Source organism: Agromyces sp. NPDC055520 (assembly GCF_053619715.1).
In genome coordinates this window covers 1-54,067 of sequence record NZ_JBSHJY010000016.1, presented here as the reverse complement: position 1 = coordinate 54,067, position 54,067 = coordinate 1, and the positions used below count along the sequence as shown (strand labels likewise).

General features: G+C 69.0%; 70 protein-coding genes (1 of these 70 cut by a window edge). 65 read left to right on the top strand and 5 right to left on the bottom strand.

Annotated features, from left to right (window positions below):
- From ACWGST_RS09050 to ACWGST_RS09020, 7 genes are all read left to right on the top strand, one after another.
- On the top strand, window positions 1-425 hold the 3' portion of the coding sequence (locus ACWGST_RS09050) for a hypothetical protein (RefSeq protein ID WP_452046324.1). The gene continues 271 nt to the left of window position 1, outside the view; only the last 425 of its 696 coding nucleotides appear in the window; the start codon falls outside the window, past its left edge; its stop codon occupies window positions 423-425.
- 146 nt (window positions 426-571) lie between these two features.
- Complete coding sequence (locus ACWGST_RS09045) at window positions 572-865, top strand: WXG100 family type VII secretion target (protein ID WP_056010942.1); 294 nt, start codon at window positions 572-574, stop codon at window positions 863-865.
- Window positions 866-939: 74 nt separating this feature from the next.
- The gene (locus ACWGST_RS09040) at window positions 940-1,569 is read left to right on the top strand and encodes a WXG100 family type VII secretion target (protein ID WP_452046323.1); all 630 of its coding nucleotides are present in this window, start codon (window positions 940-942) and stop codon (window positions 1,567-1,569) included.
- Window positions 1,562-1,876 carry a hypothetical protein gene (locus ACWGST_RS09035; RefSeq protein ID WP_452046322.1) on the top strand — a complete coding sequence of 105 codons (315 nt, stop codon included), beginning with the start codon at window positions 1,562-1,564 and terminating at the stop codon, window positions 1,874-1,876. Before ACWGST_RS09040 ends, ACWGST_RS09035 begins: the two co-directional genes overlap by 8 nt.
- An 11-nt stretch (window positions 1,877-1,887) precedes the next feature.
- Window positions 1,888-6,567: a glycohydrolase toxin TNT-related protein gene (locus ACWGST_RS09030; RefSeq protein WP_452046321.1), complete on the top strand. Its 4,680-nt coding sequence runs from the start codon at window positions 1,888-1,890 to the stop codon at window positions 6,565-6,567.
- On the top strand, window positions 6,560-7,051 hold the full coding sequence (locus ACWGST_RS09025; protein ID WP_452046320.1) for a hypothetical protein: 492 nt from the start codon (window positions 6,560-6,562) through the stop codon (window positions 7,049-7,051). Before ACWGST_RS09030 ends, ACWGST_RS09025 begins: the two co-directional genes overlap by 8 nt.
- Window positions 7,052-7,121: 70 nt before the next feature.
- Window positions 7,122-7,640 carry an Imm61 family immunity protein gene (locus ACWGST_RS09020; protein WP_452046319.1) on the top strand — a complete coding sequence of 173 codons (519 nt, stop codon included), beginning with the start codon at window positions 7,122-7,124 and terminating at the stop codon, window positions 7,638-7,640.
- A 28-nt stretch (window positions 7,641-7,668) separates the two neighbouring features.
- On the opposite strand, the gene ACWGST_RS09015 is transcribed toward ACWGST_RS09020, so the two are convergent.
- Window positions 7,669-8,307 (bottom strand): TNT domain-containing protein, encoded by a 639-nt coding sequence (locus tag ACWGST_RS09015; protein ID WP_452046318.1) that lies wholly within the window; start codon window positions 8,305-8,307, stop codon window positions 7,669-7,671.
- A gap of 170 nt (window positions 8,308-8,477) precedes the next feature.
- Between ACWGST_RS09015 and ACWGST_RS09010 the strand changes: the two genes are divergently transcribed.
- From ACWGST_RS09010 to tuf, 8 genes are all read left to right on the top strand, one after another.
- Entirely contained in the window at window positions 8,478-8,804 is a 327-nt protein-coding gene (locus ACWGST_RS09010) for a hypothetical protein (protein WP_452046317.1), read from the top strand.
- A 12-nt stretch (window positions 8,805-8,816) separates the two neighbouring features.
- Entirely contained in the window at window positions 8,817-9,149 is a 333-nt protein-coding gene (locus tag ACWGST_RS09005) for a hypothetical protein (RefSeq protein ID WP_452046316.1), read from the top strand.
- A gap of 45 nt (window positions 9,150-9,194) precedes the next feature.
- A complete protein-coding gene (locus ACWGST_RS09000) occupies window positions 9,195-9,674 on the top strand; it encodes a DUF6121 family protein (protein WP_452046315.1) in 480 nt (159 codons plus the stop codon).
- A 43-nt stretch (window positions 9,675-9,717) separates the two neighbouring features.
- Entirely contained in the window at window positions 9,718-10,392 is a 675-nt protein-coding gene (locus tag ACWGST_RS08995; RefSeq protein WP_452046314.1) for a spermidine/putrescine ABC transporter substrate-binding protein, read from the top strand.
- A gap of 285 nt (window positions 10,393-10,677) precedes the next feature.
- The gene (gene rpsL / locus ACWGST_RS08990) at window positions 10,678-11,052 is read left to right on the top strand and encodes a 30S ribosomal protein S12 (RefSeq protein WP_022893888.1); all 375 of its coding nucleotides are present in this window, start codon (window positions 10,678-10,680) and stop codon (window positions 11,050-11,052) included.
- Window positions 11,052-11,522, top strand: coding sequence for a 30S ribosomal protein S7 (gene rpsG / locus ACWGST_RS08985; RefSeq protein WP_056010907.1), 471 nt, complete (start codon window positions 11,052-11,054; stop codon window positions 11,520-11,522). The genes rpsL and rpsG overlap by 1 nt, the downstream gene beginning before the upstream one ends.
- Window positions 11,523-11,607: 85 nt before the next feature.
- Window positions 11,608-13,722: an elongation factor G gene (fusA, locus tag ACWGST_RS08980; RefSeq protein WP_452046313.1), complete on the top strand. Its 2,115-nt coding sequence runs from the start codon at window positions 11,608-11,610 to the stop codon at window positions 13,720-13,722.
- 112 nt (window positions 13,723-13,834) lie between these two features.
- Complete coding sequence (tuf, locus tag ACWGST_RS08975; RefSeq protein WP_452046312.1) at window positions 13,835-15,028, top strand: elongation factor Tu; 1,194 nt, start codon at window positions 13,835-13,837, stop codon at window positions 15,026-15,028.
- A 102-nt stretch (window positions 15,029-15,130) separates the two neighbouring features.
- Here tuf and ACWGST_RS08970 read toward each other — a convergent pair whose 3' ends face one another.
- Complete coding sequence (locus ACWGST_RS08970; protein WP_452046311.1) at window positions 15,131-15,580, bottom strand: OsmC family protein; 450 nt, start codon at window positions 15,578-15,580, stop codon at window positions 15,131-15,133.
- A gap of 518 nt (window positions 15,581-16,098) precedes the next feature.
- Between ACWGST_RS08970 and rpsJ the strand changes: the two genes are divergently transcribed.
- From rpsJ to map, 23 genes are all read left to right on the top strand, one after another.
- Window positions 16,099-16,407, top strand: a complete 309-nt coding sequence (rpsJ, locus tag ACWGST_RS08965; RefSeq protein ID WP_017201594.1) for a 30S ribosomal protein S10 — start codon at window positions 16,099-16,101, stop codon at window positions 16,405-16,407.
- Between the two features lie 8 nt (window positions 16,408-16,415).
- On the top strand, window positions 16,416-17,072 hold the full coding sequence (gene rplC / locus ACWGST_RS08960; protein WP_452046310.1) for a 50S ribosomal protein L3: 657 nt from the start codon (window positions 16,416-16,418) through the stop codon (window positions 17,070-17,072).
- 3 nt (window positions 17,073-17,075) lie between these two features.
- Complete coding sequence (gene rplD / locus ACWGST_RS08955; protein ID WP_452046309.1) at window positions 17,076-17,750, top strand: 50S ribosomal protein L4; 675 nt, start codon at window positions 17,076-17,078, stop codon at window positions 17,748-17,750.
- Window positions 17,747-18,052 carry a 50S ribosomal protein L23 gene (gene rplW / locus ACWGST_RS08950; RefSeq protein ID WP_452046308.1) on the top strand — a complete coding sequence of 102 codons (306 nt, stop codon included), beginning with the start codon at window positions 17,747-17,749 and terminating at the stop codon, window positions 18,050-18,052. The genes rplD and rplW overlap by 4 nt, the downstream gene beginning before the upstream one ends.
- A gap of 17 nt (window positions 18,053-18,069) precedes the next feature.
- On the top strand, window positions 18,070-18,909 hold the full coding sequence (gene rplB / locus ACWGST_RS08945) for a 50S ribosomal protein L2 (RefSeq protein WP_056652984.1): 840 nt from the start codon (window positions 18,070-18,072) through the stop codon (window positions 18,907-18,909).
- A 12-nt stretch (window positions 18,910-18,921) separates the two neighbouring features.
- The gene (gene rpsS / locus ACWGST_RS08940) at window positions 18,922-19,203 is read left to right on the top strand and encodes a 30S ribosomal protein S19 (protein ID WP_452046307.1); all 282 of its coding nucleotides are present in this window, start codon (window positions 18,922-18,924) and stop codon (window positions 19,201-19,203) included.
- A 25-nt stretch (window positions 19,204-19,228) separates the two neighbouring features.
- Entirely contained in the window at window positions 19,229-19,594 is a 366-nt protein-coding gene (rplV, locus tag ACWGST_RS08935) for a 50S ribosomal protein L22 (protein ID WP_074260108.1), read from the top strand.
- A complete protein-coding gene (rpsC, locus tag ACWGST_RS08930; protein ID WP_056010873.1) occupies window positions 19,594-20,346 on the top strand; it encodes a 30S ribosomal protein S3 in 753 nt (250 codons plus the stop codon). Before rplV ends, rpsC begins: the two co-directional genes overlap by 1 nt.
- Window positions 20,347-20,348: 2 nt before the next feature.
- A complete protein-coding gene (gene rplP, locus ACWGST_RS08925; protein ID WP_108596002.1) occupies window positions 20,349-20,768 on the top strand; it encodes a 50S ribosomal protein L16 in 420 nt (139 codons plus the stop codon).
- On the top strand, window positions 20,768-21,112 hold the full coding sequence (gene rpmC, locus ACWGST_RS08920; RefSeq protein ID WP_452046306.1) for a 50S ribosomal protein L29: 345 nt from the start codon (window positions 20,768-20,770) through the stop codon (window positions 21,110-21,112). Before rplP ends, rpmC begins: the two co-directional genes overlap by 1 nt.
- Before the next feature lie 2 nt (window positions 21,113-21,114).
- On the top strand, window positions 21,115-21,420 hold the full coding sequence (gene rpsQ / locus ACWGST_RS08915; protein WP_452046305.1) for a 30S ribosomal protein S17: 306 nt from the start codon (window positions 21,115-21,117) through the stop codon (window positions 21,418-21,420).
- A 32-nt stretch (window positions 21,421-21,452) separates the two neighbouring features.
- Entirely contained in the window at window positions 21,453-21,821 is a 369-nt protein-coding gene (gene rplN, locus ACWGST_RS08910; RefSeq protein WP_452046304.1) for a 50S ribosomal protein L14, read from the top strand.
- Between the two features lie 3 nt (window positions 21,822-21,824).
- Entirely contained in the window at window positions 21,825-22,184 is a 360-nt protein-coding gene (gene rplX, locus ACWGST_RS08905) for a 50S ribosomal protein L24 (RefSeq protein WP_452046303.1), read from the top strand.
- Window positions 22,184-22,771, top strand: a complete 588-nt coding sequence (rplE, locus tag ACWGST_RS08900) for a 50S ribosomal protein L5 (protein ID WP_452046302.1) — start codon at window positions 22,184-22,186, stop codon at window positions 22,769-22,771. Before rplX ends, rplE begins: the two co-directional genes overlap by 1 nt.
- 150 nt (window positions 22,772-22,921) lie before the next feature.
- On the top strand, window positions 22,922-23,320 hold the full coding sequence (gene rpsH, locus ACWGST_RS08895; protein WP_056010852.1) for a 30S ribosomal protein S8: 399 nt from the start codon (window positions 22,922-22,924) through the stop codon (window positions 23,318-23,320).
- 4 nt (window positions 23,321-23,324) lie between these two features.
- Window positions 23,325-23,861 (top strand): 50S ribosomal protein L6, encoded by a 537-nt coding sequence (gene rplF, locus ACWGST_RS08890; protein WP_452046301.1) that lies wholly within the window; start codon window positions 23,325-23,327, stop codon window positions 23,859-23,861.
- A gap of 2 nt (window positions 23,862-23,863) precedes the next feature.
- Entirely contained in the window at window positions 23,864-24,223 is a 360-nt protein-coding gene (rplR, locus tag ACWGST_RS08885; RefSeq protein ID WP_452046300.1) for a 50S ribosomal protein L18, read from the top strand.
- Complete coding sequence (rpsE, locus tag ACWGST_RS08880) at window positions 24,220-24,936, top strand: 30S ribosomal protein S5 (RefSeq protein ID WP_452046299.1); 717 nt, start codon at window positions 24,220-24,222, stop codon at window positions 24,934-24,936. Before rplR ends, rpsE begins: the two co-directional genes overlap by 4 nt.
- Window positions 24,936-25,121: a 50S ribosomal protein L30 gene (rpmD, locus tag ACWGST_RS08875; RefSeq protein ID WP_375835177.1), complete on the top strand. Its 186-nt coding sequence runs from the start codon at window positions 24,936-24,938 to the stop codon at window positions 25,119-25,121. The genes rpsE and rpmD overlap by 1 nt, the downstream gene beginning before the upstream one ends.
- On the top strand, window positions 25,121-25,834 hold the full coding sequence (gene rplO / locus ACWGST_RS08870) for a 50S ribosomal protein L15 (RefSeq protein ID WP_452046298.1): 714 nt from the start codon (window positions 25,121-25,123) through the stop codon (window positions 25,832-25,834). The genes rpmD and rplO overlap by 1 nt, the downstream gene beginning before the upstream one ends.
- A 117-nt stretch (window positions 25,835-25,951) precedes the next feature.
- Entirely contained in the window at window positions 25,952-27,274 is a 1,323-nt protein-coding gene (gene secY / locus ACWGST_RS08865) for a preprotein translocase subunit SecY (protein ID WP_452046297.1), read from the top strand.
- Entirely contained in the window at window positions 27,271-27,885 is a 615-nt protein-coding gene (locus tag ACWGST_RS08860) for an adenylate kinase (protein ID WP_452046296.1), read from the top strand. The genes secY and ACWGST_RS08860 overlap by 4 nt, the downstream gene beginning before the upstream one ends.
- 8 nt (window positions 27,886-27,893) lie before the next feature.
- Window positions 27,894-28,721 (top strand): type I methionyl aminopeptidase, encoded by an 828-nt coding sequence (gene map, locus ACWGST_RS08855; RefSeq protein WP_452046295.1) that lies wholly within the window; start codon window positions 27,894-27,896, stop codon window positions 28,719-28,721.
- Window positions 28,722-28,731: 10 nt separating this feature from the next.
- On the opposite strand, the gene ACWGST_RS08850 is transcribed toward map, so the two are convergent.
- Window positions 28,732-30,687, bottom strand: coding sequence for a BglG family transcription antiterminator (locus tag ACWGST_RS08850; RefSeq protein ID WP_452046294.1), 1,956 nt, complete (start codon window positions 30,685-30,687; stop codon window positions 28,732-28,734).
- A 244-nt stretch (window positions 30,688-30,931) separates the two neighbouring features.
- Between ACWGST_RS08850 and ACWGST_RS08845 the strand changes: the two genes are divergently transcribed.
- The 16 genes from ACWGST_RS08845 (at window position 30,932) to glmM (ending at window position 43,243) form a co-directional block, all read left to right on the top strand.
- Window positions 30,932-31,261: a PTS sugar transporter subunit IIB gene (locus tag ACWGST_RS08845; RefSeq protein WP_452046293.1), complete on the top strand. Its 330-nt coding sequence runs from the start codon at window positions 30,932-30,934 to the stop codon at window positions 31,259-31,261.
- Between the two features lie 88 nt (window positions 31,262-31,349).
- On the top strand, window positions 31,350-31,616 hold the full coding sequence (locus tag ACWGST_RS08840) for an HPr family phosphocarrier protein (protein ID WP_452046292.1): 267 nt from the start codon (window positions 31,350-31,352) through the stop codon (window positions 31,614-31,616).
- Window positions 31,617-31,658: 42 nt separating this feature from the next.
- Window positions 31,659-33,341 carry a phosphoenolpyruvate--protein phosphotransferase gene (gene ptsP / locus ACWGST_RS08835; RefSeq protein WP_452046291.1) on the top strand — a complete coding sequence of 561 codons (1,683 nt, stop codon included), beginning with the start codon at window positions 31,659-31,661 and terminating at the stop codon, window positions 33,339-33,341.
- A gap of 20 nt (window positions 33,342-33,361) precedes the next feature.
- Window positions 33,362-34,861, top strand: coding sequence for a PTS mannitol transporter subunit IICB (locus ACWGST_RS08830; RefSeq protein ID WP_452046290.1), 1,500 nt, complete (start codon window positions 33,362-33,364; stop codon window positions 34,859-34,861).
- Window positions 34,862-34,902: 41 nt separating this feature from the next.
- Entirely contained in the window at window positions 34,903-35,343 is a 441-nt protein-coding gene (locus tag ACWGST_RS08825) for a PTS sugar transporter subunit IIA (protein ID WP_452046289.1), read from the top strand.
- A complete protein-coding gene (locus ACWGST_RS08820) occupies window positions 35,340-36,494 on the top strand; it encodes a mannitol-1-phosphate 5-dehydrogenase (RefSeq protein WP_452046288.1) in 1,155 nt (384 codons plus the stop codon). The genes ACWGST_RS08825 and ACWGST_RS08820 overlap by 4 nt, the downstream gene beginning before the upstream one ends.
- Before the next feature lie 180 nt (window positions 36,495-36,674).
- On the top strand, window positions 36,675-36,896 hold the full coding sequence (gene infA, locus ACWGST_RS08815; RefSeq protein WP_022893854.1) for a translation initiation factor IF-1: 222 nt from the start codon (window positions 36,675-36,677) through the stop codon (window positions 36,894-36,896).
- A gap of 68 nt (window positions 36,897-36,964) precedes the next feature.
- A complete protein-coding gene (gene rpmJ / locus ACWGST_RS08810) occupies window positions 36,965-37,081 on the top strand; it encodes a 50S ribosomal protein L36 (RefSeq protein WP_005050492.1) in 117 nt (38 codons plus the stop codon).
- A 129-nt stretch (window positions 37,082-37,210) separates the two neighbouring features.
- Window positions 37,211-37,585, top strand: coding sequence for a 30S ribosomal protein S13 (rpsM, locus tag ACWGST_RS08805; protein WP_452046287.1), 375 nt, complete (start codon window positions 37,211-37,213; stop codon window positions 37,583-37,585).
- Window positions 37,586-37,628: 43 nt separating this feature from the next.
- The gene (rpsK, locus tag ACWGST_RS08800) at window positions 37,629-38,027 is read left to right on the top strand and encodes a 30S ribosomal protein S11 (RefSeq protein ID WP_170024924.1); all 399 of its coding nucleotides are present in this window, start codon (window positions 37,629-37,631) and stop codon (window positions 38,025-38,027) included.
- A 132-nt stretch (window positions 38,028-38,159) separates the two neighbouring features.
- Window positions 38,160-39,146 carry a DNA-directed RNA polymerase subunit alpha gene (locus ACWGST_RS08795; protein WP_022893850.1) on the top strand — a complete coding sequence of 329 codons (987 nt, stop codon included), beginning with the start codon at window positions 38,160-38,162 and terminating at the stop codon, window positions 39,144-39,146.
- Between the two features lie 51 nt (window positions 39,147-39,197).
- On the top strand, window positions 39,198-39,731 hold the full coding sequence (rplQ, locus tag ACWGST_RS08790) for a 50S ribosomal protein L17 (protein WP_452046286.1): 534 nt from the start codon (window positions 39,198-39,200) through the stop codon (window positions 39,729-39,731).
- A gap of 102 nt (window positions 39,732-39,833) precedes the next feature.
- Window positions 39,834-40,739, top strand: a complete 906-nt coding sequence (gene truA, locus ACWGST_RS08785; protein WP_452046331.1) for a tRNA pseudouridine(38-40) synthase TruA — start codon at window positions 39,834-39,836, stop codon at window positions 40,737-40,739.
- Window positions 40,740-40,882: 143 nt separating this feature from the next.
- A complete protein-coding gene (rplM, locus tag ACWGST_RS08780) occupies window positions 40,883-41,329 on the top strand; it encodes a 50S ribosomal protein L13 (RefSeq protein ID WP_056652922.1) in 447 nt (148 codons plus the stop codon).
- Window positions 41,330-41,372: 43 nt separating this feature from the next.
- On the top strand, window positions 41,373-41,858 hold the full coding sequence (rpsI, locus tag ACWGST_RS08775; RefSeq protein WP_452046285.1) for a 30S ribosomal protein S9: 486 nt from the start codon (window positions 41,373-41,375) through the stop codon (window positions 41,856-41,858).
- 23 nt (window positions 41,859-41,881) lie between these two features.
- Window positions 41,882-43,243, top strand: a complete 1,362-nt coding sequence (glmM, locus tag ACWGST_RS08770; protein WP_452046284.1) for a phosphoglucosamine mutase — start codon at window positions 41,882-41,884, stop codon at window positions 43,241-43,243.
- Between the two features lie 36 nt (window positions 43,244-43,279).
- Here glmM and coaA read toward each other — a convergent pair whose 3' ends face one another.
- Complete coding sequence (coaA, locus tag ACWGST_RS08765; RefSeq protein ID WP_452046283.1) at window positions 43,280-44,236, bottom strand: type I pantothenate kinase; 957 nt, start codon at window positions 44,234-44,236, stop codon at window positions 43,280-43,282.
- Window positions 44,237-44,294: 58 nt separating this feature from the next.
- Between coaA and glmS the strand changes: the two genes are divergently transcribed.
- The 10 genes from glmS to ACWGST_RS08715 all read left to right on the top strand — a co-directional run bounded on the left by glmS (window position 44,295) and on the right by ACWGST_RS08715 (window position 52,334).
- Window positions 44,295-46,145, top strand: a complete 1,851-nt coding sequence (glmS, locus tag ACWGST_RS08760; RefSeq protein WP_452046282.1) for a glutamine--fructose-6-phosphate transaminase (isomerizing) — start codon at window positions 44,295-44,297, stop codon at window positions 46,143-46,145.
- 39 nt (window positions 46,146-46,184) lie between these two features.
- The gene (locus ACWGST_RS08755) at window positions 46,185-46,553 is read left to right on the top strand and encodes a holo-ACP synthase (protein ID WP_452046281.1); all 369 of its coding nucleotides are present in this window, start codon (window positions 46,185-46,187) and stop codon (window positions 46,551-46,553) included.
- Complete coding sequence (alr, locus tag ACWGST_RS08750) at window positions 46,550-47,695, top strand: alanine racemase (RefSeq protein WP_452046280.1); 1,146 nt, start codon at window positions 46,550-46,552, stop codon at window positions 47,693-47,695. The genes ACWGST_RS08755 and alr overlap by 4 nt, the downstream gene beginning before the upstream one ends.
- A complete protein-coding gene (gene tsaE, locus ACWGST_RS08745; protein WP_452046279.1) occupies window positions 47,695-48,213 on the top strand; it encodes a tRNA (adenosine(37)-N6)-threonylcarbamoyltransferase complex ATPase subunit type 1 TsaE in 519 nt (172 codons plus the stop codon). Before alr ends, tsaE begins: the two co-directional genes overlap by 1 nt.
- Before the next feature lie 10 nt (window positions 48,214-48,223).
- A complete protein-coding gene (tsaB, locus tag ACWGST_RS08740) occupies window positions 48,224-48,859 on the top strand; it encodes a tRNA (adenosine(37)-N6)-threonylcarbamoyltransferase complex dimerization subunit type 1 TsaB (protein WP_452046278.1) in 636 nt (211 codons plus the stop codon).
- Window positions 48,856-49,413 carry a ribosomal protein S18-alanine N-acetyltransferase gene (rimI, locus tag ACWGST_RS08735; protein WP_452046277.1) on the top strand — a complete coding sequence of 186 codons (558 nt, stop codon included), beginning with the start codon at window positions 48,856-48,858 and terminating at the stop codon, window positions 49,411-49,413. The genes tsaB and rimI overlap by 4 nt, the downstream gene beginning before the upstream one ends.
- Window positions 49,410-50,480 carry a tRNA (adenosine(37)-N6)-threonylcarbamoyltransferase complex transferase subunit TsaD gene (gene tsaD / locus ACWGST_RS08730; protein WP_452046276.1) on the top strand — a complete coding sequence of 357 codons (1,071 nt, stop codon included), beginning with the start codon at window positions 49,410-49,412 and terminating at the stop codon, window positions 50,478-50,480. Before rimI ends, tsaD begins: the two co-directional genes overlap by 4 nt.
- Before the next feature lie 139 nt (window positions 50,481-50,619).
- On the top strand, window positions 50,620-51,156 hold the full coding sequence (locus ACWGST_RS08725; protein WP_452046275.1) for a DUF4190 domain-containing protein: 537 nt from the start codon (window positions 50,620-50,622) through the stop codon (window positions 51,154-51,156).
- A gap of 7 nt (window positions 51,157-51,163) precedes the next feature.
- Window positions 51,164-51,835 (top strand): DUF4190 domain-containing protein, encoded by a 672-nt coding sequence (locus ACWGST_RS08720; protein ID WP_452046274.1) that lies wholly within the window; start codon window positions 51,164-51,166, stop codon window positions 51,833-51,835.
- A gap of 10 nt (window positions 51,836-51,845) precedes the next feature.
- Window positions 51,846-52,334 carry a DUF4190 domain-containing protein gene (locus ACWGST_RS08715; protein WP_452046273.1) on the top strand — a complete coding sequence of 163 codons (489 nt, stop codon included), beginning with the start codon at window positions 51,846-51,848 and terminating at the stop codon, window positions 52,332-52,334.
- Window positions 52,335-52,363: 29 nt separating this feature from the next.
- On the opposite strand, the gene ACWGST_RS08710 is transcribed toward ACWGST_RS08715, so the two are convergent.
- Window positions 52,364-53,551: a THUMP-like domain-containing protein gene (locus ACWGST_RS08710; RefSeq protein ID WP_452046272.1), complete on the bottom strand. Its 1,188-nt coding sequence runs from the start codon at window positions 53,549-53,551 to the stop codon at window positions 52,364-52,366.
- Between the two features lie 171 nt (window positions 53,552-53,722).
- Here ACWGST_RS08710 and groES point away from each other — a divergent pair, with 171 nt between their 5' ends.
- Entirely contained in the window at window positions 53,723-54,019 is a 297-nt protein-coding gene (groES, locus tag ACWGST_RS08705; RefSeq protein WP_056010764.1) for a co-chaperone GroES, read from the top strand.
- Window positions 54,020-54,067: the final 48 nt, after the last annotated feature.

The following is a 54,067-nucleotide window of genomic DNA, read 5'->3' as shown; positions in this document are numbered from 1 at the left end:
AGGGCGTCGCGTTCACGGTGGACGCGGGGGGGCTCTCGTTGGGTGCGTTCGGTCGGATCGCATGGCAGGACGTCGCGGAGATCGTGTTCAAGGATCGGCGGCCGGGCGATGGCGGCGGGTTCCAAGGCACTCCAGCGGCCTACGGGCGGCGGCTGGGCGTGCAGTTGCGCAAGCGCGGCGGGAAGAGCGAGATGGACGTGCTCGTGACACTCCGTGGCGGTGCCCGACGATCCGCGGTCCCGTCCGACCCGCCGGTCGGTGCGGCCGCCGGCATGTCGAGCACCAAGGACGGCCGAACCGTCGTTCGCCTGCCGTTCGGTGCCGCACTGCCGGTCGAGGCCTTCCACGATGCGTATCGCGCGGTGGAGCCGGTCGCCGCCGCACACGGGGTCGCCCTCAGATACGACGACTCGGCGACGGCCTGACGCACGCCGGCACATGGGGAGCCCTCCCCATGTGCCGGCTCGCGAGCTTCGGGTAGCGTACTGGGAGTCGGGCGGACCAGTGCATCGTGCATGCAGCTGGGCCGCCGCGGCATCCGGTAGTTTTCAGCACACCCACGGAGGAAACCATGGCGGAGATCCGCGTTACTTCTGACTCGCTCGCGGGCGTCGCAGGCCAGCTCTCGAGCGGCTCGCAGTCGATCGAGTCGCAGTTGTCGAACCTGAAGTCGCTCGTCGAGGGGCTCATCTCGGGCGACTGGAGCGGCACCGCGTCGCAGAGCTTCAACGAGCTGTACTCGCAGTGGGATCAGGCCGGCCTGCAGCTGAAGGAGTCCCTGCAGGGCATCAGCGACCTGCTCAACCAGGCTGCGCTCTCGTACGAAGACAGCGAGAACGCGATCGCCGGCACGTTCAACGGCTGATCGTTCCGCCGGTGCCGGCACGGCGACGTGTCGGCACTGTTTGCCGACCGCAATCGAGTCTGTAGGGAACTGGCATGGTCTATTTCAAGGTACGCGCTGATTCGCTCAGCGATGTCGCCGGGCGCATCGGCACCGTGATCGCGACGTTCGACGCGAATCTGGCCGGCGTGTCGTCGACGGTGACATCCATGGCCCAGACGACATGGCGCGGTTTGGACGCCGACAAGTTCGCCGAGGAGTGGGCGAACTTCGAGACCCAGGCGGCGCTCGTGCGACAGGCGCTCGCGACGTTGCAGATGAAGCTCATCTCGGCCGACGGCTCCTACACCCGCACCGAGGGCGGCGTGAAGAGCTCGTTCAACGGGGCCGCCCCGACGGTCGCCGCGGTCAAGAAGGCCTCGTCTCCCTTGAGCACCCGCATCGCCTCCGGCGAAGAGAAGGCCGAGGACATGGCCGAGTTCTTCGGCCGCGACTACGCCGGCGACGACGAGGTCGAGCAGTTCGGCGGCGGCATGGTCGGCCGTCGCGGCGGCGGTCAGGCGACCGGCGGCGGCCCTGGCGACAGCGACGGCGACGGAGACGACGATCAGATCGGCGAAGGCGTGTTCCGCCTCGGAGCCGACGGCGAACCGCTCGTGACCCCCCAGACGGCCGTGGCGTTCGATGCGGGCACCGACGCGCAGAGCGGAGCAGAAGGTGCCTGAACAGCAAGCGGATGTCGCGGAGCTCGCGCAGCTCGTCGCGGCGATGGGTGAACTCACGAACTACTGCGACGCGCTCCGACAGGGCGCGAGCGTGTTCGCCTACATGCTGCCGAACGAGTGGCAGGGCCCGGCGATGGGTGCCTTCATCGGCAACTTCGAGGCCTGGGCGGCCTCGGCCACGGCGATGCACACCTCGGCGACGCAGCTCGAGACGCAGGCGAAGGCCGTGCAGACCGCGTACGACACCGCGATCACCCAACTTGACACGATGTGGAACTCGATCCAGTCGAGTATCCCCGGCAGCTGAGGCAGACCACGATGACGACAGTGCAACTGAACCCCTCCCAGCTCGCGCTCGATGCCGGATCGCTCGGGGGCCTCGCGACGCGTCTGCGGGCCGCCGCCGACAGCGCCGAGAGTGCGCTGAGCGGCACGGTCTACATGGCCGGCGATGACGAGTCGGCGCGGGTCTTCGCCCACGGCGAGGGTACGGCCGGGCAGGGGTACGACGAGTACTCCGACCTCGTGATCAAGAACGTGCGCTCTGCGGCTTCGTTCGTCGAGATGCTCGAGGCCGCCGTCAACAACACCGGTCGCACGTACGACGGAGTGCAGCTCGCCGGTGCCGGCAAAGACCCGGGGTCGAGCGGCATCGCCGAGCTGAAGCCGAAGTTCGGTACTCCGACCGGGTCCGTCCCGACGTCCTACGGCGAGGGTCCGCAGGAAGGCCTCGGCGAGTTCGCGGACTTCGTGCTCGACAAGCTCCGCGAGTACGGGGTGGCACTGCCGTGCGCCGATTCCGGCAAGCTGAGCTCGGCATCGTCGGCGTGGACCAGCCTGCACTCGGGTCTCGTTCCGATCGCCAGCTCCGTGCGCGGCGATCTCGGCTCCGTTTCGGGGTTCCGGCTCCCGCAGCAGACCTGCATCCAGACGTCTCGCGACAAGCTCGCCTCGTGGATCGACGAGGTCGCCGAGTCGGCCGACGGCATGCGCGACTACGTCGCGCAGATGCAGGAGAACGTCGAGCAGGCCTGGCACGAGATCCGCTGGTTCCTCGCGCAGATGGCGATCGAGATCGTCGCCGAGATCGCGCTCGGCGCAGTGCTCGGCGCCATCTCGTTCGGCGCCGGTGCCATCGCGATGACCGCGAAGATCCTGGTCACGGTCGGCAAATGGGTGCTGAAGATCGTCGACAAGTGCAAGGACCTGGCCCGCATCATGCGGGCGATCGGTTCGACGGCCGCGCGCATCGGCAACCGCATGAAGGGCCTGCTCGCCGACGCGGTGAACGATGCGGTGTCGGCCGGTGCGGCGAGCTTCGCCTCGACGTCGATCGTCAACGTGATCCGTACGAACTCCGGCTCGAAGTTCGATGAGGGCTACCAGGCGCAGAACCCGTGGACTGCGGCAGGGTCGTCGGCCATCGGCGGCGCCGCCGGTACGATGGCGGGCGGATTCGTGAGCGCGGCCCGGCGAGGGCCGAACTTCGGGAACTTCGATGCATCGCCGTCGTTCGTCGGCAATGTCATCGGTGGTGGCGTCGACGGCGCGGTCAGCACGGCGGCCGGCGCCGCGCTCTTCGGTGAAGAGGGCAGCATGGAGGGCGGCATTCTGCTCGGCGCGCTCATGGGCGGCGGCATGCACTTCCTTCCGGGTGGCGGAGGCACCGGCCAGAGCAACACTCCGTCGGGCCTGTCCAATGGCGGTTCACCTGGAACACCATCGGTTCCAACCCCTGGCGGCGGTGGTGCGCCGGCTGCGGTCTCGCCCGGCGGCTCGGGTGGCACGAGCGTGCCGAGCGACGGCGCGCCGACTCCGGGATCCGGCGGCGGCGGCTCGAACACGAGCGGCGGCGGGTCATCGGTCGACGTCAGCAGTGACGCACCGACCCCTGGTGCCGGCGACGCCGGCACCGGTGGCGGCGACAGCGGCTCGAGCGTCGACCTGGGCAGCGATGCACCCACTCCGGGTTCCGGTGATGCCGGCACAGGCAATGGCGACGGATCGAACGTCGACCTGCCCTCGACCCCCGATTCATCGTCGGTCGACGCACCGGGTTCGGATGCGCCGTCGAGCGACGGCACCGCGACGGATGCCTCGTCGCCCGCTTCTTCGACGGATGGTTCGACGACGGATGCTACGGCTGCCGACTCCTCTGCGACCGACTCGCCGTCTTCGTCTTCGACGGACGGTTCATCGCCCGAGTCCTCGACGACGGATGCTTCGACGCCCGAGTCCTCGACGACGGATGCTTCGACGCCCGAGTCCTCGACGACGGATGCTTCGATCGCGGACGGTTCGTCGAGCGCGGACGGTTCGTCGATCACGGATGCGTCGTCGAGTGATGCGCCGACGACCGCGACAGGCGGTGCCGCCGGGTCCGCCACGAGCCCGGCGACCGTGGCCGACGTCGACGCGTCGCTCTCGACGCTGGACGGCACGGTCGACGGATTCATCGCCGCGGTCGACGCCGACGCGCAGCCGAACACGCAGAGTGCCACGAGCGAAGCGGATGCCGGTGCAGGCGCCGTTGCAGCAACCGCCCCCGCTGATGCGGGAACCGCTCCCGCCGACGCCGAAACGGCCCCCGCAGACGGCGAAGCAGCGCCCGAGGCCGATGCGACGACCGACGGCTCGCTCGATGCAGAGGCTGTCGCGGCGAGCGTGGTCGGCGGAGGTGCCGCTGCCGGCGTGCTCGCGATGCAGCGGCCGAAGCTCCCGACGACCGCGGTGAACTTCAGCGGAAAGCCGGCCGGGGCGAACGGTGCGACGAGTGGCCACGGTGATGCGAACGCGCACCCCGCCGCTCCGGCCGACGGCAACGCCGGCGCGACCGACGGCTCGGCTGGCACGCCGCAGGCCGACCCCGCGACGCCCGGAGATTCGGGCAGCGATGCCGACGCGGCATCCGCTTCGCCGTCGAACCCGCCGACGAAGTTGACACTGCAGCAGATTCTCGACGCGCTGAAGGCGATCAACCCGAACTTCGAGCCGTTGAACCCGAAGAGCGAGTTCAACAACAATTGCGGCAACACCTCGTCGAACCTGAACGACGCGCTGAACGGCAGGCCCGTGACCGAGGCGCCGACGGGCACGCTCACGACTCCCGAGATGGAGGCGCGCACCGGCATCCCGCAGACCGCGATGACGCCGCAGCAGGTCATCGACTCGCTCGTCGCGCAGGGCGAGGGGTCGCACTGCGTGGTCGGGGTCGACCGGTCGAGCGGTGCCGGGCACTGGTTCAACGCGTACTTCGACGGCACGACGGTGTGGACGCTGGATGCGCAGAACGGCACGATGACGCCGTTCCCGCCGCACGAGCCGAACGCCACGAACTGGGACGCCTCGATCCACCCCGACAACGTCGCGGCCGTGACGCCTGCGCCCGATTCCGCTGCGCCGGGCGCGACTCCCGACGCGGCGACTCCCGCTGTCGACGGCGGCGAATCGCCGAAGGCCGGCCGGGTCGAGGCACCGGCACGCGGCGACACGGCCGACGCATGGAACCCCGAGATGGGCGATCCGGTGCTGTCGGGTGCCGATCGCGGCCCTGGTTGGCAGCGGGTTCCCGACCGGGTGACGCACAACCCGATCGATCCGAACTACGGCGACGTGCGCGCGCCGGGGCAGAGCAGTCGCCTCGATGACGCGTTCGCGCACCCGGGCGCGACGAACATCTCGCCGGAGATCGCGCACCTGATCACCGATCCCGGTGCCGAATACGGGTACGACGCCAACGGGAACGCACTCTCGCGGGCGGAGTGGGAGGCACGCTACACCGACGCGAACGGGTGGGCGGTGTACCCGGGCAACGACGGCGGCGACCTGGGCTCCTTCGTCGAGTACCACGATGCCGACTCGTTCATCGCGGACTACGGCGACGAGCTGGACCGCATGGGCGGTCCGTGGGGTTCGTTCCTTTCATTCCCGAACACCCCGTTCGAGATGCGGTCGCTGCCGCCGAGCAATCTGAGCGACCCGTACTCCGTCTACGAGATGACGGGCCGACTGCCCGCGGGCGTTCGGATCGAGGTCTCTGCGATCGCGCCGGCGTTCGGTCGTGACGGTGGCGGCATGCAGGTGCGCATCCTCGACGCGCAGGGCAAGCCGATGACGGTCGACGAGTTGCTCGACAACGGGATCGTGCGCCGCACCGATGTCGATGGCGCCGCTGGCATGTACACGCCCGATGCCGCGCCCGATCGCAACGCGCCGGCGCCGCGCGGCGCCGCGCAGCCCGCGACACCTGCACCAGCCACCGGCTCGCAGCCGACGGCGACTCCTCCCTCGGCGGCCGCGAACCCTCCGGCTCCGAACGGCTTCCCTCGTCCTGCGGTGACCAACGAGATCGTCGTCCCTCGTGACGAGGGCCCCACTCCGCGCCGCCCGTTCGCCGCTCGAACGAACCTCGAGGCGAACACGCTGTACCGGGTCGAGGGCAGAGGCGACTTCTACACCGACGGCGATGGAAGGGTGACCTACGTCGAGACCACCTACGGCGGAATCCGCAAACTGAACGCCGACCTGATGCGGCCTCAACCGAACACGACCTACGTCGTGCACCCGGCGGCCTCGACGACTCACGCCGGTGTGAACCAGGACCACGTCTTCCGAACCGATGATGACGGTCGCACGGTCCTGGCGCACACGGACCATCTCACGACCGGCGACGCGGATCGCTCGGAATCGGTGCAGTCGCGAGTGGGCGACGAGGGCGGCAGCGGCTACGACGGAGGCCACCTCTTCGGCAACGACTACGGCGGCGGCGGCGAGTACACGAATCTGGTTGCGATGCTCGCCGAGATCAACCGCGGCTCCGGAGACACGTTCTACAACCTCGAGAACCGTTGGCGCGCCCTGTTGAAGGCCGACCCCACGACTAAGATCGTGGTGGATATCCTCCCGCACTATCCCGATGGCAGTGTCGTCCCCGACGTCGTCGAGGTGCGCTGGACGGAGAACGGCGTTCCCTTCGAAAAGGAGTTCTTGAATGTCTGATGCGGTGTCGAGCGACAGCGATCCGAGCGACGTTCCTCCGTTCCTCGTGCAGTCGCAGCTCACCGATGCGATCGCACGCGATCTGGTCGCCGGTGTGACCGGGCCGTGGGATCGGCTTCGCTTCCGCGCGCTGATTCTCGCTCCGACCACCGAGTACTTCCTCTACCGCGAGCGCGGCGAGGAGTCGGTGAAGGTCTTCTCGGGTTCCGAGGCGAAGTCACTCGCACGACAGTTGCGATCGGCCATGTACCAGCCCGGGAAGGGCACGTGGTACACGATGGAACTCGTCGTGACGAACGACCTGGCGGTGACGACGCGGTTCGACTACGACGGTGAGCCGGCGTTCACCGCGCCCGGGGTCGACCCGATCGCGTTCGCGACCGACCTCGAGAAGTTCCCGCGCGACGAGGCGCACCGCCCCGACTGGTTGCAGCGTCATCTGGAAGCGGCCGGCTCGCAGCGGAATCGCGCCGACTCGGAGTAGCGCTGCGACGTGCGTTCGCCGCTGCCGGCGCCCAGCGGACTTGTCGAGCGCGGAGCTGTGGAGGTGGAGCATGGTCGATCCTGAAGTATCCGACGACGACTCGGAGCTGTTCGCGTTCGCGAAGCTCGGTCGTGTGGTGCCGTTCCCGGCGGGTGACGCACTGTTGTGCATGGGCGACATGGAGGTGCGGTACGAGCTCCACGCGCGCGACGGCCGCTACGAGTTGCAGCGACGGGAGCGGAGCGGCCCGGCCGGGGTCGTCGTCTCGAGTGCCGACCTGGGGGTCGTGCGCCGGGTCCTGATCCAGCACATCGGCATCAACGTTCGTGCGCGCCAGGGGCTGAGACGGGTCGTGCTGCCGATCGCCGAGAGGGCGCTACGGCCGGGGTTCGTGCTCGATGAGGGCGTCGACGGCCGTTCCGAGTTGCACTGGACGGAGCAGGGAGAAGCCCGTTCGGCATCGTTCCCGGCGGGTTCTCGTGGGTCGCAGCAGGCCGTGAAGCTCTCGCGGTATGCAGCGGCTTCCGAGCACGACCTCATCGCGTCGCTGCTCGACGTCGCCGGATCGCCGTTGTTCCGGGTGGGCTGAGTCGATCACGATCGACCGACTCGAGCCGCTACGCAGTGACCGGCTGGAGCTCGATGCGCCGCAGTCGGTCGGTCACGACGAGGTCGCGGATGCCGACGAAGTCGTCGGCGATCGTGAATCGCAGGCCGCCGCCCGGCTGGCCGAACCACGGCGGCACGATCTGGGCGCGCACGAGCACGTCGCCCGAGGTCACGAAACGATGAACGGATGCCCCGTCGGTGAGCGCCGTCGGCGGCAGCGCGCGCTGCTCGACCGAGGTGCCGGCCGGGAAGAGCATGATGCCGTCGAAGGCGCCGATGCGGTCGAGCGCGAGTCGCGGCGGCAGCTGGATCAGCAGCGACGTGCCGTCGGTCAGTCGACCGCGGAGCTCGTCGTAGTGCCCGGCCGCGGCCTCGCCGAGGAAGTCGAACGCCGCCTGGTTCGGGCGTTCGGGTGCGGGCAGTTCACGGCCGACGTACTCGAGGAGTCCGGTCGCCGCGTGCGCGGCGTCCGCCCACCGGCCGAGCGGGGCGGCGACACCGTAGTCGATCGTGACCAGTTCGAATCCGGTCGGCGTCGGTCGGAGCACGAGGCCGCCCTGCAGCGGCTCACGGTCATCGCCGGGGAGCGCGACCTCTCGAGTGGTGAACCCGCGCTCGGACAGCGCTCGTCTGAGATCGTCGAACATGCGCTCAACGATAGCCGTTCGAGGGTCGAGGGGCGGGCTCCGCCCATGGGGAGAACTGCCCATGGCGTTAGGGTGGACAGCGGACTTAGGTTGCCCTGTGGTGCTGCATTCGTTGTGCGCATCGGCGACGGTACGGTGAGCGGGCAGTAGCTTCGAAGGAGTGGAACGAGATGGTCGAATCAGGTGCCCCGGAATGGCGGCCCGAGGTCGTCGCGACCGAGGCGCTGTCGTCGCAGCAGCTCGAACTCGCCGCGGTCGCCCGTGCGCTCTTCGAGCAGCTCGCACGCGACGCGGGCCAGACCGACACGGCCCAGCTCAACGTGGTGCCGCTGCCCGATGACCTCGGTGTCGCCGTCGTGCGCGCCGTGCGCGGTGGAGGCACGATCTTCGTCGACCACGACGCGAGCGTGCTCTACGTGGCCTCGGCGATCGACCTGCCGGTCGGGCTCGACCTGTTCCGCGAGGGTCAGCGCACGCCGCTGTCGAGCTTCGAGTAGGAGAGGGCGACCATGACGGAACCAGCCCTCGCCGTGCGCTGCGCGGAACTGAAGGAACCGATCCGCGAGCTCGTGCAGTCCGGCCTCCGAGCGCAGGCGCGGCCCGAGTACTTCCCCGAGGTGACCGAGCGGCTCGGCGTCGTCCAGGGCATCCTGGCGAACGGGGTCAACGGCATCGACGACGCGGGGTATCTCTCGTGGCACCGCGAAGCCGAACCGATGCTGCGCCGCGCGGTCGCGCTCATCGCCGAAGACAAGGGTGCAGAGGCCTGGGCGCTCCTGAAGAACCCCGAGGTCGGCCTCTATCCGGTCAGTCTCGCGTGCAAAGACTGCGAAGGCTGGTGAGCCGGGAGGCACCCGGCCGCCACCGCCCGGCGTAGGCTCGGGGTCATGGACCCGCGTCGCACGGCATGGATCGTGGCCGCCTTCGCCGCGGCGCTTGATCTCGCACTGGTCGTCTGCGCCTTCGGGTTCGTGAGTCTGTTCGCGGGGGTCGAGGTCGTCGTCGACCCCGATGCCGGCCTCTTCGTGGCGCCGGCTGCGATCGGGGCATCCGTCGTCGCCCTGCTGCTGACCCTCGCAGTGACCCTGCGGCGCCCCGACCGCATCTGGCCGAGCATCATCCTCTCGGCGGTCTGGACGTGGCTCGCCTTCGTCGTCGTCGCAGTCGTCGGCTACGCCCTCGCGAGCGTGAGCACGACACTGCTCGCCGCACTGCTGTTCGGACTCGGCTTCGGCATCGGCGGGTTCGGCCTGCTCATCCCTGCGCTCGCCGCGGTCACCGCCTCGTTCGCCGTACTCGTGGCGCGCGGCCGCGACGCCGGCATGGCGCGGCCGCGCTGGCCGTGGGAGCGCGACGAGGACGAGTGAGGAGGGGGCGCCGCGCCATCCGCCGGCCGTTCGGCGACGGCTCGTGCGCCGCAGCAGTATCGTGAACGTGATGCAGGGTTCGATCGAGGCGCGCGTGAGCCACGAGGTCGACCGGTGGCTGGCATGGCTGCCCCGGTGGCGACCGGGAACCCATCGTGCCCGCGTGCGCCTCTGCACGCGGTGCTTCGGCTCGCCGATCCTCGTGGCGGCCGGCCTCGACGTCGATGTGCCGCACCCCGTGCAGCACGCCTTCTCGATGCGCATGAAGGGCGTCATCGACCTCGCCGTCGACGACTACACCTCGCGCAACCTGCCGATGCTGCACCGCGAGATCCGGCTCGCCGAAGCGCGCAAGGCGCGGCGGCCCTATCGCGCGGGGGAGGGCCTCGACCCCGAGTTCCTGGGCCTCGACGTCGACCCCGAGCCCGTCCCCGACCAGCCGTTCCTGTTCACGCTGTCGGGCCTCGAAGCGGATGCCGCGGCCGAAGCGGCCGAGCCCGCGCCGCGCCCGTTCACGCCGGAAGAGAAAGAGGCGCTCCGCGAAGAGGTGCGCCTCGCCGACGACTTCGCAAAGCAGCTCGGCCGGCGCATCTGCGTCGAACTCGCCCAGCATCGCTACCGCATCGGAAATGCCGTCGAGCGTCTCGTCGAACCGCAGATCGAAGACCTGCTCGCCGACCTCGACCGCGAACTCGACGCGCCGGGCTGGGGCGGCTGACCGGGCGGCGGCGGCCACGCGGCATCCACCTTTCGCCGATCGCAAGCCGAGCGTCATTTGACCGCAGCGTTACGGCGCATTACCATTGATCGGGTGTGCGCGTTGTCGCGCGCTCGAATCATGCCGAGAAGTCGGCGCGAGCCGAGCCGAGCCAGACGCACGCATCGGGCGATTCGCCCCCACGGCATACCCACCAACCAAGGCGCTGCAGCTCTGCGGTGCCGGTGGGTCGTGATGTGAATTCCATCAAACGCTGTCACCGTGCAGCACCAACAAGGAGAAGCAGTGCCAACCATTCAGCAGTTGGTCCGCAAGGGCCGCTCGCCGAAGGTCACCAAGACCAAGGCTCCCGCCCTGAAGGCGAACCCCCAGCAGCGCGGCGTGTGCACGCGTGTGTACACCACCACCCCGAAGAAGCCGAACTCCGCGCTCCGCAAGGTCGCTCGTGTGAAGCTCTCCAACGGCACCGAGGTCACCGCCTACATCCCCGGTGAGGGCCACAACCTGCAGGAGCACTCGATGGTGCTCATCCGCGGTGGTCGTGTGAAGGACCTCCCCGGTGTGCGCTACAAGATCGTCCGCGGCGCGCTCGACACGCAGGCCGTGAAGAACCGCAAGCAGGGCCGCAGCAAGTACGGCGCGAAGATGGAGAAGAAGTAATGCCTCGTAAGGGACCCGCTCCGAAGCGCCCCGTCGTCGCCGACCCCGTCTACGGGTCGCCCGTCGTCAGCCAGCTCGTCAACAAGATCCTCGTCGACGGCAAGAAGGACCTCGCGCAGCGCATCGTCTACGAAGCGCTCTCGAACGTCGCCGAGAAGAACGGCCAGGACGCCGTCGCCACCCTGAAGAAGGCGCTCGACAACGTGCGTCCGACCCTCGAGGTGCGTTCGCGTCGCGTCGGCGGCTCGACCTACCAGGTCCCCGTCGAGGTCAAGCCCCACCGCGCCAACACCCTGGCCCTCCGCTGGCTCACCAGCTACGCCAAGGCCCGTCGCGAGAAGACGATGACCGAGCGTCTCACCAACGAGATCCTCGACGCATCGAACGGCCTGGGTGCCGCGGTCAAGCGCCGCGAAGACACCCACAAGATGGCCGAGTCGAACCGCGCCTTCGCCCACTACCGCTGGTAGTCGATGAGCGGATGCCGCGAGGCGACGCGTCGCGGCATCCGCTCACCCCACCTTTTCCACTCCTGACTTCCCCGGAGGAATCCCCGTGGCACAAGACGTGCTCACCGACCTGAGCAAGGTCCGCAACATCGGCATCATGGCGCACATCGATGCCGGCAAGACCACCACGACCGAGCGCATCCTGTTCTACACGGGCGTCAACCACAAGATCGGCGAGACGCACGACGGTGGCGCGACGACCGACTGGATGGAGCAGGAGAAGGAGCGTGGCATCACGATCACCTCCGCTGCCGTCACCTGCTTCTGGAACAAGAACCAGGTCAACATCATCGACACCCCCGGCCACGTCGACTTCACGGTCGAGGTCGAGCGTTCGCTTCGCGTGCTCGACGGCGCCGTCGCCGTCTTCGACGGCAAAGAGGGTGTCGAGCCCCAGTCCGAGACCGTCTGGCGCCAGGCCGACAAGTACGTCGTGCCCCGAATCTGCTTCGTCAACAAGATGGACAAGCTCGGCGCGGACTTCTACTACACCGTGAGCACCATCGTCAGCCGCCTCGGCGCCAAGCCGCTGGTCCTCCAGCTGCCGATCGGTGAGGAGTCGAGCTTCGAGGGTGTCGTCGACCTCGTCGAGATGCGCGCACTCACCTGGCGCGGAGACGCCAAGGGCGATGTCGAGATGGGCGCCAAGTACGCCATCGAAGAGATCCCCGCCGACCTCGTCGAGAAGGCCGCCGAGTACCGCACCGCGCTGCTCGAGGTCGTCGCCGAGACCGACGACGCGCTGATGGAGAAGTACTTCGGCGGCGAAGAGCTCACCGTCGCCGAGATCAAGGCTGCGATCCGCAAGCTCACGATCAACAGCGAGATCTACCCCGTGCTCTGCGGCTCCGCCTTCAAGAACCGCGGTGTGCAGCCGATGCTCGACGCGGTCATCGACTACCTGCCGTCGCCGCTCGACGTGCCGGCCATCGAGGCGCACGATGCTCGTGACCTCGACAAGGTCGTGCTGCGTCACGCCGACGCCAACGAGCCCTTCGCCGCGCTCGCGTTCAAGGTCGCCGTGCACCCGTTCTTCGGTCGCCTCACCTACGTGCGCGTCTACTCCGGCCGCCTCGACAGCGGTGCCCAGGTCATCAACTCGACCAAGGGCAAGAAAGAGCGCATCGGCAAGATCTTCCAGATGCACGCCAATAAAGAGAACCCGGTCGACTCCGTCACCGCCGGCAACATCTACGCCGTCATCGGCCTGAAGGACACCACCACCGGTGACACCCTCAGCGACCCGAACAACCAGGTCGTGCTCGAGTCGATGACCTTCCCCGAGCCCGTCATCGAGGTCGCCATCGAGCCGAAGACCAAGGCCGACCAGGAGAAGCTCGGCACCGCGATCCAGAAGCTCGCGGAAGAGGACCCCACCTTCCGCACCGAGCAGAACCAGGAGACCGGTCAGACGGTCATCAAGGGAATGGGCGAGCTGCACCTCGACATCCTGGTCGACCGCATGAAGCGCGAGTTCAACGTCGAGGCCAACGTGGGCAAGCCCCAGGTCGCGTACCGCGAGACGATCAAGCGCGCGGTCGAGAAGCACGACTACACCCACAAGAAGCAGACCGGTGGGTCCGGCCAGTTCGCGAAGATCCAGTTCGCGATCGAGCCGCTCGAGATCGAGGGCGACAAGATCTACGAGTTCGAGAACAAGGTCACGGGTGGCCGCGTTCCGCGCGAGTACATCCCCTCGGTCGACGCCGGGTTCCAGGACGCCATGCAGTACGGCATCCTCGCGGGCTACCCGATGGTCGGCGTGAAGGCGAGCCTGCTCGACGGTGCCGCCCACGACGTCGACTCCTCGGAGATGGCGTTCAAGATCGCCGGCTCGATGGGCTTCAAAGAAGCCGCTCGCAAGGCGAACCCCGTTCTGCTCGAACCGCTGATGTCCGTCGAGGTCCGTACTCCTGAGGAGTACATGGGCGACGTCATCGGCGACCTGAACTCGCGTCGTGGTCAGATCCAGTCGATGGAGGATGCCGCAGGCGTGAAGGTCGTGCGTGCGCACGTCCCGCTCTCGGAGATGTTCGGTTACATCGGCGACCTTCGGTCGAAGACCTCTGGTCGTGCGGTGTACTCGATGGAGTTCGAGAGCTACGCGGAGGTCCCGAAGGCTGTGGCCGACGAGATCGTCCAGAAGAACAAGGGCGAATAGTCCGATACGCACGAACCTGCCGGTTCGCGTAACATATCAACACAACCCCCGTAGGCCTCCGGTCGCAATCCAGCGCCCGGCGGTTCTACACGAGTCCTGAGGAGGACCCACAGTGGCTAAGGCCAAGTTCGAGCGGACCAAGCCGCACGTCAACATCGGAACGATCGGTCACGTCGACCACGGCAAGACCACGCTCACCGCAGCGATCTCGAAGGTGCTCGCCGACAAGTACCCGTCGGCCACCAACGTGCAGCGCGACTTCGCGTCGATCGACTCCGCTCCCGAAGAGCGCCAGCGCGGCATCACGATCAACATCTCGCACGTCGAGTACGAGACGCCGAAGCGCCACTACGCGCACGTCGACGCCCCGGGTCACGCCGACTACATCAAGAACATGATCACCGGTGCCGCTCAGATGGACGGCGCGATCCTCGTGGTCGCGGCAACCGATGGTCCGATGGCTCAGACGCGTGAGCACGTGCTGCTCGCCAAGCAGGTCGGCGTGCCGTACCTGCTCGTCGCGCTCAACAAGTCCGACATGGTGGACGACGAAGAGATCCTCGAGCTCGTCGAGCTCGAGGTCCGCGAGCTCCTCTCGAGCCAGGGCTTCGACGGCGACAACGCTCCCGTCGTGCAGGTCTCGGGCCTCAAGGCGCTCGAGGGCGACGAGAAGTGGGTCCAGTCGGTCCTCGACCTCATGGACGCCGTCGACGAGTCGATCCCCGACCCCGTGCGCGACAAGGACAAGCCGTTCCTCATGCCCGTCGAGGACGTCTTCACGATCACCGGTCGTGGCACCGTCGTCACGGGCCGCGCCGAGCGCGGCACGCTGAAGATCAACTCCGAGGTCGAGATCGTCGGCATCCGCCCGACGCAGAAGACCACGGTCACCGGCATCGAGATGTTCCACAAGCAGCTCGACGAGGCGTGGGCCGGCGAGAACTGCGGTCTGCTCCTTCGCGGCACCAAGCGCGAAGACGTCGAGCGCGGCCAGGTCGTCGTCGCACCCGGCTCGGTCACCCCGCACACGAACTTCGAGGGCACCGCGTACATCCTCTCCAAGGAGGAAGGCGGGCGTCACAACCCGTTCTACGCGAACTACCGTCCGCAGTTCTACTTCCGCACCACCGACGTCACCGGCGTCATCACGCTGCCCGAGGGCACCGAGATGGTCATGCCCGGCGACACCACCGACATGACCGTTGAGCTGATCCAGCCCATCGCCATGGAAGAGGGCCTCGGCTTCGCCATCCGTGAGGGTGGACGCACCGTGGGTGCCGGTACGGTCACCAAGATCGTCAAGTAGGTTCTCCTACTGATCGCCGACAGGGGTCGGACCTTCGGGTCCGGCCCCTTTCGCGTGCCCGCGCGGCGGCGACGACTGACGCGGCCGGCCCGTCGAGCCGTCTCAGACGGGTGTGCCGTCGATCGTCGTCTCGAGGTCGATGCTGCCGTGCACGCTGCGAGCGACGGTGCAGGCCCGATCGATCGACTTGACCATGAGCTCGATGAGCTTGGCCCGTTCGCCCTCGTCGAGCGCCGAGAGGTCGAGCAGCAGCTCTTCGTCGATGTGCGAGTAGCGGTTCTCGGAGTCGGAGGTGCCGTGCGCCCACACCGTCATCGCGAAGTCGTCGCCGAGCCGGCGTGCGGCCACGCGATCGGCACTCATGCCGGCGCAGCCCGCGAGGGCGAGTTTCAGCAGTTCGCCGGGGGTGAAGTGCCCCTCGGCCTCGACCGGCCCGATCGAGACCGTCGAACCGCGCTCGTTCATGCCCTCGAACGTGCGATTTCCGGTTCGGGTGACCGAGACGCTGCCCGGTCCGATCCGCTCGCTCACCTGGTGCGCGTGCTCGGTCATGTTCGCCTCCGGATCCGGTCGTGGCTTCGATTCCATCATGGATGTCGCGGCGCATGCGTCGTCTCAGCTGCGACGTCCCTGTGAACCGCAGCGAGCGCGACACGCCCGGGTTGCAAGAAGGCACTCAGTGTGGCAAACTCGTTGAGTTCAACATTTCGAACGCGTGCACTCGTGCGCGCCGATCGAATCACTGTCAGGCAGTGCATAGTCACCCGGCTCACCTTGTTCGCACAGGGGCCGCACAGGGGTCAGGCTAGGCCGCAGGCAGGAGAACAGACAACCGACACACACAACGCCATGGGTCGACCATGTCCGCGTGCGCGTCGGCGGGCTCGAAGGTCGAGCGTGTCGAGAGCACCGCCCCGGGTATCCGGGCGGGTGGTTTCGACAGGCTCGATCACCGGCCTTTGACAGAAGAACAGTGGTGCTTCACACGGAGTAGCACGGTGTGACTATTACACCCAGGCGTCCGATGCCCTCGGAAGGGGTAAGACGCCTTGACAGAGAGAGAGTCAGCAATGGCGGGACAGAAGATCCGCATTCGACTGAAGTCGTATGACCACGAGGTCATCGACACCTCGGCGCGCAAGATCGTCGACACGGTGACCCGCGCGGGCGCCACGGTCGTCGGCCCCGTGCCGCTTCCGACGGAGAAGAACGTGGTGTGCGTCATCCGCTCGCCCCACAAGTACAAGGACAGCCGCGAGCACTTCGAGATGCGCACCCACAAGCGTCTCATCGACATCGTGGACCCGACGCCCAAGGCCGTCGACTCGCTCATGCGTCTCGACCTGCCGGCCGACGTCAACATCGAGATCAAGCTCTGAGGTAACAGATGTCTTCCGCTACCAAGAACGTGAAGGGACTGCTGGGCACCAAGCTCGGCATGACCCAGGTGTGGGACGAGAACAACAAGCTCGTGCCCGTGACCGTCATCGAGATCGCCCCCAACGTGGTCACCCAGCTCCGCACCGTCGACAACGACGGCTACGAGGCTGTGCAGATCGCCGCGGGCGCCATCGACCCGCGCAAGGTCAACCAGCCCGCGACCGGCCACTTCGCCGCCGCAGGCGTGACCCCCCGTCGCCACCTGACCGAGATCCGCACGGCCGACGCCGCGTCGTACTCGCTCGGCCAGGAGCTCTCGGTCGAGGGCGCCTTCGAGGCCGGCCAGCTCGTCGACGTCGTCGGCACGAGCAAGGGCAAGGGCTTCGCCGGTGTCATGAAGCGCCACAACTTCAAGGGCGTCTCCGCTTCGCACGGTTCGCACCGCAACCACCGCAAGCCCGGGTCGATCGGTGCCTCCTCGACTCCCAGCCGTGTCTTCAAGGGCATGCGCATGGCCGGTCGCATGGGTGGCGAGCGCGTGACCGTGCTCAACCTCCGTGTGCACGCCGTCGACGCCGAGAAGGGTCTGCTGCTCGTCAAGGGCGCGGTTCCCGGTGCTCGCGGCCGTCTCGTTTTCGTCCGCAACGCAGTGAAGGGGGCGTAGTCCATGGCTACCGCCAACACCATTGACGTGCTCGACGCGACCGGCAAGAAGTCCGGCTCGTTCGAGCTGCCCGCCGAGCTCTTCGACGTGCAGACCAACGTCCCGCTCATCCACCAGGTCGTCGTCGCCCAGCTCGCAGCAGCGCGCCAGGGCACGCACAAGACCAAGACCCGCGGAGAGGTTTCCGGCGCCGGTCGCAAGCCGTTCAAGCAGAAGGGCACCGGCCGCGCCCGTCAGGGTTCCATCCGTGCTCCTCAGATGACCGGCGGTGGCGTCGTCCACGGCCCGCAGCCTCGCGACTACTCGCAGCGCACCCCCAAGAAGATGATCGCAGCGGCCCTCCTCGGCTCGCTCTCCGACCGCGCTCGCGGCGGCCGCGTCCACGCGGTCACGGCCTTCACGGCCAGCGAGACGCCGAAGACGAAAGAGGCCGTCGCGCTCCTCGCGGCGATCGCTCCGGCGAAGCGCTTCCTCATCGTGCTCACGCACGGTGAAGAGCTCTCGCAGCGTGCGGTTCGCAACATCCCGACCGTGCACGTGCTGCGCGTCGACCAGCTGAACGCCTACGACGTGCTCGTCTCCGACGACATCGTCTTCAGCAGCGCCGCTCTCGAGGCCTTCGTGGCCGCGAAGACGGCCAAGGCCGACAGCGCAGTGAAGGAAGAGGTCTCGGCATGAGCGCCGTCGCGAACAACAAGGACCCGCGCGAGATCATCATCGCGCCCGTCGTCTCGGAGAAGAGCTACGGCCTGATCGACGAGGGCAAGTACACGTTCATCGTGGACCCCCGTTCGAACAAGACCGAGATCAAGCTCGCCATCGAGAAGATCTTCAACGTCCAGGTGGCGTCGATCAACACCCTGAACCGTCAGGGCAAGACCCGCCGTACCCGGTTCGGCATGGGCAAGCGCAAGGACACCAAGCGCGCGATCGTCACCCTCAAGTCCGGCTCGATCGACATCTTCACGGCTGTCGGCTAGGGAGCAGAGGAATAAGAATGGCTATTCGTAAGTACAAGCCCACGACCCCTGGTCGTCGCGGTTCGTCGGTCGCCGACTTCGCGGAGATCACGCGCTCGACGCCCGAGAAGTCGCTGCTCCGCCCGCTGTCCAAGACCGGCGGTCGCAACAACCAGGGCCGCATCACGACCCGTCACATCGGTGGTGGCCACAAGCGCCAGTACCGCGTGATCGACTTCAAGCGCAACGACAAAGACGGCGTGAACGCCAAGGTCGCTCACATCGAGTACGACCCCAACCGCACCGCGCGCATCGCGCTGCTGCACTTCGTCGACGGCACCAAGCGATACATCCTGGCCCCGAACAAGCTCGGCCAGGGCGACATCGTCGAGTCGGGTCCCAACGCCGACATCAAGCCGGGCAACAACCTGCCGCTGAAGAACATCCCCACCGGTACCGTGGTGCACGCCATCGAGCTGCGCCCCGGCGGCGGTGCCAAGATGGCACGCTCGGCCGGCGCCTCGGTTCGCCTCGTGGCGAAAGACGGCCCCTACGCACAGCTGCGTCTGCCCTCGGGCGAGATCCGCAACGTCGACGCGCGCTGCCGCGCGACCGTCGGCGAGGTCGGCAACGCCGAGCAGTCGAACATCAACTGGGGCAAGGCCGGCCGCATGCGCTGGAAGGGCGTCCGCCCGACCGTGCGCGGTGTCGCCATGAACCCGGTCGACCACCCCCACGGTGGTGGCGAGGGCAAGACGTCCGGTGGACGTCACCCCGTCAGCCCCTGGGGCCAGAAGGAAGGCCGTACGCGCAAGCGCGATCTTCCCAGCGACAAGCTCATCGTTCGCCGCCGTAACGTCGGCAAGAAGCGCAAGTAGGAGTTGTAGAAGATGCCACGCAGTCTGAAGAAGGGCCCCTTCGTCGATGACCACCTGCTTCGCAAGGTGATCGCGGCGAACGAGGCCGGCAGCAAGAACGTCATCAAGACCTGGTCGCGCCGCTCGATGATCATCCCGGCGATGCTGGGTCACACCATCGCAGTGCACGACGGTCGCAAGCACATCCCGGTGTTCGTCACCGAGACCATGGTGGGTCACAAGCTCGGCGAGTTCGCCCCCACCCGCACCTTCCGTGGACACGTGAAGGACGACAAGAAGGGCCGTCGCCGCTAAGCGGTGACGTGAAGGAGGAGAAGAAATGGTGGAGTCGATCGCACGCGTGCGACACATCCGCGTCACCCCCATGAAGGCCCGCCGCGTCGTCAACATGATTCGCGGCCGCCAGGCACAGGAGGCACTCGCCATCCTGAAGTTCGCCCCCCAGGGTGCGAGCGAGCCGGTGTACAAGCTCGTCGCCTCGGCCATCGCGAACGCTCGCGTCAAGGCCGATGCCACGAACACCTACCTGGACGAGCAAGACCTCTACATCAGCCGCGCGTTCGTCGATGAGGGCACCACCCTCAAGCGATTCCAGCCGCGTGCTCAGGGTCGTGCCTTCCGCATCAACAAGCGAACGAGCCACATCACCGTCGTGCTCGCCACGCCCGAGGAGGGTACGAAGTAATGGGTCAGAAAGTCAACCCGTACGGCTTCCGTCTCGGCATCACCACCGACCATGTGTCGCGGTGGTTCTCCGACTCGACGAAGCCCGGTCAGCGCTACGCCGACTACCTGGCAGAGGACATCAAGATCCGTCGTCTGCTGCAGACGTCGCTCGACCGTGCCGGTGTCTCGCGCATCGAGATCGAGCGCACCCGCGACCGTGTCCGCGTGGACATCCACACGGCGCGTCCCGGCATCGTGATCGGCCGCCGCGGCGCCGAGGCCGAGCGCATCCGCGCCGACCTCGAGAAGCTCAGCGGCAAGCAGATCCAGCTGAACATCCTCGAGGTGAAGAACCCCGAGGCCGACGCTCAGCTCGTCGCTCAGGGCATCGCCGAGCAGCTCTCCGCTCGTGTGGCGTTCCGCCGCGCGATGCGCAAGGGTCTGCAGGGTGCTCAGCGCGCCGGCGCCAAGGGCGTCCGCATCCAGGTCTCCGGCCGCCTCGGCGGCGCCGAGATGAGCCGTTCGGAGTTCTACCGCGAAGGCCGTGTGCCCCTGCACACCCTGCGCGCGAACATCGACTACGGCTTCTACGAGGCGAAGACCACCTTCGGCCGCATCGGGGTGAAGGTCTGGATCTACAAGGGCGACATCACCAACAAGGAGCTCGCCCGCGAGCAGGCCAACCAGAAGTCGTCGCGCCCCGAGCGCAGTGACCGTCCCCGTCGTGCGCCCAAGGCGCAGGAGCCGGTGGCAGCAGGAGTTGAGGCATAACCATGTTGATTCCCCGTCGAGTCAAGTTCCGCAAGCAGCACCACCCCGGCCGTTCGGGCCACGCCACCGGCGGCACGAAGGTCACCTTCGGTGAGTTCGGCATCCAGGCGTTGACCCCCGCGTACGTGACCAACCGTCAGATCGAGTCCGCTCGTATCGCGATGACCCGTCACATCAAGCGCGGCGGCAAGGTGTGGATCAACATCTACCCCGACCGTCCGCTCACGAAGAAGCCGGCCGAGACCCGCATGGGTTCCGGTAAGGGTTCGCCCGAGTGGTGGGTCGCGAACGTCAAGCCGGGTCGAGTCCTCTTCGAGGTCTCCGGCGTCTCGGAAGAGCTCGCTCGTGAGGCGATGACCCGAGCCATCCACAAGCTGCCCCTCAAGGCACGCATCATCAAGCGCGAGGAGGGCGACGCATAATGGCCGTCGGCACCAAGGAGCTCAGCCCCGCCGAGCTCGACACCTTTGAAGACGATCGACTCGTCGATGAGCTGAAGAAGGCCAAGGAAGAGCTGTTCAACCTGCGCTTCCAGTCGGCTACCGGTCAGCTCGAAAGCCACGGCCGCCTCAAGGCGGTCAAGCGCGACATCGCGCGCATCTACACGGTCATCCGCGAGCGCGAGCTCGGCATCCGGGCAACGCCCGCGCCGGTCGAGGCTCCGGTCAAGGCCGAGAAGAAGACGAAGAAGGCCAAGGCCGAGGCATCCGCTGCAGCACCTGCAGTCGATGGCGCAGCCGAGGTCGCAGAGACGAAGGAGGCCTGATCATGGCTGAGACCAAGAAGCCCGCTGTGGCCGAGGTCGACACCGCGGCCGAGCTCGTCCGCGGCTACCGCAAGATTCGTCGCGGCTACGTCGTCAGCGACAAGATGGACAAGACCATCGTCGTCGAGGTCGAAGACCGCGTGAAGCACCCGCTGTACGGCAAGGTCATGCGCCGTACCTCGAAGGTCAAGGCGCACGACGAGCTGAACACCGCCGGCATCGGCGACCTCGTCGTGATCAGCGAGACCCGTCCCCTCTCCGCCACGAAGCGCTGGCGCCTCGTCGAGATCGTCGAGAAGGCCAAGTAGGCCCCCGGCTTACTTGAAAGAAGGAGTTCAAAGTGCTTCAGCAGGAATCACGAGTCAAGGTCGCCGACAACACCGGCGCCAAGGAGCTGCTCACGATCCGCGTGCTCGGTGGCTCGAAGCGCCGGTACGCCGGCCTCGGTGACACCATCGTCGCGACCGTCAAGGACGCGATCCCCGGCGGCAACGTCAAGAAGGGCGATATCGTCAAGGCGGTCATCGTCCGCACCGTCAAGGAGACCCGTCGTCCCGACGGCTCGTACATCAAGTTCGACGAGAACGCCGCAGTGATCCTGAAGAACGATGGTGACCCCCGCGGCACCCGTATCTTCGGACCGGTCGGTCGCGAGCTTCGCGACAAGAAGTTCATGAAGATCATCTCGCTGGCACCGGAGGTTATCTAAGTCATGGCCAACATCAAGAAGGGCGACCTCGTGCAGGTCATCTCGGGCCGCAGCCAGGCTCGCGGCGGAGACCGCGGCAAGCAGGGCAAGGTGCTCGAGGTGCTCGTGGCCGAGAACCGCGTCGTCGTCGAGGGCATCAACTTCGTGACGAAGCACGTTCGCGTCGGCCAGACGCAGCGCGGCTCGAAGACCGGCGGCATCGAGACCGTCGAGGCCTCGATCCACGTCTCCAACGTCGCGCTCGTCGACCCCGAGTCGAAGAAGCCGACCCGCGTCGGGTTCCGCCTCGAGACCGTGACGAAAGACGGCGTCGACAAGACCGTCCGCGTCCGCTACGCCAAGAAGTCAGGTAAGGACCTGTAATGACCGAAACGGCTACGCAGGCTGGCAAAATCCAGCCGCGACTGAAGACCAAGTACCGCAACGAGATCTCGAAGGCCCTCACCGAGGAGCACGGCTACACCAACGTGCACCAGGTTCCGGGTCTCGTGAAGATCGTCGTGAACATGGGTGTCGGCGAGGCCGCACGCGATGGCAAGGTCATCGACGGCGCGATCGCCGATCTCACCAAGATCACCGGCCAGAAGCCGCAGGTCACGAAGGCTCGCAAGTCCATCGCGCAGTTCAAGCTGCGCGAGGGTCAGCCGATCGGCGCCCACGTCACGCTTCGCGGCGACCGCATGTGGGAGTTCCTCGACCGCCTGCTCTCGCTCGCGCTGCCCCGCATCCGCGACTTCCGCGGTCTGTCCGACAAGCAGTTCGACGGCACCGGCAACTACACCTTCGGCCTCACGGAGCAGTCGATGTTCCACGAGATCGACCAGGACAAGATCGACCGCGTCCGCGGCATGGACATCACCGTGGTGACCACCGCCAAGAACGACGAAGAGGGCCGCGCGCTGCTCAAGCAGCTCGGCTTCCCCTTCAAGTCGGCCGAGTCCGCCAACTGATCCACGGATGCCGCGGGGCTGGTCCCTGAGCCTGTCGAAGGGCCGCCCGCGGCATCCGATCCGGTCTCCCGCATCCGCGGAAGACCGACACCACAGGTCATCGCTCGTGTAACGGGCGCTGAAACCTGGTGAATGTAAGGAAGAAATCTCATGACGATGACCGACCCGGTCGCTGACATGCTGACCCGTCTGCGGAACGCGAACTCCGCACACCACGACTCCGTGTCGATGCCCAACTCCAAGCTCAAGGCGAACATCGCCGAGATCCTGAAGAAAGAGGGCTACATCGCGGACTTCGAGCTCACCGATGCTCGCGTGGGCAAGACGCTCACGCTGCAGCTCAAGTTCGGCCCCAACCGCGAGCGTTCGATCGCCGGCATCAAGCGCGTCTCCAAGCCCGGCCTCCGCGTGTACGCGAAGTCGACGGAGCTCCCCAAGGTGCTCGGCGGCCTCGGCGTTGCCATCCTGTCCACCTCCAGCGGTCTGCTCACCGACCGTCAGGCCGAGAAGAAGGGCGTAGGCGGAGAAGTCCTCGCCTACGTGTGGTAGTTCCATGTCACGAATCGGACGTCTCCCCATCGACATCCCCGCGGGCGTCGAGGTCAAGATCGACGGTCAGGCCGTCGCGGTGAAGGGCCCGAAGGGCGAGCTCGCGCTCACCGTCGCCGCCCCCATCGAGGTCAAGCTCGAAGAGAACCAGGTTCTCGTCACCCGCCCCGACGACGAGCGCAACTCGCGCTCGCTGCACGGTCTCACGCGTACCCTGATCGCCAACCAGATCATCGGCGTCACCCAGGGCTACTCGAAGGGCCTCGAGATCGTCGGCACCGGTTACCGCGTCGCGCAGAAGGGCTCGTCGCTCGAGCTCGCGCTCGGTTTCTCGCACCCCGTCGTCGTCGACGCACCGGCCGGCATCACGCTGACCGTCGAGGGCAACAACAAGATCACGGTCGCCGGCATCGACAAGCAGGCCGTCGGCGAGACCGCCGCGAACATCCGCAAGATCAAGAAGCCCGAGCCCTACAAGGGCAAGGGCATCCGCTACGCCGGCGAGGTCGTGCGTCGCAAGGCCGGAAAGGCTGGTAAGTAATCATGGCCGTGAAGAGCAAGTCGGCTGCGCGCGCGCGCCGTCACACCCGCCTTCGCAAGAAGATCGTCGGCACCGAGGCGCGTCCGCGTCTCGTTGTCACCCGTTCGGCCCGTCACGTCTTCGTGCAGGTCGTCGACGACGCCAAGGGTCTGACCCTGGCGTCCGCCTCGACCATGGAGGCCGACCTTCGCACGTTCGACGGTGACAAGACCGCCAAGGCGAAGAAGGTCGGCGAACTCGTCGCCGAGCGCGCCAAGCAGGCCGGTATCGAGGCCGTCGTCTTCGACCGCGGCGGCAGCAAGTACGCCGGTCGCGTCGCAGCGATCGCCGATGGAGCGCGAGAGGCAGGGCTCAACCTGTGAGCACAGCATCTGTTGAAAATGGCACGACGAAGGAGCCCGAGGTGACCGCAGAGGCACCCGTCGAGACGGCAGCGGCTTCGGAGCCGGCCCGTAACGAGCGCGACAACCGCCGCGGCGGCGGTCGTGACCGCAACCAGGGCGGCCGCGACCGCGGTGGCCGCGACGCAGACAAGAGCCAGTTCCTCGAGCGCGTCGTGACCATCAACCGCGTGTCGAAGGTCGTCAAGGGCGGCCGTCGCTTCAGCTTCACGGCGCTCGTCGTCGTGGGCGACGGCAACGGGCTCGTCGGCGTCGGCTACGGCAAGGCGCGCGAGGTCCCGACCGCGATCTCGAAGGGCGTCGAGGAGGCGAAGAAGAACTTCTTCCGCGTTCCTCGCGTCGGAGCGACCATCCCGCACCCCGTCCAGGGTGAGGCTGCAGCGGGCGTCGTCCTGCTCCGCCCCGCTTCGGCCGGTACCGGTGTCATCGCCGGTGGTCCGGTGCGTGCGGTGCTCGAGTGCGCCGGCATCCACGATGTGCTGAGCAAGTCGCTCGGTTCGTCGAACACCATCAACATCGTGCACGCCACGGTCGCCGCCCTGCAGCAGCTCGAAGAGCCGCGTGCGGTCGCCGCCCGTCGTGGCCTCGCCTACGACGAGGTCGCTCCGGCCCGTCTGCTGCGTGCCGAGGCCCAGGCGGCCGAGGCCGCCGCAGCAGCAAAGGCAGGTGCCTGATGGCCAAGCAGCTGAAGGTGACCCAGATCAAGTCCAAGGTGAGCGAGAAGCAGTACCAGCGCGACACGCTGCGCAGCCTCGGACTCAAGCGCATCGGCGACTCGGTGGTTCGCGAGGACAACTCGCAGAACCGCGGTTACGTGAACACCGTCGCGCACCTCGTGAAGGTTGAGGAGATTGACTAATGGCTGACGAGAAGAAGGACGTCGCCGCCGAAGCCCCCAAGAAGGCTCCGGCGAAGAAGACGGCCGACAAGCCCGCCGCCGCGAAGGCAGCCCCCAAGGCGGCCGCCGAGAAGAAGGCCCCCGCCAAGGCTGCGGCTGCGAAGGCCGACTCGGCCGACGCTGCGAAGGCCCCGGCCAAGAAGGCCCCTGCGAAGGCAGCGACGGCGAAGGCAGCGACGGCGAAGGCAGCGACGGCGAAGACCGCCGCCGCCAAGGCCGACGTCGCCGAGAAGCGCGAGCAGGTGCTGAAGGTCCACCACCTCCGCCCGGCTCCGGGTGCCAAGAAGGACAAGACCCGCGTCGGACGCGGTGAGGGTTCGAAGGGCAAGACCGCCGGTCGCGGCACCAAGGGCACGAAGGCCCGCAACACCGTTCGGCCCGGTTTCGAGGGTGGCCAGCTTCCGTACCACATGCGTGCGCCGAAGCTGCGCGGCTTCAAGAACCCGTTCCGCGTCGAGTTCCAGGTCGTGAACCTCGACAAGCTCGCCGAGCTGTACCCGAAGGGCGGCGACGTCACGATCGCCGACCTCGTCGAGAAGGGCGCCGTTCGCAAGAACGAGCGCGTCAAGGTTCTCGGCAACGGCGACATCCAGGTGAAGCTCAACGTCGCAGTCGACAAGGTCTCCGGCTCGGCCGAGCAGAAGATCGTCGCCGCCGGCGGCTCGGTCAAGTAAGACCGAAAACAGCACCGATTGTTCGAGCCAGTCGGGACCTCGCGTATGATTCACGGGGGTCTCGACTGGCTCGAGCCGCATATGGACTGACTCCGCAACGGAGCAACAGGAGGACGAGTGTTCAACGCCATCGGGCGGATCTTCCGCACGCCGGATCTTCGCCGCAAGCTCGGGTTCACGCTGGGCATCGTCGCCCTGTTCCGCCTGGGTTCGTTCATTCCCGCGCCGTTCGTGGACTTCGGCAACGTACAGGCCTGTCTCGCGGCCAACCAAGCGGGCGCAGCGGGGCTCTACGGCCTCGTGAACCTCTTCTCGGGCGGTGCGCTGCTGCAGCTGTCGATCTTCGCGCTGGGCATCATGCCCTACATCACCGCGTCGATCATCGTGCAGCTGCTCCGCGTGGTGATCCCCCACTTCGAGACGCTGTACAAAGAGGGCCAGGCCGGTCAGAGCCGCCTCACCCAGTACACGCGCTACCTCACGATCGCGCTCGGCGTGCTCCAGTCGACCACGCTCATCACGGTCGCCCGCTCCGGCGCGCTGTTCCCCTCGAGCGACCCCGCCTGCTCGCAGCTCATCACGAACGACGCCTGGTACGCGATCCTGCTCATGGTGATCACCATGACCGCCGGCACCGGCCTCATCATGTGGATGGGCGAGCTCATCACCGAGCGCGGCATCGGCAACGGCATGTCGCTGCTCATCTTCACGTCGATCGCCGCCACGTTCCCGGGCTCGCTCTGGGCCATCGGCATCGCCCGCGGCTGGGACACCTTCGCGATCGTGCTCCTCATCGGACTCATCGTCGTCGTCGCCGTCGTCTTCGTCGAGCAATCGCAACGGCGCATCCCCGTGCAGTACGCGAAGCGCATGGTCGGCCGCCGCACCTATGGCGGCAACAACACCTACATCCCGATCAAGGTCAACATGGCGGGCGTCGTGCCGGTCATCTTCGCCTCCTCGCTGCTCTACCTCCCGGCGCTCATCGCGCAGTTCAACACCCCGGCCGCCGGTGAAGAGCCCCAGGCGTGGGTCGTGTGGATCACGAACAACCTGACGCAGGGCAGCCACCCGCTGTACATGCTGATGTACTTCCTGCTCATCGTCGGCTTCACCTACTTCTACGTCGCGATCACGTTCAACCCCGACGAGGTGTCGGAGAACATGAAGAAGTACGGCGGCTTCATCCCGGGCATCCGCGCCGGGCGGCCGACCGCCGAGTACCTCGACTACGTGCTCACCCGCATCACGCTCCCGGGCTCGTTCTACCTCGGTCTCATCGCGCTGATCCCGCTGATCGCGTTCGCGGTGGTCGGAGCCGACCAGAACTTCCCGTTCGGCGGCGCATCGATCCTCATCATCGTGGGTGTCGGCCTCGAGACGGTCAAGCAGATCGACGCCCAGCTCCAGCAGCGGCACTACGAGGGGCTCCTCCGATGACGGCTTCCGCCCGCTTCCTGATCGTGGGCCCGCAGGGCTCCGGCAAGGGAACGCAGGGTGTGCTCGTGGCAGAGGCCTTCGGGGTTCCGCAGGTCGCCACCGGGGACATCTTCCGGGCCAACGTGGCCGGCGCCACCGAGCTCGGCAAGCGAGTGCAGGCGATCATCGAGGCCGGTGACCTCGTTCCCGACGAGCTCACGAGCGAGCTCGTTCGCGATCGTCTCGAGCAGCCGGATGCCGCGGGCGGGTTCCTGCTCGACGGCTACCCGCGCAATCGTGGCCAGGTCGACGACCTCGACGCGTTCCTCACCGCTCGCGGCGAAGCGCTCGACGCCGTGATCGAGCTCGAGGTGCCGCGCGACGAGAGCATCGCGCGGCTTCGGCAGCGGGCGGGCGACCAGGGGCGCACCGACGACACCGAAGAGGTCATCGCGAACCGTCTGGCGATCTACGAGCGCGAGACCGCGCCGATTCTCGACGTGTATCGCGAGCGCGGCGTCGTCGTGCGCATCGACGGCGTCGGCTCGCTCGACGAGGTGACCGCGCGCATCTTCGCCGCGCTGGCCGAGCGCGGGCTCAGGCCCGCCGCAGGCGACGCCGTCACAGCCTGAGCCGTTCGGTGTTCCGACGCTCGATCTACAAGTCGCCGGCCGAGCTGCGCTCGATGCCGGCGGCCGGCGCGGCGACCGCGGCGGCTCTCGCCGAGGCGCGCAGGCTGATCGTCCCGGGCGCGACCCCGCTCGAGCTCGACGCGGCCGCTGAGCGCGTGATCCGCGAGGCAGGCGGCGTGCCGAACTTCCAGCTCGTGCCGGGGTACCGGCACACGCTCTGCGTCTCGGTCGACGACGATGTCGTGCACGGCATCCCGAGCGATCGTCCGTTCCGGGCGGGTGACATCGTCTCGGTCGACGGCGGCGCGCAGGTCGACGGCTGGAACGGCGACTCGGCGTTCACGGTCGTGCTGCCCGACCCCGTGCGCCCCGACGTCGCCGCCGCCCGCGCGGAGCTCAGCCGGGTGACCGAGCAGGCGCTCTGGGTCGGCATCGCAACCCTCGCTCGGGCGCGTCACCTCAACGAGGTCGGCGCGGCGATCGAAGACTTCGTCACCGGCGAAGGGGAGTACGGCATCCTCACCGATTACGTGGGTCACGGCATCGGCCGCACGATGCACGAGGAGCCGCCCGTCTTCAACTACCGCGTCGACCGTCGCGGGCCGGCCGTGAAGCCTGGACTCGTGGTCGCGATCGAGCCCATGATCGTCGGCGGCTCGACCGACACCTTCACGCGCGACGACGACTGGACGGTCACGACCGCCGACGGCTCGGACGCCGCGCACTGGGAGCACTCGGTCGCGGTGCACGCCGACGGCATCTGGGTGCTCACCACGCCCGACGGCGGTGCAGCAGGTCTCGCGCAGCACGGCATCCGCCCCGTGCCCATCGCCTGAGACGCGTGCGCTACGGCGCCATGAGGCGAGCGAGCTCGGCGAGGAGGCCCGGGTAGTCGGTCGCCCCCCGCACGAGTCGCTCGACGTTGGCGGGCTCGGAGAACGCCTCGACGAACTGGTCGAAGACCTCTTGGAACCCGGCTCGCCCCGCTTCCGAGAAGGCGATGAGTGCGACCACGTTGACGCGCGCGCCCGCCCAGTCGATCGGCCGCTCGTCGATCGCGATCGCGATCGCGGTGCGATCGGCCGACATCGTCATGGCGTGCGGCACCGCGAGGTGTTCGGTGAAGGCCGTCGACGAGAGCGCCTCGCGTTCGAGCGCGGAGTCGACGTAGGCGCCGTCGATGACACCCGCGGCGATCATGCGATCGCCGAGCATGCGGATGACGGATTCCGGGTCGTGGCCGCCGAGGCCGCGCACGAAGAGCTCTGGCGAGATGTACTCGGAGAGTGCGGCGGCGAGGCGCGCGCGGCGCCGGATGCTCCTGATGCGCGAGAGCTCGCCGCGCACGCGTTCGAGGTCGGACTCGGTCGGAAACACCGCGACCCGTACGAAGTGCTCGATCGGTGCGGCGGATTCGAGCACCGAGATCACGAGGTCGGCCCGCGCATGCGCCTGGCCGCCGACGCCCGTGCCGGCGGTTCCGCCCGTGCCGGCGTCGTCGACCGCGTCGTCGACCGCGTCGACGATCCCGACGAGTTCGATCTCGTCGGCGAACGCCGCGGCGATCCGATCCGCGAGCGCCAGATGCACGTCGTGATAGGCAGGCGCGACGACGAGGACCCGCACCCGGTCGGCGCTCGCCCGCCGACGGTCGAGGTAGGCGCCCACGTGCATCGCGATGTACGCGATCTCGTCGTCGTCGACGACGATCCCCTCGGCGAGCGAGAGTTCGTGGGCGATGTACACCGAGAGGTCGTAGATGAGCGGATAGGCCGCCTTGATCGCGGCCGTGAGCGGATTGCGCGACGGCCGTGCCTCGGCCGAGCGGGCGACGAGGTTGTCGACGTGCAGTGCGAGCCGGGCGATGAAGTCGTCGTCGTCGAGCTCGACGAGGTATTCGTCGGCGGCTCGCCCCACGACGGCGCGCACGAGCGCCGTGCTCGACGAGGGCGTCGGCGCCGAGGCATCCGGAGTCGTCAGCGACCGGGTGGCCGCACGGGTGCCGAGCAGTCGCGTCAGGTGGGCGAGCTCGGTCGCGCCGACGGCGGTGTCGAACTGCGAGCGGATGACGCGGTCGAGCAGTCGTCCGAGGGCGTCCTCGTCGTCGGCGGGTGACGGGTCGTCGGTGTCGAGACGATGGTCGCGGCCGACCCGGTCGACGGCGATGGCGATGTGCACCAGCACGTCGCCCAGCGCATAGGCGTTGGGCGCGTACCCGGCCGCCGCGAGTTCGGCGACGAGCGCCTCGCGGAACGCGGGCAGCTCGGGAAACGCTGCACGGAGGCCGTCGGCGCCGCGGCTGCCTCGTGCCGCCTCCTCGTGGAAGAGCGCCGCCAGGAGCCGTCGTGCCGCCGCCTCCGTGCCGCGGAGTCGCACCTGCGGACCGCTTCGGACGAGGCTGAGGCCGGTGCCCGCCAGTCGCGCCCTGACGCGGCCGAGATCGGACTCGATCGTCGACTCGCTCACGTGGAGGGCCGCAGCGGTCTCGTAGACGTCGATCGCATCGCTCGTGTCGACGAGCGTGCGGATGAGCCGTGAGACGCGAGCTGCGGGGGAGGTGTCGGTGCGGCGCTGCGATGAGGAGGCCGCCCAGGCCTCGCGATCGAGTCGGTACCCGAGGGGGCCCGACTCGACGACGGGCCGGCCGGTGTACGTGCCGGCATCCGCAGCGGCGTTCGCCTTCGCTGCGTAGTTGCGGATGGTCCGAGTGGTCACGCCCAATCGGCTCGCGAGCTCGGCCGCAGTCGTCCAGTCGAGGCGTTCGGCGAGCTCCCCGATGAGCCGCTCCCAGGTCTCGGCCACGCATCCTCCCGCGGTTCGACCGAACAGTGGAACGCCCGAGGGCCCGGGCGTTCCACACAGTCAACCACTCGTGGTCGCCTCTGGGTCGGGATGTCGGCCCCGGGTTCGACCGATCGGCTTCCGGGGGTGCGGAAGACGGCGTACTGGTGACGAGGCGGGCGGCACTCCACAATCGAGGGAAGCGACGCACACGTCGCAGCCGGACGTTCGACGGAGACCGCGGAGGCGGAGCGAGGAGGCAGCCATGCGCATCGTCGTCGTCTGCGGTGCCGGCGCTTCGAGCACGTTCGTCGCGACCCGGATCCGACGTGCGGCCGCCGCCTCGGGCCTCGGTCTCGACGTACTCGCGAGCGGAGAGTCCCAGCTCGCGACGGCACTGGTCGGCGCCGACGTGCTGCTCGTCGGCGCCCATCTCGGTGAACGACTCGACGCGGTGCGCGAACGTGCGGACGCGGCATCCGTCGCCGTCGTACTGCTGCCCGCCGACGCGGCCGTGGGGGCCGACGCGACCGCGCTGCTCGAGCTCGCGCTCGCAGCGCACGCGGCGAATGCCGCGAACGAGGCACGATCATGACTCGCCGTGCGGTTGCCACCGCTCCCTCATCCGCGGCGGGCGGCTATGGTGAACGAGGGAACGGATACTCGCGACGGGGGCCGGACACATGCTGGAACGAACAGTTCGAATCGGATCGACGCACGGCCTGCACGCTCGGCCGGCGAAACTCTTCACCCAGGCCGTCGCGGCCTCGGGTGCCACGGTCACCCTCAGCAAGGCCGGCGGCAAGCCCGTCAACGCGGCGAGCATCCTCGGCGTCATCTCGCAGGGCATCGACCACGGCGACGAGGTCACCCTCGTCGTCGAGGGCGGCGACGAAGCGGTCGTGCTCGACTCGCTCATCGCACTGCTCAGCACCGATCACGACGAATAGCGCCGCGCGTCCGTCTCTCGTCGGTGCGCATCGAAAGGGCGAATGATGGAGTTCACGGGTACGGGAATCGGTCAGGGAGTGGCCGTCGGTTCGGTGGTGCGCATGGCGGAGGCCCTGCCCGAGCCGGTCGACCGCCCGAGCCACCTCGACGCAGCACGTGAGGAGGAGCGGGCGCGAGCCGCGCTCTCGGTCGTGGCCGTCGAACTCGCCGCGAGAGGTGCGAAGGCGGGCGGCGCCGCACAGGACGTGCTCGAGGCGCAGGCCATGATGGCCGAGGACCCGAGCCTGATCGACGAGGTCACGACGAGACTCGCCGCCGGCAAGACCGCCGAGCGCGCCGTGTTCGAGGCGTTCGCCTCGTACCGCGACCTGCTCGCCGGCATGGGCGGGTACATGGGCGAGCGTGCTGCCGACCTCGACGACATCTCGCAACGCGTCATCGCGCACCTGCTCAAGGTGCCGGCGCCTGGCGTGCCCGACCCGGGGCATCCCTTCATCCTGGTCGCCCGTGATCTCGCGCCGGCCGACACCGCCACCCTCGACCTCGACCAGGTGCTCGGGCTCGTCACGATCGACGGCGGCCCGACCTCGCACACCGCGATCCTCGCGCGTGAGAAGTCGATCGTCGCGGTCGTCGGCGCAGCCGATGCGGCGTCGCTCGCCGACGGCGATGTCGTCGTCGTCGACGCCGCGCACGGGATCGTCGTCGCCGGTCCGAGCGACGAGCAGATCGCCGCGGCGAACGCGGCCATCGCCGAACGCGCGGCGCGCGTGAACGCGCCGATCGTGCCGGGGACGCTGGCCGACGGCACGCCCGTGCCGCTGCTCGCGAACCTCGGCTCGGCCGACGGCGCGGCCGAAGCGCTGCGGCTCGGCGCCGAGGGCGTCGGGCTCTTCCGCACCGAATTCCTCTTCCTCGACGCCGATGCCGCACCGAGCATCACCGAGCAGCAGGCCCAGTACACGCGGCTGCTCACCGCGTTCGCCGGCAAGAAGGTCGTCGTCCGCGTGCTCGACGCGGGGGCCGACAAGCCGCTCGCCTTCCTCAACGATGCGCATGAGGAGAACCCGGCGCTCGGGCTCCGCGGCATCCGGGCCCTGCGTCATTCAGAGGTGATCCTGCGCGAGCAGCTCACCGCGCTCGCCGCAGCCGACGCCACGACCGATGCGGAGCTCTGGGTGATGGCCCCCATGATCTCGACGGTCGACGAGACGCGCTACTTCACGGCGCTCGCGAAGGAGCTCGGCATCCGCGTCGCCGGCGTCATGGTCGAGACGCCGTCGGCCGCGCTCATCGCCCGCCATGTGCTCGCCGCGAGCGATTTCGCCTCGATCGGCACGAACGACCTCACGCAGTACACGATGGCGGCCGATCGCCTGCTCGGCACCGTCGCGAAGCTGCAGAACCCGTGGCACCCGGCCGTGCTGCGCCTCATCGCCGACGTCGGCGCCGCGGGCGCGGAACTCGGCAAACCGGTCGGCATCTGCGGCGAGGCCGCCGCCGACCCGCTGCTCGCCGTCGTGCTCGTCGGCCTCGGCGCCACCAGCCTGTCGATGTCACCGTCGGCACTCGCAGATGTCCGCGCCTCCCTCGCGCGGTACAGCCCGGACGACGCGAAGGCGCTCGCCCGGGCAGCCCTGGCCGCTGAGGGAGCGGCCGAAGCCCGAGCGGCGGCAGAAGCCGCCGCCACCGAGATCACCGCGACGCGGGAGACCGTGTCGTAACCCACCAGAGAGGCACTGCCATGACAACGACGTCTTCGGACACGAAGCGGCCCGGGGGAGCGCGCGTCGCAGTCCAGAGGTTCGGCTCGTTCCTGTCGAACATGATCCTGCCGAACATCGCCGCGTTCATCGCCTGGGGCATCGTCACGATGTTCTTCATCCCGGCGGGATTCACGCCCAACGAGTCGCTCGCCGAACTCGTCGGCCCGATGATCACCTACCTGCTGCCCCTGCTCATCGCCAACCAGGGCGGCCGACTCGTCTACGACACCCGCGGCGGCGTCGTCGCCTCGATCGCGACCGTCGGCGTCATCGTCGGCACCGACATCCCGATGTTCCTCGGCGCCATGATCATGGGCCCGCTCGCCGCGTGGCTCATGAAGCAGGTCGACCGCATCTGGGAGGGCAAGATCAAGGCCGGCTTCGAGATGCTGGTCAACAACTTCTCGGCCGGCATCCTCGGCTTCGGCCTCGCGATCGTGGGCTACCTGGCCTTCGGCCCCGTGGTCGAGTGGCTGAGCAACGGTCTCGAGGCAGCCGTCGACTGGCTCGTGAAGCTCTCGCTGCTGCCGCTCCTGTCGATCCTCGTCGAACCCGGCAAGGTGCTGTTCCTGAACAACGCCATCAACCACGGCGTGTTCACGCCGATCGGCACCCAGCAGGCCAGCGAGACCGGCAAGTCGATCCTGTTCCTCGTCGAGGCGAACCCCGGTCCGGGCCTCGGCATCCTGCTGGCCTTCACCTTCTTCGGCATCGGCATGGCGCGGGCGAGCGCACCCGGCGCGATCATCATCCAGTTCTTCGGCGGCATCCACGAGATCTACTTCCCGTACGTGCTCATGAAGCCGATCCTGATCCTCGCGGCCATCGCGGGCGGCATGACGGGCGTCGCGACCAACGTGCTCTTCAACAGCGGCCTTCGAGCGCCCGCCGCACCGGGCAGCATCATCGCGGTGCTCGCCCAGACCGCCTCCGACAGTTACGTGGGCGTCATCCTCTCGGTCGTGCTCTCGGCGACCGTGTCGTTCCTCATCGCGGCCGTGATCCTGCGGTCGAGCCGCAAGCGCGACCTCGCGCGAGCGGATGCCGGCGACCTGTCGGCGGCGATCGCCCAGACCGAGGCGAACAAGGGCAAGCAGAGCGGCGTGCTGCACAACCTGCAGGTCGCCGGCGAAGCCGCCGGCGGTGCGCTGCTCGTCGAGGGCGAGGAGGCGGCGTTCGAACGGAAGCCGATCCACACGATCGTCTTCGCGTGCGACGCCGGTATGGGCTCGAGCGCCATGGGCGCGACGGTGCTGCGCAACAAGATCAAGAAGGCGGGCATCGACAGCGTCGACGTCACGAACAAGGCGATCGCGAACCTCACCGACGACATCGACCTCGTCGTCACCCACCAGGACCTCACCGACCGGGCGAAGCGGCAGTCGCCGAACGCGCTGCACATCTCGGTCGACAACTTCATGAACTCGCCGAAGTACGACGAGATCGTGAACCTCTTGGAGTCCGAAGGCGTTCGCTGACCGGCGCTCACCGACCGCCGATCTCTGAAAGGAATGAACCCATGACCGAACAGATCCTCTCTCCCGAGAACGTGCGGCTCGCCACGCGCGCCGCCGGTCGAGACGATGCGATCCGAGAAGCGGGCCGCATCCTCGTTGACGCCGGTGCCGTGCGGCCCGAGTACCTCGACTCGATGCTCGAGCGGGAGGGGTCGGTCTCGACGTACATGGGCAACCTCCTCGCGATCCCGCACGGCACGAACGAGGGCAAGGACGCGATCGTGCGCTCCGCGCTCTCGTTCGTGCGGTACGACGAGGCCGTCGACTGGGGCGGCGAGCCGGTGCGCTTCGTCGTCGGCATCGCGGGGCTCGAGAACGAGCACCTCGAGATCCTCTCGAAGATCGCGATCATCTTCTCCGACGACGACTCGGTGCAGGCGCTCGTCGACGCCGGCTCGGCCGACGAGATCTTCGTTCTGCTCTCAGAGGTCAACGACTCGTGAAGGCCGTGCACTTCGGCGCCGGCAACATCGGCCGCGGCTTCGTGGGGCTCCTGCTCCACGAAGCCGGGTACGAGATCGTCTTCGCCGACGTCGCCGCGCCGCTCATCGACGCGCTCGCGTCGAGCGAGCGCTACACGGTGCACGAGGTCGGCGAGGGCGGCCGCGACCGGGTCGTCGACGGCTATCGCGCGGTCAACAGCGCGACGGATGCCTCGGCGCTCGCGATCGAGCTCGAGACCGCCGATCTCGCGACCACGGCGGTCGGTCCGTCGATCCTGCGCTTCATCGCCCCGCATCTCGTGGCCGCGCTGCGCGCGCGGTCCGCTGCGGACGCGGCGCCGCTGACGATCATGGCGTGCGAGAACGCGATCAACGCCACCGACCTCCTCCGGGGCGCCATGGTCGCGCTCGTCGACCCCGACGAGTGGCCGGCGCTCGCCGCACGCGCGGTGTTCGCCAACACCGCGGTCGACCGCATCGTGCCCGGTCAGGCGCCGGGCGCCGGGCTCGACGTCACGGTCGAGACGTTCTTCGAGTGGGCGATCGAGGCAGCGCCGTTCGGCGCCTCGCCGCCCGTCATCCCCGGGGCGCATTTCGTCGACGACCTCGCGCCCTACATCGAGCGCAAGCTCTTCACGGTCAACACGGGGCACGCCTCGACCGCGTACTTCGGATTCCTCGCCGGTCACGAGCGCATCAGCGACGCGCTGTCAGACCCGGCGGTGGATGCCGCGGTGACACGGGTGCTCGAAGAGACCTCGGCGCTCATCGTGGCCAAGCACGACTTCACCGCTGAACAGCAGGCCGTCTACCGCGCGGCGATCCTCGAGCGGTTCCGGAACCCCGAACTGCCCGACACTGTCGAGCGGGTCGGGCGCCAGCCCCTGCGGAAGCTCGGTCGGCACGAGCGGTTCATCGGCCCGGCCGCCGAGCTCGCCGAACTCGGCCGGCCGGTCGACGGCCTCCTCGCCGCGGTCGAAGCCGCCCTCCGCTTCGACGTGCCGGCCGACCCCGAGAGCGTCGAGCTGCAGGCTCTGCTTCGCGAGCGGGAACCCGCCGATTTCGTGCACGACGTCACCGGCGTCGAGGCAGGGCACCCGCTCGAGACCGGTCTCGTGCGGGCGGTCGAGGCGGCACGGCGCGGGCGGTGAACGGCGGCCACGCGGCATCCGCTGGTCTCAACCGGCTCGATCGACGCTCGATCGCGGCTCGACTGGCGAAAACGCTCGGAATCACCTAGAGTTGACCCTTGGTGTTCTGCACGCCTGCTTCGGCATGCCTGACGGAACCATCGCACGACCAGCATCCCCAACTCAAGCGATAGTGAGGCTATGGCCAAGAAAGACGGCGTCATCGAGATCGAAGGCTCGGTCACCGAGGCCCTCCCGAACGCGATGTTCCGGGTGGAACTCACGAACGGGCACAAAGTCCTCGCGCACATCTCGGGAAAGATGCGCCAGCACTACATCCGCATCCTCCCCGGAGACCGCGTGATCGTCGAGCTGAGCCCATACGACCTGACGCGCGGGCGCATCGTCTACCGCTACAAGTAAGGGCTGCTCGGAAAGTAACGGCCCGCGGCATCCCGCGGGCACGAGGACAGCGAATTCAAGGAACAATCGTGAAGGTCAACCCCAGCGTCAAGCCCATCTGCGACCACTGCAAGGTGATTCGCCGCCACGGCCGCGTCATGGTCATCTGCAAGTCGAACCCGCGTCACAAGCAGCGCCAGGGCTAGTCGACAACTGAATAGAACGGCAACGCCAGAAACCGCCGACATCTTCGGATGCCGCGGGGACACCTCGGGTCGGAGGCCCGGGCACCGGCGTTGCTCCACACCTCCACTTCGAAACAGGAGAAGCCAAACATGGCACGTCTGGCAGGAGTCGACATCCCGCGCGAGAAGCGCGTGGAGATCGCACTGACTTACATCTACGGCGTCGGCCGCACGCGAGCGCTCACCACGCTCCGCGAGACCGGCATCGACGGAAACATCCGCGTGAAGGACCTCAGCGACGACCAGCTCGTCGCCCTCCGCGACTACATCGAGGCCAACTTCAAGGTCGAGGGCGACCTCCGCCGCGAGGTGGCCGCCGACATCCGCCGCAAGGTCGAGATCGGCTCCTACGAGGGCATCCGCCACCGTCGCGGACTCCCGGTCCGAGGCCAGCGCACGAAGACCAACGCTCGTACCCGCAAGGGCCCGAAGCGCACCGTCGCCGGCAAGAAGAAGGCTCGCTAGGCCCCGGCCGGCGATCCAGCGCCCCTAGGATTCAGGAGAAATCATGGCAGCACCCAAGACGGCCGCTCGCAAGCCGCGCAAGAAAGAAAAGAAGAACATCGCCGTGGGCCAGGCCCACATCAAGTCGACGTTCAACAACACCATCGTCTCGATCACCGACACCAACGGTGCCGTGATCAGCTGGGCCTCCTCCGGTGGCGTCGGCTTCAAGGGCTCGCGCAAGTCGACCCCGTTCGCCGCACAGCTCGCCGCCGAATCGGCAGCGCGCCAGGCGCAGGAGCACGGCATGAAGAAGGTCGACGTCTTCGTCAAGGGCCCCGGCTCCGGCCGCGAGACCGCGATCCGCTCGCTCCAGGCCGCAGGCCTCGAGGTCGGCAGCATCAACGACGTGACGCCGCAGGCGCACAACGGCTGCCGCCCGCCCAAGCGCCGCCGCGTCTAAGCACTCCGAGCCGCGGGTCGGGCGAGGCGCCATGCGCGCCCGCCCGACCACGCGGCATCCGTTCTCACACAACTCAAGATCCTCGACCTCGCAGGTGTCATATAGCGGACACCCTGCCGAAAGGAATCAACAGTGCTGATCGCACAGCGCCCGACGCTCACCGAAGAGAACATCTCGGAGTTCCGTTCGCGTTTCGTGATCGAGCCCCTCGAGCCGGGCTTCGGTTACACCCTGGGCAACTCGCTCCGTCGCACCCTCCTCTCCTCGATCCCCGGCGCAGCCGTGACGAGCATCCGCATCGACGGCGTGCTCCACGAGTTCTCGACGGTTCCCGGAGTGAAAGAGGACGTCACCGAGATCATCCTCAACATCAAGAACCTGGTCGTCTCCAGCGAGCACGACGAGCCGATCACGGCCTACCTGCGCAAGCAGGGCGCCGGTGAGGTCACCGCAGCCGACATCTCCGCTCCGGCGGGCGTCGAGGTGCACAACCCCGAGCTCGTCATCGCGACGCTCAACGACTCGGCGAAGTTCGAGCTCGAGCTCACGATCGAGCGCGGCCGCGGCTACGTCTCGGCCAGCCAGAACCGCAACGAGTACTCCGAAGCCGGCCAGATCCCGGTCGACTCGATCTACTCGCCGGTGCTGAAGGTCACCTACCGCGTCGAGGCTACCCGTGCCGGCGAGCGCACCGACTTCGACCGCCTCGTGGTCGATGTCGAGTCGAAGCCCGCCATCACGCCGCGCGACGCGATCGCCTCGGCGGGCCGCACGCTCACCGAGCTGTTCGGTCTCGCCCGCGAGCTGAACACCGCGGCAGAGGGCATCGAGATCGGCCCCGCGCCGGTCGACGCCGTGCTCTCCAGCGAGCTCTCGATCCCGATCGAAGACCTCGACCTCTCGGTGCGCAGCTACAACTGCCTGAAGCGCGAGGGCATCAACACGGTGTCCGAGCTCGTCGCGCTGAGCGAGTCGCAGCTCATGAACATCCGCAACTTCGGCCAGAAGTCGGTCGACGAGGTCAAGGACAAGCTCACCGAAATGGGTCTGTCGCTGAAGGACTCCGTCCCCGGATTCGACGGCGCCCACTTCTACACGGGCTTCGACGACGAGAACTAGGCAGACCTCGCGGTCGCCTGCCACCCCCCCACCTACTGGAGAGAACGAACCATGCCGAAGCCCACGAAGGGCCCCCGCCTCGGAGGCGGACCCGCCCACGAGCGGTTGATGCTCGCGAACCTCGCTGCAGCGCTGTTCACGCACAAGCGCATCACCACCACCGAGACGAAGGCCAAGCGCCTCCGTCCGCTCGCCGAGCGTCTCGTGACGTTCGGCAAGCGCGGCGACCTGCACGCGCGCCGTCGCGTGCTCGCCGTCATCGGCGACAAGACCGTCGTGCACGAGCTGTTCACGGTCATCGCCCCCCAGGTCGCCGACCGTGAGGGCGGCTACACGCGCATCACGAAGATCGGCAACCGCAAGGGCGACAACGCGCCCATGGCGGTCATCGAGCTCGTGCTCGAGCCCGTGACCCCGAAGAAGCGCGCCGCGAAGCCGGCCGCCGCTGCGGCGCCCGTCGTCGAAGAGGCTCCGGTCGAGGTCGTCGAAGAGGTCGACGTCGTCGAGACGACCGACGCAGCCGCTGAGGAGGCGACCGAGGTCGCTGCCGACGAGGCGCCCGCCGAAGAGGCCGCGAAGGCGTAACCGACTTCATCCGTCGAACGGGTCCCGTTGTCCACAAGGGCACGGGGCCCGTTCGCGTTCCGGTGCATGTGACGACGAGGCGAACCATAAGCTTGTCGGGTGATCGAGAGCTCTGACGTGCGACTGCGCCTCGCCATCTCGTACGACGGCGGCGGCTTCAACGGGTGGAGCCGTCAGCCCGGGCTCCGCACCGTGCAGGGCGTGCTCGAAGAGGCGCTCGGCACCCTCTTCCGACGCGCGGGGGTCGCCCCGCGACTGACCGTCGCCGGTCGCACCGACGCCGGCGTGCACGCGCGCGGCCAGGTCGCCCACCTCGACGTGCCGCTCGAGGCGCTCACCGCGGTGACGCGCCCGCGCCGCGGCCACCCCGCCGAGGCGACGAGCGACGCCGGCGTGCTCGCGCGACGGCTCACCGGCATCCTCGGCGCGGACTCCGACGTCGTCGTCGACGACATCGACCGCGCGCCACGCGGGTTCGACGCCCGCTTCTCGGCCGTCTGGCGGCGGTACGAGTATCGGGTGGCCGATGCATCCGCTCGCCGTGACCCGCTCGAGCGGCACCGCACGGTGGCCGTCCCGCGGGCGCTCGACATGGCCGCGATGGATGCCGCGGCGCAATCGCTGCTCGGTCTGCACGACTTCGCGGCGTTCTGCAAGCCTCGTGCCGAGGCCACGACCATTCGCACGCTGCAGTCGTATCGCTGGCGGCGCGATGCCGTCGGCGTGCTCGTGGCGACGCTGCAGGCCGATGCGTTCTGCCACTCGATGGTGCGTGCGCTCATCGGTGCCGCGGTCGCCGTGGGGGAGGGACGGCTCGCGGTCGACGCGCCGGCCGAGCTGCTGCACGCCGCCGAGCGCACGAGCGCGTTCATGGTCATGCCCGCGAAGGGCCTCATGCTGACCGAGGTCGGCTACCCCGACGACCACGAGCTCGAGGCCCGCGCGGCGCAGACGCGGGCGCGACGCGAGCTGCGCGTGCAGCCGAGCGATTGGACGACGGGGGCGTGACCCGCTAAGCTTTCCCTTTGGTGCGTCCTCTGTGGCGCATCCGAAGTTGAGCCCTCCACCCGGTTGTTCGCGCGCATCGCTCGCGAACCGCCGACCGGAGTGGGATTCACGAACCCCTCACTCGATCAGAAAGCAGCAGTTCCGTGACGCGCACGTTCACTCCCAAGCCGTCCGACATCCAGCACGACTGGGTCGTCATCGACGCAACCGACATCGTCCTCGGCCGACTCGCGAGCCACACCGCAGCCCTGCTGCGCGGCAAGCACAAGGCGATCTTCGCCAACCACGTCGACACCGGCGACTTCGTCATCATCGTCAACGCCGACAAGGTGGCCCTCACCGGCCAGAAGCTCGAGCAGAAGAAGGCGTACCGCCACTCGGGCTACCCGGGCGGCCTCAAGGCGGTCGGCTACGCCGAGCTCCTCGAGAAGAACCCCGTCCGCGCCGTCGAGAAGGCGATCCGCGGCATGCTCCCGAAGAACTCGCTCGGTCGGGCCCAGCTCAAGAAGCTGAAGGTCTACACCGGCCCGGAGCACCCGCACGCGGCTCAGCAGCCGAAGCCGTACACCCTCACCCAGGTCGCCCAGTAATTCCGGCACCCTCGACGTTCTCGAAATAAGGATTCACACCACCATGGCGAAGATCGCAGACCAGATCGAAGCGGCTCCCGAGAGCTACACCACCGAGAGCGCGCCTGAGGCGGCTCCCAGCACCCCCCGCCCCGTGCTCAACGTGTCGGGCGCGGCCGTCGGCCGTCGCAAGCAGGCCATCGCCCGCGCGCGCCTCGTGCCCGGCGCCGGCAGCATCACCGTCAACGGCCGCGAGCTCGCAGCCTACTTCCCCAACAAGCTGCACCAGCAGCTCATCACCGACCCGTTCACGGTGCTCGAGCTCGTCGGCTCGTACGACGTGGTCGCCAAGATCACGGGCGGCGGCCCCTCGGGCCAGGCCGGCGCGCTGCGCCTCGCCATCGCTCGTGCCCTGAACGAGATCGACCGCGAGAACAACCGGCCGACGCTCAAGAAGTCGGGCTTCCTCACGCGTGACGCTCGCGTCATCGAGCGCAAGAAGGCCGGTCTCAAGAAGGCCCGCAAGGCGCCGCAGTTCTCGAAGCGCTGATCCCAGCGTCCGGTTCTCCGTACATGCCTCGGCTTTTCGGAACCGACGGGGTCCGGGGCCTGGCCAACCGTGAACTCACGGCTGACCTGGCCCTGGGCCTCGCCCAGGCGGCTGCCGCCGTCCTCACTCAGGGGCGGCACGCCGACGAGCTTCGCGCCGCCGGCCGGCGCCCGGTCGCCGTCGTGGCGCGCGATCCGCGCGTCTCCGGTGAGTTCCTCACGGCTGCTGTCTCGGCCGGCCTCGCGAGTTCCGGTGTCGACGTGCTCGACGCCGGCGTGCTGCCGACCCCGGCGGCGGCGTTCCTCATCGATTCGATCCGCGCCGACTTCGGCGTGATGATCTCGGCGTCGCACAACCCGGCGCCCGACAACGGCATCAAGTTCTTCTCCTTCGGCGGCACCAAGCTGCCCGACGAGGTCGAAGACCGCATCGAGTCCTTCCTCGGCAGGCAGAAGCTGGCCCCGGTCGGCAACGGCGTCGGTCGCATCCGCCGCTTCGCCGACGCCGAAGACCGCTATGTCGTGCACCTGCTCGGCACCCTGCCGCACCGCCTCGAGGGGCTGAAGGTCGTGCTCGACTGCGCCCACGGCGCCGCGGCCGGCGTGTCGCCCGAGACGTTCAAAGACGCCGGTGCCGACGTCATCGTCATCGGGGCCGACCCCGACGGCATGAACATCAACGACGGCGTCGGCTCGACGCACCTCGAGATGCTCCAGGCCGCCGTCGTCGAGCACGGTGCCGATCTCGGCATCGCTCACGACGGCGACGCCGACCGCTGCCTCGCCGTCGACGCCGACGGCAACATCATCGACGGCGACAAGATCATGGCGATCCTCGCCGTCTCGATGAAAGAGCGCGGCACGCTCACCGACGACACCCTCGTCGTCACGGTCATGTCGAACCTCGGCCTGCGCCGCGCGATGGCCGAGCACGGCATCCGCGTCGTCGAGACGAAGGTCGGCGACCGCTACGTGCTCGAGGCGCTCGCGGCCGAAGGCCTCGCCCTCGGCGGCGAGCAGTCGGGCCACGTCATCATGAGCGAGTTCGCCACGACCGGCGACGGCGTGCTCACCGGACTGCACCTCGCGGCCGAGATGGCCCGCACCGGCAAGACCATCGCCGAGCTCGCTTCGGTCATGACGGTCTACCCGCAGGTGCTCGTCAACGTGCGCGGAGTCGATCACCACGCGCTCGCCCAAGACGCCGAGATCGCCGCGGCCGTCGCCGCCGTCGAGGCCGAGCTCGGCGACACCGGGCGGGTGCTGCTGCGCCCCTCGGGTACCGAGCCGATGGTGCGGGTCATGGTCGAAGCCGCCGAGCAGCACGTCGCCGAGCGGCACGCCGAGGCGCTCGCCGCCATCGTGAAGGCACAGCTCGCCCGCTGACGCCCCCGCGTGCCCGCACCCCTCTGAAAGAGACGATCAGAGCTTGCGGAGGAGGACGCTCGAGACCGTGTGGTCCGAGCTCTTGCGCAGCACGAGCGAGGCGCGCGAGCGCGTCGGGCGGATGTTCTGCAACAGGTTCGGCTCGTTGATCGAGTGCCAGATCTCGCGCGAGCGCGCCCGTGCCTCGTCTTCGGTGAGGCTCGCGAAGCGGTGGAAGTACGAGCGCGGGTTGGCGAACGCACCGCGCTGCAGCTTCAGGAACCGCTCTTCGTACCACCGGGCGATGTCGCTCGTGCGCGCGTCGACGTAGATCGTGAAGTCGAACAGGTCGCTGACCGCGAGGCGGTGGCCCGGACCGGGCGGCTGCAGCACGTTGAGGCCCTCGACGATGAGCACGTCGGGCCGCCGCACGGTGATCTGCGCGTCCTTCACGATGTCGTACGCGAGGTGCGAGTAGAAGGGCGCACGCACCTCGGCGGCGCCCGCCTTGACCTCGCTCACGAAGCGGAGCAGCGCGCGCCGGTCGTAGGACTCGGGAAACCCCTTGCGCGCCATGAGCCCGCGACGCTCGAGCTCGGCGTTGGGGAAGAGGAATCCGTCGGTCGTGATGAGCTCGACCCGGGGGGTGTGCTCCCAGCGCGCGAGCAGCTCGCGCAGCAGGCGCGCGATCGTCGACTTGCCGACGGCCACCGATCCGGCGACCCCGATGACGAACGGCGTGGATTCGAAGCGTTCTCGCAGGAACTCGCTCGTGACCTTGTGCAGCGACTTCGTGCCGCCCACGTAGAGGTTCAGCAGGCGGCTGAGCGGCAGGTAGACCTCGGCGACCTCACGGGGGTCGAGCGGTTCGCCGAGGCCGCGCAACTGCACGATCTCGGTCTCTCGCAGGGGCGAGGGCATCGAGGGCGCGAGCGCGGCCCAATCGGCCCGATCGAGTTCGATGAACGGGGAGATCTGCGCCGCGTGCGACGACTGGCTCTGCTGATCGGGCACCGTGCCAGTGTAGTCAGAGGGAGCGAGTACCCAGCGGCGCGCCAGTAGAATCGCACGCATGTGTGGAATCGTCGGATACGTCGGAGAGCGCAACAGCCTCGACGTCCTAATGGGAGGCCTGCGTCGCCTCGAGTACCGTGGCTACGACTCGGCGGGAGTGGCGATCGTCGACGACGACGGCGCGATGGAGACCGCGAAGCGCGCCGGAAAGCTCCAGGTGCTCGCCGACGAGCTCGAGGCCAACCCGCTGCACCGCGGCGGCACCGGCATCGGCCACACCCGCTGGGCGACGCACGGCGGCCCGACCGACGGCAACGCCCACCCGCACCTCGGCGACGAGGGCCGACTCGCCCTCATCCACAACGGCATCATCGAGAACTTCTCGGAGCTGAAGGCCGAACTCCTCGCCGAGGGCTACACCTTCGAGAGCGAGACCGACACCGAGGTCGCGGCCGTGCTGCTCGGCAAAGAGGTCGCGGCGACCGGCGACCTGCGCGAGGCGTTCCGCAACACCGTGTCGCGCCTCGACGGCGCGTTCACCCTGCTCGCCGTGCACCGCTCGGAGCCCGGCGTGGTCGTCGGCGCCCGCCGCAACTCACCGCTCGTGATCGGGCTCGGCGACGGCGAGAACTTCCTCGGTTCCGACGTCGCGGCGTTCGTCGAGTACACGAAGCGCGCCCTCGCGATCGGGCAGGACCAGATCGTGGCGATCACGGCCGACGAGGTCGTCGTGACCGACTTCGACGGGCAGCCCGTCGAGGTCGAGGCCTTCGACGTCGCGTGGGACGCCTCGGCCGCCGAGAAGGGCGGCTGGTCGTCGTTCATGCGCAAAGAGGTCGCCGAGCAGCCCGAGGCGGTCGCCAAGACCCTGCTCGGCCGGGTGGTCGACGGTCAGGTCGTGATTCCCGAGCTCGAGTCGTTCGGCGATGACGAGCTCCGAGGCATCCGTCGCATCACCGTCATCGCGTGCGGCACCGCCGCCTACGCCGGCACCGTGGCCAAGTACGCGATCGAGCAGTGGGCGCGCGTGCCCGTCGAGGTCGAGCTCAGCCACGAGTTCCGCTACCGCGAGCCGGTGCTCGATGAGCACACGCTCGTCGTCTCGATCAGCCAGTCGGGCGAGACGATGGACACGCTCATGGCCGTGAAGTACGCCCGCGAGCAGGGTGCGCGCACGATCTCGGTCTGCAACACGCAGGGCGCCACGATCCCGCGCGAGTCCGACGCGGTCGTCTACACGCACGCGGGCCCCGAGGTCGCCGTCGCCTCGACGAAGGCGTTCGTCGCCCAGATCGCCGCGCTCTACCTCTTCGGCCTGCACCTCGCGCGCGTGCGCGGCACGCTGTCGGCCGACGAGATCGCGGCCCAGCTCGCCGAGCTGCAGGCCGTGCCCGAGAAGCTCGAGCTCGTGCTCGCCGAGTCCGAGAAGGTCGCGCAGCTCGCGCACTGGATGGCCGACACGCGTTCGGTGCTCTTCCTCGGGCGCCACGTGGGCTACCCGATCGCGCTCGAGGGCGCGCTGAAGCTCAAGGAGCTCGCGTACATCCATGCCGAAGGCTTCGCGGCGGGCGAGCTCAAGCACGGTCCGATCGCGCTCATCGAGCCGGGCCAGCCCGTCTTCGTCGTCGTGCCGAGCCCGCGCGGCTCGGCGACGCTGCACCCGAAGGTCGTCTCGAACATTCAAGAGATCCGCGCCCGCGGCGCGCGCGTCATCGCGATCGCCGAGGCCGGCGACGCCGCGGTGCTGCCGTTCGCCGACGAGGTGCTGCGGATTCCGCTCGCCGCGCCGCTCTTCGAGCCGCTGCTCGCGGTCGTGCCGCTGCAGATCTTCGCGATGGAACTCTCGCAGGCGAAGGGCCTCGACGTCGACCAGCCGCGCAATCTCGCGAAGTCGGTCACGGTCGAGTGAGCGTGCGGGCGCGGGCGTGAGGCGGCGGGAGGCGGTGCGGTGATCGCGGGCATCGGCATCGATGTCGTCGACATCGCCCGGTTCGAGCGGTCGCTGGGTCGCACGCCCGCACTCCGCGAGCGCCTGTTCGCTGAGAGCGAACGCGACCGGCCGGTGCGGTCGCTCGCCGCCCGATTCGCGGCGAAAGAGGCGCTCATCAAGGCGCTCGGCGGTAACCCCGTGATCCGGTGGCACGACATGCGCGTCGTGCAAGACGAGCACGGCAACCCCGATTTCGCGCTGTCGGGGGCGATCGCCGAACTCACGGCGAGCCTCGGCGTCGACCGCGTGCACCTCACCATGAGCCACGACGCCGGCATCGCGAGCGCCTTCGTCGTGCTCGAGGCCGGCACCGGGGCCGCATCGTGAGTGCATCGACGGATGCCGCGGGGCCGCCGTTCCGCGAGGCCGTGATCGACCTCGCGGCCGTGCGCGACAACATCGCGACCCTCGCCGCCGCCGTGGCGCCCGCGCGCGTCATGGCCGTGGTCAAGGCGAACGCCTACGGGCACGGCGCCGTGCCGGTGGCGCGGGCCGCGCTCGCGGGCGGTGCCGATTGGCTCGGCGTCGCCGACATCGCCGAGGGGCTCGAGGTGCGCGGCGCCGGCATCGACGCTCCGCTGCTCGCGTGGCTGCACGACCCGGGCGCCGACTTCGCACCCGCGATCGCCCACGACATCGATCTCGGCATCTCGTCGCTCGGCCAGCTCGAGGCCGTGGCGCGAGCCGCGGCATCCGTCGACCGGGTCGCCGCCGTGCATCTGAAACTCGACACGGGGCTCAGCCGCAACGGGATCGCCCCCGCGGACTGGGCCGATGCCGTCGCGCGCGCCGTCGAGCTCGAGCGCGACGGGCGCATCCGCGTACGGGGCGTGTTCAGCCACCTCGCCGACGCCTCGCCCGCCGACGACGCGCGCCAGGTCGAGGCCTTCGAGCGCGGCCTCGAGCACGTCGCCGCGGCCGGCCTCGACCCCGAGCTGCGCCACCTCGCCTCGACGGCCGGCGCTCTGCGTCTTCCGGCCGCCCGCTTCGATCTCGTGCGCATCGGCATCGGCGGCTACGGCATCTCGCCGTTCGGCGACGGCACGACCGCGGCCGATCTCGGGCTCCGCCCGGCGATGTCGCTGCGCGGCCGGGTCGCGGCGGTGCGCCGCGTCGAGCCCGGCACCGGCGTCTCGTACGGTCACATCTGGCGCGCCGAACGCCCGACGACGCTCGCGCTCGTGCCGCTCGGGTACGCCGACGGCATTCCGCGGCAGGCGTCGGGCCGGGCGGAGGTCTGGATCGCGGGCGCCCGCCGGCCCGTCGTCGGCCGCATCGCGATGGACCAGTTCGTGGTCGACGTCGGCGACGACCCGGTCGAGACGGGCGACGAGGTCGTGCTCTTCGGCGACCCGGCGACCGGCGCACCGTCGGCCGACGAGTGGGGCGACGCCGCCGACACCATCGGCTACGAGATCGTCACCCGCATCGGGCCGCGCGTGCCGCGACGATATGTGGGCGGGCCGTGATGCGGCTCGAGGCTCCCGACACCGAGGCGATGGAGGCGTTCGGCCGCGAACTCGGCGCCGTGCTCGTCGCGGGCGACGTCGTCGTGCTCACGGGGCCGCTCGGTGCGGGCAAGACGACGCTGACCCGGGGTCTCGGCGCAGGGCTCGGCGTGCGCGGGCCGGTGCAGAGCCCCACGTTCGTGCTCGCGCGCACGCATCCGAGCCTCGTCGGCGGCGCACCGCTCGTGCACGTCGACGCCTACCGGCTCGGCGAGGCGGCGCTGCTCGATGACCTCGACCTCGACTTCGACCACTCGGTCGTCGTCGTCGAGTGGGGCGCCGGTCTCGTCGAAGACGTCACCGACTCGTGGCTCGAGGTCGTCATCGAGCGGCCGACGGGGGCGAGCGCGGTCGCGATCGCCTCGAGCGCAGCGGATGCCGCGGGGCCGGCGCCGCTCGACGGCGACGAGCCGCGCATCGTGACGGTCGCGGGGCACGGTCCGCGCTGGGCGGGCACTCCGTACGCGGCGCGCGCGTAGGCTTGACGGCATGCTCCTCGCGATCGACACCTCGACCGGCACGAGTGTCGCCGTGGTCGATCGAGACCGGGTCAGCGGCGAACTGCGCTGCCTCGCCGAGACGGGCACCGACGACACGATGCGCCACGCCGAGGTGATCGGCGGGTTCATCAGGGACGCGCTCGCGAGCGCCGGCGTCCACCGTCGGGCGCTCTCGGGCGTCGCCGCGGGCATGGGCCCCGGCCCGTTCACCGGACTGCGCGTCGGCATCGCGGCCGCGCACGCCTTCGCGCTCGGCATCGGCCGTCCGTTCGTGCCGGTCGTCAGTCACGACGCGATCGCTTGGTCGCGGTACACCGCTGGTGACACCGGCCCGCTGCAGGTCGTCACCGACGCCCGCCGACGCGAGTTCGCCGTCTCGGAGTACGACGGCCTCGACGCCGACGGGCTGCCCGTGCGGGTCGCCGGCCCCGGGCTCGTTCCACGTGACGAAGTGCCTGCGGCACGAGGCATCCGCTTCGACGCCCCGATCGTCTCGGCCGGCGCGGTCGGACTGCTCGCAGAACTCGCCTTCGCGACCGGGCGGTTGCCGCTCACCGCCGACGCCCCGATCTACCTGCGTGCGCCCGACGTGACGCCGTCGGCCGGCAAGAAGGTGCTGCGATGAGCGTGTTCATGCGGCGCGCCGCCACTGCCGACCTCGATCGCATCATGGCGCTCGAACGGGCGACGTTCGAGGCAGATGCGTGGCCCGAAGACGCCATGCGGCGCGAGATCGAGAGCCCGCACGCGTACTATCTCGTGGCGGTCGACGACGAGGCGGACGACGACGCGCGTCTCCTCGGCTACGCGGGCCTCCTCGCTCCCGCCGGCGGCGGCCAGGGCGACATCCAGACCATCGCCGTCGCCCCGGCGACGCGCGGCATCGGACTCGGCCGCGGACTCATGCACGCCCTCATCACCGAGGCCCGCCGTCGTCATGTCGCCGAGATCTTCCTCGAGGTGCGCGCCGACAACCCCATCGCGCGGGCGCTCTACGTCTCGCTCGGCTTCGAAGAGATCGGCGTGCGCCGCCGCTACTACCGCGGCGGCATCGACGCCGTGCACATGCGATTGACGGTGCCGCCCGCGGTCACCAGACCGGCCGGCTCGGCCGGCTCGCCCGACCGGGCCGACCCGGCTGCCCGCACCGCGCTCGAGACCGGCGAGGGAACCCGATGAACCGCGTCGCCCCGCTCATCCTCGGCATCGAGACCTCGTGCGACGAGACCGGCGTCGGCATCGTGCGCGGCACGACGCTGCTCGCCAACACGATCGCCTCGTCGATGGAGGAGCACGCGCGCTACGGCGGCGTCGTGCCCGAGGTCGCCGCGCGCGCGCACCTCGAAGCGCTCGGCCCGACGATCCGGGCCGCGCTCGCCGAAGCATCCGTCTCGCTCGACGACCTCGACGCGATCGCCGTGACGAGCGGGCCCGGCCTCGCCGGCGCGCTCATGGTCGGCGTCGGCGCCGCCAAGGCGCTCGCCCTCTCGCTCGACGTGCCGATCTACGCCGTCAACCACCTCGTCGGACATGTCGGCGCCGACCTGCTCGACACCGCGGCGCCGCTCGAGACGCCGACGGTCGCGCTGCTGGTCTCGGGCGGGCACACCTCGCTGCTGCTCGTGCGCGACCTCGTCTCCGACGTCGAACTGCTCGGCGAGACGATCGACGACGCGGCGGGCGAGGCCTTCGACAAAGTCGCGCGCGTGCTCGGCCTGCCCTACCCGGGCGGGCCCGAGATCGACCGTGCCGCGATCGGCGGCGACCCGCGCGCCATCCGCTTCCCGCGGGGGCTCACGCAGCCGAAAGACCAGGCGGCGCACCGCTACGACTTCAGCTTCTCGGGGCTGAAGACGGCCGTCGCCCGCTGGGTCGAGCAGCGCGAGGCCGCCGGTGAACCGGTGCCGCTCGCCGACGTCGCCGCGAGCTTCCGCGAGGCCGTCGCCGACGTGCTCGTCTCGAAGGCGGTCGCCGCGTGCACCGAACTCGGCGTGCCGCGGCTGCTGCTGGGCGGCGGCGTCGTCGCGAACGCGCGCCTTCGAGAACTCGCAGCAGAGCGATCGGATGCCGCGGGCATCGCGTTGCGCGTTCCGCCGCTGTCGCTCTGCACCGACAACGGCGCGATGATCGCCGCGCTCGGCGCGCAACTCGTGATGGCGGGGCATCCGCCCTCGACGCTCGACTTCGGCGCGGACTCGACGCTGCCGGCGACCGAGATCCAGGTGGCGGCGAGCGCCGCAGTGTGACGCGGGGCGGCGTATCCGTGCGTCGGGGCGCGCAGAGCGATAGTGTGAGCGGAAGAACGGATGTCGCCGTCGTTGACGGCGCCCGAGAGCCCCGCCGCCGTGGCGGGCGCGCATTCGACCACATCGAGGGGAACCCACCGTGACCGATCCGAACACTCCCGAGCAGCCTGCCGTGCCGCCGGTGCCGCCGGCCGCGCCCGTGCCGCCGGCTGCTGCGCCCGTGCCGCCCGCGCCGCCCGCTGCACCGCCCGCGCCGCCTGCTGCGCCCGACTACGGGCAGGCTCCCGCCGCTCCCGCCGCTCCCGCGTACGGTGCTCCTGCCGCTCCCGCCTACGGAGCTGCGCCCGCGGCGCCCGCCTATGGTTCGGCGCCCGCCGCACCGGGCTACGGTGCCGCACCCGCCAAGCCGTCTCAGGTGCTCAGCATCCTGTCGCTCGTCGGCGGCATCGTCGGCCTCGTCGGGTCGTTCTTCTACTTCGGCCTGCTCTTCTCGATCGCCGCGGTCGTGCTGGGCTTCATCGCCAAGAAGAAGGAGCCGGCCGCCAAGGGCATGTGGCTCACCGGCATCATCCTCGGCTTCGTGGGCATCGCGATCGGCGTGATCTTCATCATCATCGCCATCATCGCCTTCGCCGTGCTCGCGAGCTACGGCGGCACGGTCGGAACGTCGTACTGAGGTCGTCGTGACTGATCCCAAGAACCCCGACCTCCCCGAGGCGCCAGGCGAGGCAGAGGTGGCAGGAGCTCCCGAGGCCGTCGCGCCGGTGGAGGCCGCACCTGCGGCGTCGCTGCCCGACGTGCCGGAGGTGCCGAGCGCTCCCGAGCCGCCGGGTGCCCCCGAGCCTCCTGCGCCGCCCGCGCCCCCGGCACCGCCCGCGGCGCCGAGCTACGGTGCGCCGACGCCGCCTCCTCCGCCTCCTGCGTACGGCGCGCCCGCGCCGCAGCCTGCGTACGGTGCTCCCGCGCAGCCCGCGTACGGCGCCCCGCAGCAGCCCGCGTATGGAGCTCCTGCGTACGGTGCTCCCGCGCAGCCCGCGTACGGCGGCGCATACGCTCCCGCCACGCCGTCGAAGCCGACGCCGGTGCTCAGCCTGATCTCGCTCATCGCGGGCATCGTCGGCCTGATCGGCGCCTTCGTCGCGTTCATCCCGATCGTCGGCGGCATCCTGCAGCTCTTCATCCCGGGTGCCGCCGTCGTGCTCGGCTTCCTCGGCATGAAGAAGGAGCCGGCCGCCAAGGGCATGTGGCTCACCGGCATGATCCTCGGCTTCGTCGGCGTCGCCATCGGGCTCATCTCGATCGTGCTCTGGGCCCTGCTGTTCGCAGGGGCCGACAGCTACAGCTACAACTACTGAGGAACAACCGATGTCCACGCGTGAGGGGGTCTCGCCCGACGGCGGCGAGACCCCCGACCGCGCCTCCGAGGCGTCCGAGCCCGACCCGCTCGCCCCCTACCGGCCGGCCGAGCCCACCTTCACCGCCGACTCCGCCGTACGCGAGTTCGATGTGCCGTTCGACACGGGTCAGCTCCAATCGATCTCGACCGGCCAGCTGCTCATCGTGCACCGCCCGGGCATCGACCCGGTCGAAGAGGCCGAAGTCGAGACGCAGCGGCGGGTCTACAGCTGGGTCGCCGCCGTCGTCGGCACCATCGGCGCTGCGGCCTCGCTCTTCGTCGGCTGGATGCTGCCGCTCTCGATCGCCGCGATCGTCTTCGGCGTGCTCGGCCTCCGCCGCGAAGAGCACGGCCGCACGCTCGCCTTCGTCGGCATCGGCACGGGCCTGGCCGGTCTCGTGTTCTCGGCCGTGTGGATCGGCTACTACGCGATCGTCTTCGGCGCACTGCCGCGCTGACGGTCGGCGCGGCAGCGCCGTGCGGTCGGTCAGATGCGCTCGACGAGCAGCGCCACGTGCCGTCCGGCCTCGCGGGTCAGCACGATCGTCGCGGATGCCGCGCCCTTCAGTTTCAGCCGGGTGCGAAGCTGCGCGGGGTCGACGTCGACGCCGCGCTTCTTGATCTCGAGCGTGCCGATGCCGCGGGCCGCGAGCGCGTGGCGCAGCTGCCGCTCATCGGCCGGCAGTCGCTCGATCACCCGGAATCCCCGCGCGAACGGCGAATCGAATGCCGTGTCCGAGGTGAGGTAGGCGATGCCGGCACTCAGCATCCAGGCGCCGTTCGCCCGCGCGAGGTCGCCGATCAGGCGCGCGCGGATCACCGCGCCGTCGGGCTCGTAGACGTACTCGCCGAGCGGGCCGACCGGAGCATCCTCGCTGTCGGCGCCCGCCGTGAGCTCGTGGGCGGCGTCGCCGCGGATCACGAGCGCCGCGCGGCGGATGCCGGGGCGGGCGACGGCCCCGAACCAGACGCCGAGCTCGACGAGATCGCCGTCGACCGAGACCCACTGGGCCTCGGCGCCGGCCGGAATGACGTCGCGGTCGGTGCCCGGGCCGAGCTTGACGCCGACAGGCAGGCGATCGCCCAGGCCGAAGGCGAAATCGAGCGAGGGCGAGTACGCCGAGGCATCCGTGATTCTCGTGGTCGTACCGCCCGCGGTGGTGCGTCGCGCGGGGTCGAGCCATGCGCCGTCGATGCCGCCGAGCGCGACGGCCTCGGCGCGCTCGTGCAGCACGCGCACGCGGGGGAACGGCGTGAGGTTGTAGGCGGCGATCGCCGCGGTGACCTCGTCGGCCTCGGCGGCCGTGACCTCGAGGTCGATCGCGGCCATCGCGAGGGCGTCACCGCCGATGCCGCAACCGAGGTCGGCGACGTGACGCACGCCGGCGCGCGAGAACCGCCCGGCATGGAGGGCGGCGACCTTCAGGCGCGTGGCCTGCTCGAGCCCCGCTTCGGTGAAGAGCATGCGCGAGGCGAACGGGCCGAACTTGGCCTCGGCCTTCGCGCGGAGCTTCGCCTGGCTGAGCACGGCGGCGACGAGGGTGGGCGAGTGGCCCTGCTTGCGAAGGTCGGCGACGGTCTTGACGATGTCGGCCTTCGAATCCCAATCGGGCAGCCCGTCGAGCAGCGTGAGGCCCTCGGGCGAGAGCAGTTCGACGAGTTCGGCACGATCCACCCGGCAACGCTAGCACCGCGCCGTCGACTGCGTTTCGCCCATGGCTGAACGGGCTGGCACTCACGTTGCACGAGTGCCAAATCGCGCCTAGACTCGCTTTAGCACTCTCGCTCTGAGGCTGCCAACCAAGTCTTCGTAAGACAGTTTTCTTCACAGAGAGAAGGGGCAACCGTGTCGGTTTCCATCAAGCCGCTCGAGGATCGCATCGTCATCAAGCAGGTCGAGGCCGAGCAGACCACCGCATCGGGTCTGGTCATCCCCGACACCGCGAAAGAGAAGCCCCAAGAGGGCGAGGTCGTGGCCGTGGGCCCCGGTCGCATCGATGACAACGGCAACCGCGTGCCGCTCGACGTCGCCGTCGGCGACAAGGTGATCTACTCGAAGTACGGCGGCACCGAGGTCAAGTTCGGCGGCGAAGACCTGCTGGTCCTGTCGGCTCGCGACGTGCTCGCGGTCGTCGTCCGCTAAGCGCGACTCCAGCGATCCGAGGCCCGGATGCCCCATGCGGGGCATCCG

Coding starts and splice junctions, on each gene's coding strand:
- ACWGST_RS09045 (WP_056010942.1), top strand. CDS start 572: ATGGCGGAGATCCGCGTTACTTCTGACTCGCTCGCGGGCGTCGCAGGC.
- ACWGST_RS09040 (WP_452046323.1), top strand. CDS start 940: ATGGTCTATTTCAAGGTACGCGCTGATTCGCTCAGCGATGTCGCCGGG.
- ACWGST_RS09030 (WP_452046321.1), top strand. CDS start 1,888: ATGACGACAGTGCAACTGAACCCCTCCCAGCTCGCGCTCGATGCCGGA.
- ACWGST_RS09025 (WP_452046320.1), top strand. CDS start 6,560: ATGTCTGATGCGGTGTCGAGCGACAGCGATCCGAGCGACGTTCCTCCG.
- ACWGST_RS09020 (WP_452046319.1), top strand. CDS start 7,122: ATGGTCGATCCTGAAGTATCCGACGACGACTCGGAGCTGTTCGCGTTC.
- ACWGST_RS09015 (WP_452046318.1), bottom strand. CDS start 8,307: ATGTTCGACGATCTCAGACGAGCGCTGTCCGAGCGCGGGTTCACCACT.
- ACWGST_RS09010 (WP_452046317.1), top strand. CDS start 8,478: ATGGTCGAATCAGGTGCCCCGGAATGGCGGCCCGAGGTCGTCGCGACC.
- ACWGST_RS09005 (WP_452046316.1), top strand. CDS start 8,817: ATGACGGAACCAGCCCTCGCCGTGCGCTGCGCGGAACTGAAGGAACCG.
- ACWGST_RS09000 (WP_452046315.1), top strand. CDS start 9,195: ATGGACCCGCGTCGCACGGCATGGATCGTGGCCGCCTTCGCCGCGGCG.
- rpsG (WP_056010907.1), top strand. CDS start 11,052: ATGCCTCGTAAGGGACCCGCTCCGAAGCGCCCCGTCGTCGCCGACCCC.
- ACWGST_RS08970 (WP_452046311.1), bottom strand. CDS start 15,580: ATGACCGAGCACGCGCACCAGGTGAGCGAGCGGATCGGACCGGGCAGC.
- rpsJ (WP_017201594.1), top strand. CDS start 16,099: ATGGCGGGACAGAAGATCCGCATTCGACTGAAGTCGTATGACCACGAG.
- rplC (WP_452046310.1), top strand. CDS start 16,416: ATGTCTTCCGCTACCAAGAACGTGAAGGGACTGCTGGGCACCAAGCTC.
- rplD (WP_452046309.1), top strand. CDS start 17,076: ATGGCTACCGCCAACACCATTGACGTGCTCGACGCGACCGGCAAGAAG.
- rplW (WP_452046308.1), top strand. CDS start 17,747: ATGAGCGCCGTCGCGAACAACAAGGACCCGCGCGAGATCATCATCGCG.
- rplB (WP_056652984.1), top strand. CDS start 18,070: ATGGCTATTCGTAAGTACAAGCCCACGACCCCTGGTCGTCGCGGTTCG.
- rpsS (WP_452046307.1), top strand. CDS start 18,922: ATGCCACGCAGTCTGAAGAAGGGCCCCTTCGTCGATGACCACCTGCTT.
- rplV (WP_074260108.1), top strand. CDS start 19,229: ATGGTGGAGTCGATCGCACGCGTGCGACACATCCGCGTCACCCCCATG.
- rpsC (WP_056010873.1), top strand. CDS start 19,594: ATGGGTCAGAAAGTCAACCCGTACGGCTTCCGTCTCGGCATCACCACC.
- rplP (WP_108596002.1), top strand. CDS start 20,349: ATGTTGATTCCCCGTCGAGTCAAGTTCCGCAAGCAGCACCACCCCGGC.
- rpmC (WP_452046306.1), top strand. CDS start 20,768: ATGGCCGTCGGCACCAAGGAGCTCAGCCCCGCCGAGCTCGACACCTTT.
- rpsQ (WP_452046305.1), top strand. CDS start 21,115: ATGGCTGAGACCAAGAAGCCCGCTGTGGCCGAGGTCGACACCGCGGCC.
- rplX (WP_452046303.1), top strand. CDS start 21,825: ATGGCCAACATCAAGAAGGGCGACCTCGTGCAGGTCATCTCGGGCCGC.
- rplE (WP_452046302.1), top strand. CDS start 22,184: ATGACCGAAACGGCTACGCAGGCTGGCAAAATCCAGCCGCGACTGAAG.
- rpsH (WP_056010852.1), top strand. CDS start 22,922: ATGACGATGACCGACCCGGTCGCTGACATGCTGACCCGTCTGCGGAAC.
- rplF (WP_452046301.1), top strand. CDS start 23,325: ATGTCACGAATCGGACGTCTCCCCATCGACATCCCCGCGGGCGTCGAG.
- rplR (WP_452046300.1), top strand. CDS start 23,864: ATGGCCGTGAAGAGCAAGTCGGCTGCGCGCGCGCGCCGTCACACCCGC.
- rpmD (WP_375835177.1), top strand. CDS start 24,936: ATGGCCAAGCAGCTGAAGGTGACCCAGATCAAGTCCAAGGTGAGCGAG.
- rplO (WP_452046298.1), top strand. CDS start 25,121: ATGGCTGACGAGAAGAAGGACGTCGCCGCCGAAGCCCCCAAGAAGGCT.
- ACWGST_RS08860 (WP_452046296.1), top strand. CDS start 27,271: ATGACGGCTTCCGCCCGCTTCCTGATCGTGGGCCCGCAGGGCTCCGGC.
- ACWGST_RS08845 (WP_452046293.1), top strand. CDS start 30,932: ATGCGCATCGTCGTCGTCTGCGGTGCCGGCGCTTCGAGCACGTTCGTC.
- ACWGST_RS08840 (WP_452046292.1), top strand. CDS start 31,350: ATGCTGGAACGAACAGTTCGAATCGGATCGACGCACGGCCTGCACGCT.
- ptsP (WP_452046291.1), top strand. CDS start 31,659: ATGATGGAGTTCACGGGTACGGGAATCGGTCAGGGAGTGGCCGTCGGT.
- ACWGST_RS08830 (WP_452046290.1), top strand. CDS start 33,362: ATGACAACGACGTCTTCGGACACGAAGCGGCCCGGGGGAGCGCGCGTC.
- ACWGST_RS08825 (WP_452046289.1), top strand. CDS start 34,903: ATGACCGAACAGATCCTCTCTCCCGAGAACGTGCGGCTCGCCACGCGC.
- infA (WP_022893854.1), top strand. CDS start 36,675: ATGGCCAAGAAAGACGGCGTCATCGAGATCGAAGGCTCGGTCACCGAG.
- rpsM (WP_452046287.1), top strand. CDS start 37,211: ATGGCACGTCTGGCAGGAGTCGACATCCCGCGCGAGAAGCGCGTGGAG.
- rpsK (WP_170024924.1), top strand. CDS start 37,629: ATGGCAGCACCCAAGACGGCCGCTCGCAAGCCGCGCAAGAAAGAAAAG.
- rplQ (WP_452046286.1), top strand. CDS start 39,198: ATGCCGAAGCCCACGAAGGGCCCCCGCCTCGGAGGCGGACCCGCCCAC.
- rpsI (WP_452046285.1), top strand. CDS start 41,373: ATGGCGAAGATCGCAGACCAGATCGAAGCGGCTCCCGAGAGCTACACC.
- glmM (WP_452046284.1), top strand. CDS start 41,882: ATGCCTCGGCTTTTCGGAACCGACGGGGTCCGGGGCCTGGCCAACCGT.
- glmS (WP_452046282.1), top strand. CDS start 44,295: ATGTGTGGAATCGTCGGATACGTCGGAGAGCGCAACAGCCTCGACGTC.
- tsaE (WP_452046279.1), top strand. CDS start 47,695: ATGCGGCTCGAGGCTCCCGACACCGAGGCGATGGAGGCGTTCGGCCGC.
- tsaB (WP_452046278.1), top strand. CDS start 48,224: ATGCTCCTCGCGATCGACACCTCGACCGGCACGAGTGTCGCCGTGGTC.
- rimI (WP_452046277.1), top strand. CDS start 48,856: ATGAGCGTGTTCATGCGGCGCGCCGCCACTGCCGACCTCGATCGCATC.
- tsaD (WP_452046276.1), top strand. CDS start 49,410: ATGAACCGCGTCGCCCCGCTCATCCTCGGCATCGAGACCTCGTGCGAC.
- ACWGST_RS08715 (WP_452046273.1), top strand. CDS start 51,846: ATGTCCACGCGTGAGGGGGTCTCGCCCGACGGCGGCGAGACCCCCGAC.